This window comes from Aeromonas sp. S12(2024) (assembly GCF_041402305.1).
Taxonomy (GTDB): domain Bacteria; phylum Pseudomonadota; class Gammaproteobacteria; order Enterobacterales; family Aeromonadaceae; genus Aeromonas; species Aeromonas veronii.
The window spans coordinates 57,672-115,342 of sequence record NZ_JBGLRB010000002.1 but is presented as its reverse complement, the minus strand read 5'-3'; the positions used below and the strand labels follow the sequence as shown (position 1 = coordinate 115,342).

Sequence of the window (57,671 nt, the reverse complement as noted above, 5' to 3'; positions counted from 1 at the left end):
TCGGGGCGATTGAGGGTTACCTCGAACCACTTGAGGGTGAGCCCGGGGGGCGGAAACTGGTAACTCTTGCTCTCGCTGGTGAAGGCGTAGAGGAAGATAAACAGAATGGGAAAGTGCAGGAACAAGAGCCCGCCAATGGCGGCGTACTTGAGCAGGCCCGAAGGGCGCTCTCCCTGACTGATCACTGAGCTAGCTGACATGACGGCCTCCTTGCTGCCGGTTCAGAGCGAGATGGTCAAAGCGCATCAAAAGCCCCCAGTCGTTTCGCAATCGCCAGATAGATGGCGATGATAAGGATCGGCACCAGCGAGAAGGCGGCGGCGAAGGGCAGGTTGCCCGCCGTTCCCTGCTGCATGTAGACCACCTGACCGATATACATGGTCGAGTTGCCGATAATGCCGGGGATGATGTAATCACCGAGGGTCAGCGAGAAGGTGAAGATGGAGCCCGCCACCACACCGGGCAACGCCAGCGGCAGGATCAGGTTGCGAAAGGTCTGGGCGGGTGTCGCCCCCAGATCGCTGCTCGCCTCCAGCAGGGATCGCGGTATACGCTCCACCGCCGCCTGAATGGGCAGGATCATGAAGGGCAGCCAGACATAGACGAACACGATAAAGGTGCCGAGCCGCGAGAAAGAGAGCGACGGGCCACCTATCACCGGCAGGGAGAGGATGGCATCGAGCAGCCACTCCAACCCCATGCTGTCGGCCAGCCAGCTCACCACCCCCTCTTTGGCCAAGATCAGCTTCCAGGCATAGACCCGTACCAGATAGCTGGACCAGAGCGGCAGCATGATCCCCACATAAAACAGCGCCCGGGTCTTGCCACTGGTGTAGCGCGCCATGTAGTAGGCAACCGGAAAACCGAGCAGGGCGCAGGCCAGGGTCACCAGCAGCGACATGCCGACGGTGCGGCCGATCACATCCAGATTCTCCGGTCGCAGCAGGGCGACGAAGTTTTGCAGCCCCAGCTCGTGGCGCACCTGACCGCTGAACTCGTCCAGCCCGAACAAGGAGTTGGAGAGCAACATCAGCAAGGAGCCGACATAGATGATGCCGAGCCACAGCAGCGGCGGCCCCAGCAGGATCGCCAGCAGCAGGCCGGGCCGCCCATAGAGCAGGGTCGAGAGGCGCCGCAGCGGCCTGAAACGGGCAGGTTCGGGCTGATGGTTCATGGCAAGACTCGCACTGTGAGGGGCACTCATGGCTGCGCCCCTTGATGAGCGCCGCTCAGGCGATGGATGGCCTGCTCCGACCAGCTGAGGCTGACCCTGCTGCCACGGGCCAGACGGGCCTGCCCCTCATTGGGGTGGTTGACAATGATCTCGAGCTGCTCCCCGAGATCAACCCGATAACGGACGAAGGGGCCCAGATACTCCACCTCGCGGATCTCCCCCGACCAGCCCGGCGCGCCCGCCTCAGCGAGCCGGATCCGCTCCGGGCGCACCATCATCTGGCTGCCGTCGCCGCACAGCCGTCTGGCCTGCTCCCCTTCGAACAGATTGACGGTGCCAACGAAGCGGGCCACAAACGGCGTTGCCGGAGCGTCGTAGATGGTATCGGGCGCAGCGATCTGCTCGATCTTGCCCTGACTGAAGATGCAGATCCGGTCGCTCATGGAGAGCGCCTCCTGCTGATCGTGGGTGACGAAGATAAAGGTGATGCCCAGCTGGCGTTGCAGCGCCTTGAGCTCAAGCTGCATCTGCTCTCGCAGTTTGAGATCGAGGGCCCCCAGCGGCTCATCCAGCAGCAGGATGCGTGGCTGGTTGATAAGCGCCCGGGCGATGGCGATGCGCTGGCGCTGGCCGCCGGAGAGCTGGCTCGGGCGGCGCTTGCCGACCCCGGGCAGTCGCACCAGCTCCAGCATCTCGTCCACCTTGCGGTAACGCTCCGCCTTGGCGACCCCCTTGAGCATCAGGCCATAGCCGATGTTGTCGCGCACATCCATGTTGGGAAACAGGGCGTAGTCCTGAAACACGGTATTGAGGTTGCGATCATAGGGCGGCACAGTGGAGCAGGGTTCGCCAAACAGGCGGATCTCCCCGTCGCTCGGGAACTCGAAGCCCGCGATCATCCGCAGGCAGGTGGTCTTGCCGGAACCGCTCGGCCCCAGCAGGGTAAAGAATTCCCCAGAGGGGATCTGGAAAGAGATGTCATCGACCGCCTTCACCTCGCCATAGTGGCGGCTGACCCGGTCAAATTGTACGGCGTTCATGGGGCATCCTTGTCTGTACTGGGATGGGCCGGACTCCTGTCCGGCCCGCTTGATTATCCGGTCTAGGCAGTCGTGCAGAGGAGGCGCAGCTCCCCTGCCGTTGGCAAGGTGGCAGCGGTTCCGACCACCTTGCTCACCCCGCCTTAGCGGCCGCCCAGAATGGCGATATAGTCGGAAACCCAGCGGTAATAGGGCACGCAAGTTCCCTGGCTCTTGCACTGGGAGACCGGAGTGCGCCAGAAGCGAACCCGATCGAAGTTGTCGATACCGTTGGTTTTGCACCCGGTCGGGCCCAGCAGGGCATTGCCTTCGCAGGCGGCAGGTACCACAGGCACCGAGCCAAACCAGGCGGCGAGATCCCCCTGCAGCTTGTTGCTCAGGGAGTGCTCCAGCCACTTGTAAGCGCAGGTGAGGTTCTTGGCATCGCTGTGCACCATGCTGGTATCGGCCCAACCGGTCACTCCCTCTTTCGGCACAGTGGTGGCGATGGGCTGCTTGTCGGCAATCAGGGCATTGGCCTGGAACGGCCAGGAGCCTGACGCAACCACCCCTTCGTTCTTGAAGTCATCGATCTGGACGAAGGCATCATGCCAGTAGCGTCCCACCAGCTGGCGCTGCTTGCGCAGCAGATCGAGGGAGGCCTTGTACTGATCCTCGTTCAGCTCGTAAGGATCCTTGATGCCCAGGGCGGGCTGATGGGTCATCAGATAGAGGGCGGCATCGGCGATGTGGATCGGGCCGTCAAAGGCCTGCACCCGCCCCTTGTTGGACTTGCCATCCGCCAGGGTCTGCTCCTCGAACACCACGTTCCAGGAGTCCGGTGCCTTGGGGAACACCTTGGTGTTGTACATCAGGATATTGCCGCCCCACTGGTAGGGCACGCCGTAGTGCTTGCCATCCACAGTGTGCCAAGGGGCATTTTGCAGCCGGGGATCAATCTTGCTGTAGCTCGGGATGAGCGCCAGATTGAGCGCCTGCACCTTGCCACCGGCAATCAGACGCAGACTGGCATCGCCGGAGGCGGTCACCAGATCGAAGCCCCCCTCGTTCATCAACGCCACCATCTCGTCCGAGGTGGCCGCCGTCTTGACGCTCACCTTGCAGCCGGTCTCTTTCTCGAATCCGGTCACCCAGTCGTAGTTCTTGTCGGTCTCGCCACGCTCAACGTAGCCAGCCCAGGCCACGATATTGAGCTGGCCTTCACCCTTGCCGAGCTCGGTCGGGGTAGCCTGGGTCTGGCCTGCCAGCAGCGCCGGAACAAGAGCCAGCATCAGAGGGGTCAATTTCATCATGCACTCCTTGCATTGTGTTGACTTGCATCAGGTGAAGGAACGCCACCATGGGCGTTAACATCCTGTTAACCAGCAATGAGCTTAGGGGAGTGGCAATACGATGAATATTTCAATTTTTGGTGGCTCAGGTATCAGCTAAATCGATATCGAGTGCAGATGAATCTGATTTTTGGTGGCTACCCCGCAAGAGATGGCTAGCGAGGGAGCGCCTGACGGGCCCGCAACCGGCTCTGATCCCGTGCGATATCGATAAATTCCCGCGCCGTCCAATCCAGCCGAGAACCACGGCGCCACACCAGTCCGATATCGATGGCGGGAATGGGCTCCTTGATGGGGCGTGCCTCGACCCGCTCCTGCTCCAGCGACCAGGGGCGATAGGCAAAATCGGGCAACAGGGCGACCCCGAGCTGGCTCGCCACCAGACTGCGCACAGCCTCCACCGATGCGGTGCGCAGCACGATACGGGGGGAGATGCCGTAGCGGCGCAGGCCGCCACCGATGATCTGATCGAGCTGATCGGCGGTCAGCGAGATCATCGACTCCTCCCCCAGCGCGGTGAGCGAGAGGGTCGACTCGGCGCAGAGCGGGTGGTTGGCGGCCAGCCAGAGCCGCAGCGGCGAACGGGTCAGCAATTCGGTATCAAACGCCTCTTGCCGGATGGTGCGGTTGGTCATCAGGATCCCCACATCCACCTCGCCATTGACGATCTGGTGCTCAAGGAAGGGCTGTTCATCCTCCTTCACCTCGATCTGCACCGCCGGGAAGGCGCGGCGAAAGCGGCCAAGCGCCTCTGAGAGGTAGTAACCCGCCACCAATGTGGTCACGCCGATGGTGAGTCGCCCCTGATCCTGCTGGGCCACCGCTTTGAGGGAGTGGCTCGCCTCGGTCATGGCGCCGAGAATGCGGCGGGCGTGGAGCAAAAACTGGTGGCCCTGAGTGGTGAGGGTGACGCCGCGCGGATTACGCTCGAATAGCGGGGCGCCGAGCTCGGTCTCCAGTTCGCGAATGGCGCTGGTGACCGCCGACTGGGAGATATGCAGCTCGGCGGCGGCACGACTCACTGAAAAGCTGTCGGCCACGGCCACAAAATAACGGATCTGGCGAAAGGTAAAGTTCATCGGGCATCCTTGCCGATTGGTACTATTGGTGTGATTGGTAAGATTGACTGCCAGCTTAACCGTAAACGGGCGCCTCGCCAAAACCGGGCACTGCTGCCAACTCAATGATCTGCCGATTAAAACCATGCCCCTGCGGCTTGGCGAGCACAACAGGGGCATGGGTCATCGCAGCAAGGTGCAGACAGGGCTATCAGGATTTGTTGAGATACCCCGCCAGCTGGCCGATCAGCCGCTTGCGCAGCTCTCCCAGTTTGGGTTTCTCGTCCGCACACCAGGGCAGCGGACGGCACGCTTCGATGGTGCGCAGGCCAAGGCGAGCGGTGAGCAGCCCGGCCCCCACCCCTTGCGCCGCGCGGGCAGAGAGCTTGGCGGCAAACTCGGCGCCCAGCAAATCCATCCCCACCTCGGTCACCAGCTCGGTGGCACCGGCGTAGAGCATGTTGCGAAACACCTGACGGATGAGGCGTATGCGGCTCCAGTAGCCAAGTTCGATGGCATAGACATCGGCGATATCTTCGATCATCCGCAGGTTGCGCCACAACATCAGCATCATGTCGACGGTGGCGAGCGGGCTGAGCGCCACCAGCACGGCGGCCTCCCCCGACCATTTGGCCACCCGCGCCTGCGCCAGCTTGTCGCGTTCGCTCAATACCAGCTGACTGTAAAGGGTCAGCACCTCCCGATCGCTGTGGCTCTCATCGAGCTGGGCCAGCCAGGTTTGATACCCCTCGCGCCCCTTGTCGCCACTTTTGACCGCCAACCCTTCGCAAAAGGCCTGCCCCTGCCCGACTCCCTGATGAGCAAGCAGATCTTCTGCTTGCGAGCGCACATCCTGACGCCGCTTGAGGGTGCGTAGCCGCAGCCACTCGCGCCCCACCACGCTGGCGGTCCCCGCAGCGACCAGCGCCGAGGCCGCCAGCCAGGCGCTGCCCCAGAGCGGGGTGGTGAGGAATTGATCGTAAAGAAAGGCGCCATACTGGCCCAACGAGAGCAGACCGACTGCCCCCAACCCCCACGCCAGCAGCCGATGACGGCGGCGCGGTTTGCTGACGAGGGCGCTCTCCACCTCGGTGAACTCGTCCAGCTCGTCGAGGCGCTCGAAACTCGCCTCCTCCAGCAGCTGGGCTGGTGCGGGCGGTCGCTCGTCACTGGCCACCGTCAAGGCAGGCTCAAGGATCACCTTGCCCTGCAGCGGTGGCCGCTCTTTTATCTGATCGTTCATCGCCTTGTTCTCCTGAAAACAGTCTCCTGCGGGCGGCGCAGGAAACAACCCCTGCCGCACACCGTTATTCGAGGTGATCCCCGAGCAGAAACTCCAGCGCCGCATCGAGCCGGATATGGGGCAGCGCCTGATGGGGGCTCATGGGCATGGGGCGAAACGCCTGAAAATCAAAACCCTGACTGTTCCACCACTGTGCGGGGGGAATATGAGGCGGCACCTCCCCGGGGAACAGCAGCAGCGGCTCACCGCTCAGGCTGGTGCCGCGGATGGCGGGGAACTCGCGGCCATTGGCCACCCCCTTGCCAACTTCCGTCGCCTTGATGGCGGCGAGCGCCAGACACTCGGTGGTGATCCCCTCAAAACGGGCCTGACCGCGACCGCTGCGTACCAAATGCTGCAGCAGGGAGACCATGGGCGCATGTTGTTCGGGGGTGACGTGATCGGCCTTGCTCGCCACAAAGAGCAGCTTGTCGATACGGGGCGAAAAGAGCCGCCGCCACCAGTTGCTCTTGCCGTAGGCAAAGCTCTCCATGATGCGGGCGATGGCCTGCTGCATGTCGCCAAAGCTGGCCGCCCCGGCGTTAAGCGGCTGCAGGCAATCCACCAGCACGATCTGGCGATCAAAACCGGCAAAGTGCTGCTCGTAGAAGCCCTGCACCAGATGCTGTTTGTACTGCTCGAAGCGCTGCTTGAGGGTGGCGTAAAGAGTGCCATCGGCGGGCTCGCCGACAGGCATCTCCCACACCCAGGGGACAAATTGCAGCATGGGGGCACCGGCATACTCCCCCGGCAACACGAAACGGCCGGGTTGAATAAGGTGCAATCCCAGCTCCTGTTTGCAGGCATGCAGGTAGGCGGTGTAGCGCTCGGCCAGCTCAGCCACCGGCCGCTCTTCGAAGCGCTGATCGGCCTGCCACCCGGGTGTCAGCCAGCTGGCGGCAAGAGCCTGCAGCTCTGGGCGGCGCAGTTGCTCGCGCACCTGTTCGCTCCACTGCTCGTAGCTCATCTCAAGGAGCGGCAAGTCGAGCAGCCACTCCCCGGGGTAGTCCACCAGATCCACGTAGAGGGTGGAGATCTCCCCCAGATGCTTGCGCAGGGGGTGACGGGTGCGATAGCGGATTTCGAGGCGCACTTCGGCCACGCCGCGGGTCGGCTCGGGCCAGGCAGGTGGATCGCCAAACAGGGAGTCGAGGCCACGCTCGTAGGCAAAGGTGGGGATGTGGGCATTGAGCTGCGGCACCCGGCGGGCACCGAGGATGCGCCCCTGACGCAGGGCATCCCACAATGGCAAACGGCCGTCGATGGCCGCGTGTTCCAGCTGGTTGACCAGCGCCGTGATAAAGGCGGTTTTGCCGCTGCGAGAGAGGCCGGTCACCGCCAGCCGAATATGGCGATCCCGCACCCGGTTCACCACGTCGTTCGCCTTGTGTTGCAGGCGAGTCAACTTCTGTTCCAGTTTATTGAGTATCAAGGCTTGACCCGTTCTCCCTTGGTGGTTGCATCTGGATAGCTGGTGTCGATGGTGGCGCATCACGGGAGGCGCCGCCATCGACATGGGGGCTTCAGCAAGCACTACAGCTTGCGAAACTCCCGCTGCAGGGTGAACTCCCTGGAGGTCACCAGCTTCTCGATCCGCTGAACTCTAGGCTCCAGCGCGTCAAGTTCCTGCGCGATGCGGCCCAGCGCCTGATGCGGGGTGATCCCCGCCTGCCAGCTGCGGGCCTTCATCCGCACCTCGGCAAAGTCGGCATCCTCTTGCGAATAGAGGGTGACCGGCTTTTTGTCGAGCAAGAACCAGGCGGCGATATAGGCGGTGAAGGTGATGAAACCGGCGAAGATGAGGCCACTGATGGCGAGCAACCGCACGATCCAGGTCTCCACCCCGAAATACTCAGCCAAACCGGCACAGATCCCGGCTATCTTGCCACGCTGGGGATCGCGATAGAGGTTACGCCCTTCACGACTGACACTGCTCATACCTTGTTCCTCCAACCGGGTACTTCCGCATCCAGAATCGATTCCAGCGCGCCCACTCGCTCCTGCATCTTCTCGGTGCGAGCCAGCAGCCCTTGCAGCTGTTCCCGCTCGCTATCGGCAAGACCGGCGCCAATCCGCCCCTTGGCACGATAGTGCAGCACCAGCCAGATGGGGGCTACCACCACCATGAAGACCACCATGGGAACCATCAATACGCCCAGCAGATCGTCCATCTGTTACTCCCCCTGTTTGCCTTCGCTTTTGCTGTCGCCCTGGCCCAGCTTCTGGCGCATGGCTTCCAGCTCACGACTTATCTGATCGTCCACTTCCAGCTCGGCAAACTGCTGCGCCAGCGCCTTGTCGGACTGACCCAGATCGGCGCGCGCTTCCATTTCGTCGATGCGACGCTCCATCCGCTCAAACTTGCTCACCACCGCCTGGCTCTCGCCACGGGCTACCTGGCTCTGCACATTGAGACGGCTGCTGGCCGCTTCGGTGCGAATAGCCATCGCCTTTTGACGGGCGCGGGCATCTTCCAGCTTGGCTTCGAGCTGGCGGATCTCCTCACCCAGCTTCTCGATACCGCTGTCTACCGCCTGCTGCTCGCGGTAGAGGGTCTCTGACAACTCGGTCTGTTTCTTCTTCTCGATAAGGGCGGCGCGGGCCAGATCTTCACGCCCTTTGGTCAGGGCCAGCTCGGCCTTGGCTTGCCACTCGTCGACCCGCTCCTGATGACGGGCGACCTGACGGCCAATCTCTTTCTGGCTGGCGAGGAAGCGAGCCAGATTGGAGCGCTCCTTGACCAGCTCGTCCTCCATCTCCTGGATGATCAGGCGCACCATCTTCTGGGGATCTTCTGCCTTGTCGAGCAGGGCCGTCAGGTTGGAATTGATGATGTCGGCCAGACGGGAAAAAATACTCATGATTGCACTCCTGTTATTGGCATGGCGTTGTTTCTCCATTGACAATGGCAACTTGTGTGCCAATCTGGAACAAAATTTAACTTGTTGATTTATATGGGGCAGAATAGCCGAATTGCAAGATGTCTCGCGCAAGAGATGATTAAAATCACCAACTTTTGGTAAGATTGACCAGCTTTTACAACTGACAGGGATCACTATGACCACGGCCACGGAAAGCCTGCTGGGGGAATCCAACGCATTTCTCGAGATCATTGAGCAGGCCTCACGGCTCGCCCCGCTGCGCAAACCCGTGTTGATCATCGGTGAGCGGGGGACGGGCAAGGAGCTGATCGCCCACCGCCTACATTATCTCTCGGCGCGCTGGGATCAAAGCTTTGTCACCATCAACTGTGCCACTCTGAGCGAGAGCCTACTGGAAACCGAGCTGTTCGGTCACGAGGCGGGATCGTTTACCGGCGCGGCCAAGCGCCACCAAGGCCGCTTCGAGCGGGCCGATGGCGGCACTCTGTTCCTCGACGAGCTGGCCACCACCAGCGCCCGAGTGCAGGAGAAGCTGCTGCGGGTCATCGAGTATGGCGAGTTCGAGCGGGTGGGTGGGGCCAAGCCCCTCAAGGTGGATGTGCGACTGGTCTGCGCCACCAACGAGGATCTCCCTGCGCTGGCCGACAAGGGGCAGTTTCGCCACGATCTGCTCGACCGGCTCGCGTTTGATGTGATCACCCTCCCCCCCTTGCGGGAGCGGCGGGAAGATATCCTGATGCTGGCGGAGCACTTCGCCCACAGCATGACCCGGGAGCTGGGCTATCCGCTGTTTGCCGGTTTCTCGCGCAAGGCAACCCAGCTACTGCTGGATTACCACTGGCCGGGCAACGTGAGAGAGCTGAAGAACGTGGTGGAGCGCAGCATCTATCGTCAGGGTAATCCCCAGCTGCCGCTCTCGACCCTAGTGCTCAACCCGTTTGATTCCCCCTGGCGACCACAGGTCACGCAACCTGCGCAAGAGGCACGAAGCGAGGTACAATCTGCATCCCCCCTCGCCTTGCCGCTCGATCTCAAGCAGGCGGTGGCGGAGTACGAGATTAATTTACTCAAGCAAGCGATGCAGCAATCCCAGTATAATCAGCGCAAAGCCGCTCAACTGCTGGCCTTAAGCTATCACCAGTTCCGTGGCATGCTACGCAAATATCAGCTGCTGGATGGCGATAACGATGCAGAACAAGAGTGAAGGAGCGCGGTTGATGCCGACTCCAGCAACACGCCAGCCTTCGCGCTGGCACATTTGTATCAAAACGTGCGTACAAAACCCCTATAAGAACATGGTTCAACAATGAGAATGCTCACACCCTTGCTGCTGGGTCTGCTGGTGCTGGTCACCGGCTGCCAGAAGCAACCCGAGGCCTCCAAAACCGGACTCATCTATTGTGCTGAGGGATCCCCCCTCTCCTTCAATCCCCATGTTTCCAACTCCGGGGTGACACTGGATGCCAGTGCCCGTCCGCTCTACGACCGCCTGCTGGAGGTGAACCCCAACACCCTGGCGCTGGAGCCGGCGCTCGCCACCAACTGGCATGTCAGCGAGGATGGCCTCACCTATACCCTGACCCTGCGCAAGGGGGTGACGTTTCACCATACCCCCTGGTTCAAGCCCACCCGCACTTTCAATGCCGATGACGTGGTCTTCACCTATGCCCGCCAGCTTGACGAGCAGCACCCCTATCACAATGTGTCCGGCGGCGATTACCCCTACTTCTACAGCCTGGGGCAAGATCTGCTGATCAAGCGGGTGAGCAAGAAGGGGCCGCAGACGGTGGTATTCGAGCTGAATCAGCCGAACGCCTCCTTCCTCGCCACTCTGGCCAGCGACTATGCGGTGATCCTCTCCGCCGAATACGCCGAGCAGATGTTGCAGGCGGGCACGCCAGCCCTGCTGGATAGCCGCCCCATCGGCACCGGGCCGTTCAGCTTCAAGGAGTATCGCCACAACGAGTTCATCCGCTATCTGCGCCACCCTGGCTACTGGGGCGGCGATGCCAAGATTGAACAGCTGGTCTACGACATCACCCCCAAATCCGCCAAACGGCTGGCCAAGCTGCTGACCGGCGAGTGCGACGTGATGAGCACCCCTTCCGCCAGCCAGCTCTCAGTGATCAAGCAAAATCCGGCGCTGAGCCTCTCGGTCCAGTCGGGGATGAACGTCGCCTTTTTGGCCCTCAATACCCGCAAGCCGCCGTTCAACAACGTCAAGGTGCGGCAGGCCATTGCCAGCGCCATCAATATCGACAACCTGCTGCAGGCGGTCTATTTCGATACCGGTCTGCCCGCCAACAGCCTGCTGCCGACCCTCTCATGGGGGTACAACCCCAGCCTGCCCGAGCGCAAACCCGACCTGAAACGGGCGCGCCAGCTGCTCAAGGAGGCGGGACTGGAGAAAGGGTTCGAGATGCAGGTACTGGTACAGCCGGACGCCCGCCCCTACAACCCGGATGCGGTCAAGACCGCCCAGCTGATCCGCAGCGATCTGGCCAAGGTCGGGATCAAGCTCAAGATCGTGCAACGGGAGTGGCCGGTGATCGAAGGGCGCCTCACCAAGGGGCAGTACGACAGTCTGCTCTCCGGCTGGATTGCCGACAACGCCGATCCGGACAACTTCTTCCGCCAGTTGCTGAGCTGCTCGGCAGTGGAGCGGGGCAACAACTACAGCCGCTGGTGTAGCCCGGCCTTCGATCAACTGCTGGATGATGCGGTCACCACGCCCCAGCTCTCGTTCCGGCTGCGTAACTACTACTATGCCCAGACCCTGCTCAACGAACAGCTGCCGCTGATCCCGCTGGCACACGCCTTGCGTACCCAGGTCAGCCGCAGCGACATCGAGGGACTGACGCTGATGCCCTTTGGCGGCACCTCCTTCAACCAGGCTCACAGGGAGTAAGCATGCTTCTATACACCTTGCGCCGCATCAACCTGCTGCTTATCACTCTGCTGGCGCTGACCTTTGTCGCCTATCTGCTGGACTATCGGCTGATCGGCCATCAGCTCAGCTTCTGGAGCGGCTATCCCGACTTCCTGCGCCGCATTTTCGCAGGCGACCTGGGGCTCTCCAGCGTCTCCGGGCTGCCGGTGCTGGACGAGATCCGCCACTACTTCCCGGCGACCCTGATCCTCTGTCTGGCGGCGTTCGCCATCTCGCTGCTGGTGGGCATTCCCCTCGGCACCCTGGCGGCCCTGTCCCAGGGCAAGACGCTGGATCTCTCCATCATGACTGCCGGTCTTATCGGCTATGCGGTGCCGGTGTTCTGGCTGGCGCTGCTGGTGGTGATGCTCTTTTCGCTGGATCTCGGCTGGTTGCCGGCGTCGGGCCAGATCAGCCTGCTCTACGATGTGCCCCCCATTACCGGCATCGCGGTGATCGATGTGCTGCTCAGCAACGAACCCTGGCGGCAAGCGGCGCTGCACGATGCCCTGCGCCACCTCATTCTCCCGTCACTGGTGCTGGCGGTGGTGCCCACCACCGAGGTGATCCGCCATGTGCGCAGCTCCCTCATCGACGTGATGAAGCAGAACTACATCAAGGCGGCGGCGAGCAGGGGCCTTTCCAAGGCGCAGATCGTCTGGCGCCATGGTCTGAAGAACGCCCTGCCGCCGGTACTGCCGCTGCTGGGTCTGCAGCTAGGCAGCGTACTCACCTCCGCCATGATCACCGAGGTGGTGTTCGAGTGGCACGGGATCGGCCGCTGGCTCATCAGCAGCATCGCCCTGCAGGATTATGCCGCCATTCGCGGCGCGACCCTGGTGGTGGCCAGTTTCGTTATCCTGACCAGCGTCAGCACCGAGTTGCTGACCACCCTTATCTATCCGGCACGGCGCAAAGAGTTGTATGCCAAACAAGATTGAACGCGCTCATGGCGTGACCAGGAGCCAGGTATCCTATGCAAGATAAATCGAACATCTATCCCGAGCTCAAGATCCTCTCGCCCCTTGAGCAGACGTGGGCCTCCTACAGCCGCAACCCGCTGGCGATGGCGGGGCTATGGTGCTTTTTGCTGTTGCTGCTCATCACGCTGGTGGGGCCGCTGGTCGTCCCTTACGGCATCGATGAACAGCACACCGACAAGCTGCTGCTGGCCCCCTCGTGGGCGGCGACCGGCAACATCGACTACTTCCTCGGCACCGACGATCTGGGGCGCGACATGCTCTCCCGGCTGGTGGTGGGGGCGCGTCTCACTTTCGGCTATGCGCTGGTCGTAGTGGTGATCGCCATGGTGGTGGGCTCCGCCATCGGTATCCTCGGCGGCATGAGCAAGGGGCTTAAATCGAGCGTGCTGCACCACCTGCTCGATACCCTGCTCTCCATCCCCTCCCTGCTGATGGCCATCATCATGGTTGCCATCATGGGGCCGGGTTTTGGCAATACCCTGATAGCCATTACGCTCGCCTTGATCCCGCCCTTTATCCGGGCCACCTACAACGCAGTACATGCCGAGATGCAGAAGGAGTACATCACCGCCAGCCGCCTCGATGGCTCGCCCCCCTTCCGGATCATGCGTCTGGCTATTTTGCCCAACATTGTCGAGACCCTGGTGGCCCAGACCACCCGCACCTTGTCGGCGGCCATTCTCGATATCTCGGCGGTCGGTTTTCTTGGCCTCGGCGCCCAATCTCCCCAACCGGAGTGGGGCACCATGCTGGCCGATTCGAGCGACCTTATCTATCTCGCCCCATGGACCGTCACCCTGCCCGGCATCGCCATCCTGTTCAGCGTGCTGGTGACCAATTTAGTTGGTGAAGGCATTCGCGAAGCACTCAAAGAGGGGAACGACTGATGCCGCTGCTCGATATTCGCAATCTCACCATCGAGATCGACACCCCGCAAGGCAAGGTCAAGGCGGTGGACAAGGTGAGCCTGACCCTGACCGAGGGGGAGATCCGCGGTCTGGTGGGTGAATCCGGCTCCGGAAAAAGTCTGATCGCCAAGGTGATCGTCGGCATCGAGAAGGACAACTGGACGGTTCGTGCCGACCGGATGCGCTTCAACGACATGGATCTGCTGACCATGGCCCCCAAGGAGCGCCGGCGCATCATGGGCCGCGAGATCGCCATGATCTTCCAGGACCCCATCAGCTGTCTCGACCCCTCCGAGGAGATCGGCACCCAGCTGGAAGAGGCGATCCCGACCGATTCGTTCGAGGGACAATTCTGGCAGCGCTTCCAGTGGCGCAAGAAGAAGGCCATCGCCCTGCTACACCGGGTAGGCGTCAAGGATCACCGCAAGGTGATGCGCGCCTATCCCCACGAGCTGTCGGATGGCATGTGCCAGAAGGTGATGATCGCTATGGCCATTGCCAACCAGCCGCGTCTGCTGGTAGCCGACGAGCCCACCAGCGCCATGGAGTCCACTACCCACTCCCAGATCCTGCGACTGCTGGACAAGATGAACAAGCTGGGTAATACCACCATCCTGATCATCAGCAACGACATCGCCGCCATCGCCAACCTGACCGACACCATCAACGTGATGTACTGCGGCCAGATGGTGGAAGTGGGCACCCGGGAGCAGATCCTCGAGACCCCGCATCACCCCTATACCGATGCCCTGCTCAAATCGATCCCCGACTTTGACAAGCTGGTGCGCCACAAGTCGCGCCTCGAGACCCTGCCCGGCGTCATCCCGCCGCTGCAACACCTGCCCATCGGTTGCCGTCTGGGGCCGCGCTGCCCCTACGCCCAGAAGCAGTGCGTGCAGACTCCGTTGATGAACAAGATCAAGGGCCATCAGTTCAGCTGCCACTTCCCGCTGAACATGGAGGAGCCGAAAAAATGATGACCGTTAATGCCCCCATGAAGGAGCCCCGCTTGTGATCGAGCCGTCCCTGTTGCAGGTCAGAGGCCTTAGCAAAACCTACCAGAACCGCACCGGTCTGTTCCGTCGTCAGGCGGTGGAGGCGATCAAGCCCCTCTCGTTCGACCTCGAAGTGGGCCAGACCCTCGCCATCGTCGGCGAGGCAGGCTCCGGCAAGAGCACCCTCGCCCGCATTCTGGCTGGCATGATCGAACCCACCAGCGGCGACATCGCCATCGACGGCCAGCTGATGGTGCATGGCGATTACCAGACTCGCTGCAAACTGCTGCGGATGATTTTTCAGGATCCCAACACCTCGCTGAACCGCAAGATCCGGGTCGGCCAGATCCTGGAGACGCCGCTGCGTCTCAACACCGAGATGACCGAGGAGGAGCGCCGCGAGAAGGTGGTGCAGACCCTGCGTATGGTGGGGATGCTGCCGGATCACGCCCTGTTCTATCCGCAGATGCTCTCCTCCGGTCAGCAGCAGCGGGTGGCGCTGGCGCGCGCGCTGATCCTCAACCCCAAGATAGTGGTGGCCGATGAGGCGCTCTCCACCCTGGATATCTCGGTACGCTCCCAGATCATCAATCTGCTGCTGGAGATGCAGGAGACCATGGGACTGAGTTATGTGCTGGTAGCCAACGATCTGGGCATCGTCAGCCATATCAGCGACGAGGTGCTGGTAATGCACGAAGGTCGGGTGGTGGAGCGCGGCAAGACTCTCAAGGTGTTTGCCGATCCCCAGCATGAGGTGACTCGCCGTCTTATCCAGAACTACAACAACGAATACCGCAAATAGAGAGGCGCTGGCCACCTCCCTCACCGCTGTGTTTCGCCGAGCTCACACGGCGAGATCAAAAAAGCCCACTGCATGCAGTGGGCTTTCTGTTACCGGCGTTGCTGCTTAGGCTTGCAGCAACAGACGGTTGATGCGGGAGACGAAGCTCGCCGGATCGTTCAGCCCGCCCTGCTCGGCCAGCTGGGCCTGTTCGTGCAGCAGGGTGACCCACTCACCGAACAGTGCCTCGTCTTCAATGGTGTCGAGTTTCTTCACCAGCGCATGGTCAGGGTTGAGCTCCAGAATGTACTTCTGCTCCGGTACCGGCTGGCCGGCCGCACGCATCAGCTTGATCATCTGGGTGCTCATACCGTAGGCGTCGGTGACGATGCAGGAGGGGGAGTCGGTCAGACGGTGGGTGACACGCACCTCTTTCACTGCATCGCCCAGGCTCTTCTTGACCCGCTCCACCAGACCGGCGTTGGCCTTCTCGGCCTCTTCCTGGGCCTGCTTGGAGGCTTCGTCTTCCAGATCGCCGAGATCCAGTTCGCCACGGGTGACGGAGATAAGCTGCTTGCCGTCGAACTCGGTCAGGTGGCTCATCAGCCACTCGTCCACGCGCTCCCACATCAGCAGCACTTCGACACCCTTCTTGCGGAAGATCTCGAGGTGCGGGCTGTTCTTGGCAGCGGCATAGGAGTCAGCAGTGATGTAGTAGATCTTCTGCTGGCCTTCCTTCATGCGACCAACGTAATCCTCAAGAGAGACAGTCTGGGCTTCGCCCTCGCCAGCGGTGCTGGCAAAGCGCAGGAGCTTGGCGATCTCTTCGCGGTTGGCGTAATCCTCGGCCGGGCCCTCTTTGAGCACGTTACCGAACTCTTTCCAGAACTTGGCGTACTTCTCGGCATCGTCTTTCGCCAGCTTGGAGAGCATGGTCAACACGCGCTTTGAGCAAGCCTTGCGCAGGGAGGCGGTCACCTTGTTGTCCTGCAGGATTTCACGGCTAACGTTGAGCGGCAGATCGTTGGAGTCCAGCACCCCTTTGACGAAGCGCAGGTAGGTCGGCATAAACTGCTCGGCGTCATCCATGATGAAGACGCGCTGCACGTAGAGCTTCAGGCCGTGCTTCTGCTCGCGGTTATAGAGGTCAAACGGTGCGCGGGCCGGCACGTAGAGCAGGCTGGTGTACTCCTGCGCGCCTTCCACCCGGTTGTGACCCCACAGCAACGGATCTTCAAAGTCGTGGGCGACGTGCTTGTAGAACTCCTGATACTCCTCGTCCTTGATATCTTTCGGGTTGCGGGTCCACAGTGCCGTGGCGCGGTTGACCTGCTCCCACTCGCCCGGGGTGCCGACGATGGTCTCACCATCCTCTTCGCGATCCGGGGTGCCTTCTTTGTACATCTCTACAGGCACGCTGATGTGATCGGAATATTTGCCCACCACGGAGCGCAGACGCCAGTCGTCGAGGAACTCGTCCTCTTCGGCACGCAGGTGCAGGATGACATCGGTACCGCGACCCTCTTTGGTCACATCAGCGACGGTGAAGGAGCCTTCCCCTTCCGATTCCCACTGTACGCCCTGCTCCGGAGCAGTACCGGCGGCACGGGAGACCACGGTCACCTTGTCGGCCACGATAAAGGCGGAGTAGAAACCGACCCCGAACTGACCGATCAGTTGGGAATCCTTACCCTGATCGCCGGAGAGGTTTTTGAAGAATTCTGCGGTGCCGGACTTGGCGATGGTACCCAGATGCTCAATCACCTGATCACGGGTCATACCGATCCCGTTATCGGAGATGGTCAGGGTACGCTTCTCTTTGTCCACCACCAGACGCACACGCAACTGGCCGTCGTTTTCGAACAAAGAGGCATCGGAAAGCGCCTTGAAGCGCAGCTTGTCCGCCGCATCGGAGGCGTTGGAGATCAGCTCGCGCAGGAATACTTCTTTGTTGGAGTAGAGGCTGTGAGCCATCAGGCTCAGCAGTTGTTTGACTTCAGTCTGAAAGCCGTGGGTTTCGGCATGAACACTTTGGGTCATGGACCAATCCTCAGAAACATCGGGTTGAACATATGCCCAACCTAGATGGGGACAGGGATCCAAATATCAAGGGGGCGAATGTGCAATCCTGCTCATTCGCCCCCTGTTGACGTGTAACCGCCGATTTTATGTTCAGTTTTTCGCGACTTGCCGCCACCCGCCCCTTACTTGAGGCGCTGGCGACCCATCAGGGAGTGGGAGAGCGTGGTGCCATCCACCAGCTCCAGCTCGCCCCCTACCGGCACCCCGTGGGCGATGCGGCTCACCTCTACCCCGGCGGTGCGGGCCATATCGGCGATATACCAGGCGGTGGCATCCCCTTCAATGGTGGGATTGGTGGCGAGGATCAGCTCGCTGATGTGCTCTTCCTTCAGACGGCGCTCGAGAATATCGAGCCCCAGCTCCTCCGGGCCTATGCCGTCCAGCGGCGACAGATGGCCCATCAGCACAAAGTAACGACCGGAAAACTGACCGGTCTGCTCGATGGCCGCCACGTCCGCCGGGCTCTCCACCACGCAGAGCAGGCCATTCTCTTCCCGCTTGGGATTGGCGCAGATATCGCAGCGGTCGTTCTCGGTAAAGGTGCGGCAGTGGTTGCAATGACCGATCTCGGTCAGGGCGCGAGAGAGCAGCTGGGCCAACCGCAAACCGCCGCTGCGCTCACGCTCGAGCAGGGTAAAGGCCATCCGCTGGGCAGACTTGGGCCCCACCCCCGGTAATACCTGCAGGGCTTTCATCATCTCATCGAGCAGGGGACTGAACTTCATAACACTCCTTACACGGGCCTGCCCCTCGCCACCACCAGGGCCACGACGGGTCAGCAAAACAGGATAACGCCATTGGCGCAGGACTATACCCGAGCCCGCCGCCCATCGCCATCGGCTTGCCCACAGCGCTCGCAAAAACGCGGATAGCAAAAAGCCCTGATGTTTCCATCAGGGCTTTGCAATGTGGCGGTGAGGGAGGGATTCGAACCCTCGATACGTTGCCGTATACACACTTTCCAGGCGTGCTCCTTCAGCCACTCGGACACCTCACCAAATTTTTGCTCACTGCTTTATGTGCTTGAGCAGCACATTCGCTGGCGGACCATGCCGCGGCGACGGGGCGTAATGTAAGGGATACGATGGCTTTTGGTCAATGCAATTTTTTACTTTTTGCGTTCGCTTGCTCAATATCCGAACTAAGTGACCAAAAATATGCCGTTTCGTATCCCTTTCAATCAATTTACTGCCGCTTCGTGCAAATGTTCACCTTTGAGCGCCTCTTCCAGCGAGCCGTAAAACTCCAGCTTGCCGGGCTGCGGCCGCACCTTGGCCCGTGCCAGGGTCTTGAGCGGTTGGAACTGCAACTCGGCCACCCGCAACTCGACACCGGCTTTAGCCATCTGCTTGCCAAAGTGGAGGAAGGCAGACAGGCCGCCCGCATCGAGGATGGAAACCGCCTCCATCTGCAATACCAGCACCTGGTGCCCTTTCACTTGTGCTTCCAGCTCGGCAAAGACCCGTTCGGCCGCAGCGAAGAAGAGCGGGCCGTTGATCTTGTAGAGCAGGCCATTGTCCGGCACCTCATGGGCATAGCGCTTGTGCTCGGCCAAATCGTGCAGTTTGGTCATCTTGGCGATTTCGCGCATAAAGAGCAGGGAGGCCAGGATCACCCCGAAGGTGATGGCGATGACCATGTCGAAAATGACGGTGAGTGACAGGCAGACCAGCAGCACCAGCACATCGGATTTGGGGGCGCGACGGATCAGCTCCACCACCTTATGCGCTTCACTCATGTTCCAGGCCACGATGAGCAGCAAGGCAGACATGGCCGAGAGCGGCAACCAGGAGAGCCAGGGGGCCAGCACCAGAATGGCGGCCAGCACCACCAGCGCATGGACGATCCCCGAGATGGGGGACGTAGCGCCGGCACGCACGTTGGCGGCAGAGCGGGCGATGGCGGCGGTAGCGGTAATGCCGCCAAAGAAGGGAGCGAAGATGTTGCCAAGCCCCTGCCCTACCAGCTCGGCGTTGGAGCTGTGTTTGCGACCGGTCATGCCATCGAGCACGACAGCGCAGAGCAGCGACTCGATCGCCCCCAGCATTGCCATGGAGAAGGCGGCAGGCAGCAGCCGCTCAACTGCCGCCAGGTTCCATTCAACTGGCAAGCCATCCGGTCCGGGCAAGGCCCAGGGCATCACCAGGGTCGGCGCGATGGGTGGGATCCCCATCCCCTGGGTGCCATCAGCCAGGGTATAGCTGAACTTGCTGCCGATGGTGGCCACATCCACCCCAAAGTAATGGAGACCAAAACCCAGACCTACCCCGACCAGCACTGCGGGCAGGTGGCCAGGCACCGGCAGACGCAGGCGCGGCCAGAGCAGCAGCACGGCCAGCGTTGCGACTCCCACCAGGGTATCGCCCCACTGCCAGCTTGGCAGGGCGGCGGCCAGCGCTTCGACCTTGCCCAGATAGGTTTCCGGCATCTCGGGCACGCTCAGTCCAAAGAAGTCCTTGATCTGCAAGGTGGCGATCACGATGGCGATACCACCGGTAAAGCCCAGCGTCACTGACGGGGGAATGTACTCGATAAGGCGACCAAGACGGGCCATCCCCATCGCCACCAGAAAGAGGCCTGAGATGAGCGTTGCCATCAACAGACCACCTACCCCGAACTGCTGGGCAACCGGATAGAGGATCACCACAAAGGCAGCAGTCGGGCCGGAGATGGAGTAACGGGAGCCACCGGTCACGGCGATCACGATACCGGCAATGATGGCGGTATAGAGACCGTGTTGCGGCGGCACACCGCTGGCGATGGCCAGCGCCATGGCGAGCGGGATGGCGATGATGCCCACCGTCACACCGGCGATAAGATCACGGCCGAAGCGGGCCATGCTATAGGGTTCATCAATACAGGACTGGCGTAAGGCTATGGCGAGCTTCACGCTATTTAAAGAGGCTTGCTTGTGCATGTATATCGTAATACCAGAAGAGGGAGATAAAGGCCGGAGAGATCCGGCGCCCGATCATCATCAAGGGCCGGCAGGGCTGTCGACGCGGCGATGGTATCCTGCGTAACCTTACTCCAGACGGGCCATTTTTTCGATGGGCAGGATCAATGAAACGCGCGCTCACCCATTATTTGGCCTATTTGCCGCCAAATCGCCGATCTTGGCTCCTGCTCTCCCCCTTTTTGCCACAAAGATTACCATTTGAGCCTCACTGTGTTACCAGCACGTTCGCGGCATCATACTGGCATCATCAGGTTGATGCGAACCGAGCCAATAACCCCTTGGGCCGGTTGGGGGCAGTGATGGCAAGAGACTGATTGTGCTGAAAATAAACCGCAAAGCACAACTTTTGGGCAAACAATCCGAAAATCCGGTTTTCGGGAAATTCGCGGGTTGACACCCGCCGCCCTGGTCATTAATATTCGCCCCGTCTTAACGAGACAGGCAATTCCTCCTTAGTTCAGTCGGTAGAACGGCGGACTGTTAATCCGTATGTCACTGGTTCAAGTCCAGTAGGAGGAGCCACTTTTCCCTCGTAGTTCAGTCGGTAGAACGGCGGACTGTTAATCCGTATGTCACAGGTTCAAGTCCTGTCGAGGGAGCCAAATTCTAAAGCCCAGCCTTTTGGCTGGGCTTTTTCGTATCTGCCTCAGAAGAGTCTAGAGAAGCCTAGATTACTCATCCCCACACTGGGGGCTGTCACGTCAACAAACAGGTCAATACCACGCCACAACCTGGCATGCTCAAGGAGTGCTTGCTGATAGGCCCAAGTGGCGATGGCAGTAGAACGCTCGGCATCGACGCTCACCAGAGGGGCCAGCTCGTCCGTGAGGTACGCCCCGTGAGTCAGGATATTCTGCTCGTACCAAGCATCCCTGTGCTCGGGAGCGGCAAGAAAATCCCGTTTGCTCCGGTTACAGTTGGCGTGTGCCAGTACGAAGTTGTGGCCCAAATCGATTGGATAACGACGCCAGGGGATGAAATGGTCTACCTCACCACTCCCGTGTATCGCCTTGTTACAGTAAAAACAGGTTCCTCCCTGCAAGTCCCTCAATACCTCTCCTACTCGCCCCAGTGCCTGACGGCTTGAACCAAATAGAAAATTCTCCAACCCCACACTTGGGCCAATCAGTGGCTGATTACCCTTGATGTCGCAGATAAGCTGTAACCAATGCTGTCGGGAGAGGGAGACCACCAGATCGTAAAAGCGGTGGAGACAGTAGAGAATGCCGGGGTTAAGGCAGATATGATCCGCGCCCCTTTGATGAGGATAGAGGTGGCACTCCTCTCGCCCACCCAGGATCTGCAGACGCCACAAGGGTCCCTCAACAAGGATGCGCCGAACTCGGGCAAGAAGAGGCCGCCAGGCGTCGTGACGACGCAGTGCAGTTACCGAGCGGACCCCCTCTTCACGCAGCCGGGACAACTCCGTCAGCATGATGGCCTGACGACCGCTGCTCTGTTTGAGCAAGGTGGCCGTTTCTCCCGTCGCCGAGTAGGGCAGACTGTGCTGCCAATAGAGCTCCACAAACTTGGTGGCCAGTTCGTCCAGCGTAATAGTGCGCGCCGCCATCAGCTCATGGGTCTCGGTACTGCGCTCAATTGCGATATCTGCAATCCCGTGAAGCAAGGCGCACTTGTAAGTGGCAACAAAATCGCCTTCGGTAAAGATGCGTTGCAGATAGGCAATAAAAGAGAGTTGCTGCTCAGGGGAAGCGTGCATGTTCGCCTCCAAGGATCAGACTCTGCCAACTCAAGCCGCTACGCGCCAAGGCATCCCCCTGTGGTTCTGACACATGGAGAAGTGTCATCCCCCCCTCCAATGCAAGCAGCTCCACTTCATCGACAGCTACCGGATACATGGCTCGCTCCCGCATCTCCTGCTCCGAGATAACCAGGCGAAGACTCAGTACCAGATAACCATCTGGTGAGAGCAGCTCATGAAGACGTGCCAGCGCCAAGGGACGGGATTCCGGGGGTAGATGCATCCAGACAGCACTGAGCAAAATCAGATCAAAAGTGCCCGTCACGCAAGAGAGAGCCGGCATAGCATCATTGACCCACGCCACCGCAGCCTCACAGGTATGACATTGCCCCTGCACAGCAAGTGCCTGACATGGCTCGACAGCGACCACCATGTTGCCCTGATGGAGCTCGGCTAAAAACGCGGCATCACGACCACTGCCGGCCCCTACATCGAGTAACCTGCGCGGTGCCGCAAGGAGCCAAGGCTCCAGCAGTGTGAGCCAGTCGCCGTGAACGGCGCGCGCAGATACCTGTTGGTAACGAGTCGCCAATTCGGTGGCATGGCACTGGTAGTAGTCGAGGGACACAATGCGTTCCGAACGGAGAAGGAAGTAAAATAATCTCACAAGATCAGTTAGTTGGCCATGGCCAGAACGACACTTTCCCAACATGAACGATTAATCGGGCAGCGGCATTTACAAAACCGGGTGTCCGCCAAAAGAACCGCGGCCAGAGGGCTCTGAATGATGCCATCATTCAACATTTCGGGTAATATTCGGCCAACTCACTGATCTCTTGGCACTTATTATCGCCATGAGAGGTCAACGCCAGATGGAGATGGCTATTAATGAACTCGACTGATGTCGTGACCCTGTTTGGGGATGACAAGATTCTTTCCTTTGACCTTGAACTGACCCGGGACGGAAAACTCCGTCATCTGGGGGCGCTCCTGGCTGGTCGTGAACTCAATCTCAAGGGCCCGCAGGATCTCGCACTCAAGGAGTTAAATGCGCTGGCACAAAGGGCGGATGTGATCCTTGGTCACAATATTCTCGATTTTGATCTCCCCTGGTTGGCCAAACAGGCTGTACGCCCTCAGTTACTTCTCGAAAAGCCGGTAATAGATACCCTCTATCTATCTCCCCTTGCCTTTCCCAAAAACCCCTATCACCGCTTGGTCAAGGATTACAAACTGGTTCGAGATACCCTCAATGACCCGGTCGCGGATGCAAGGCTCGCATTGCAGATTTTCTCGGAACAGCTGATAGCACTACAAGCCTTACCCCTGTCCCAATTGCAGCTTTATCAATATCTGTTTGACCAGGGAGTCATAGCGCAATTTAACACTCAGGGTCTGTCACTGGTGTTTGCCAGACTGACAGACCGCCCGCCAGTGCGGGTCTCGGAGCTACCCACTCTCATCAAGAGCATTGCCCATGAGAAAGCGTGCCCCAATCAGCTCAACCGAGTAATTGGTGATGCCCTGCGTCAACCCATGCTGTTGTTACCATTGGCTTATGCCTGCGCCTGGTTGCCCGTGTCCGGGGGGAACTCCGTGTTGCCCCCCTGGATTTGGCGCCGCTTCCCCCAGACCGCAGAAATCATTCACACAGTTCGTGAACGTCACTGCGGTCATGCTGACTGCAGCTATTGTAAGGAGAACCACGACGCACGCCGCCATCTGCAGCGAATTTTCGAGCTCGACAACTTTCGCAACCTGCCTGATGGGACACCATTGCAGAAGACCTTGATCGAGGAAGCCATGGCTGGCGTCGCATTGCTCGGCATACTCCCAACCAGCGGCGGTAAGTCGCTCTGCTACCAGCTCCCGGCACTGGTGCGTAACCAGCGAAGCGGTGCTCTCACGGTCGTGATATCCCCCCTGCAGGCACTGATGAAAGATCAAGTGGACAACCTTAAACACAAGGCCGGTATTGAAGGGGTTGCCGCTATCTCGGGGCTGCTGACGCTACCAGAGCGAGGCGCGATTCTTGAACAGATCCGCATGGGGGATATCGCCTTGCTCTATATCTCCCCCGAGCAGTTGCGCAACCGCACAGTCAAACAAGCAATACGACAACGTCAAATCGGTGGCTGGGTATTTGACGAAGCGCACTGCCTGTCGAAATGGGGACATGATTTTCGCCCTGACTATCTCTACTGCGCCAAGGCCATCGCCACAATTGCCAAGGAACAGCAGGTCCCCATGCCTCCTGTCTTCTGCTATACCGCGACCGCCAAACCGGATGTGATTGAAGATATTTGCGCCCAGTTTCTCGATAAACAGCCCCGACCTCTTCTCAGACTGGAAGGAGGGGTTGAACGTACCAACCTCGAATATGCCGTCGTTGAGTGCCCCGGTCTCAATAAACAGGGCCATATCCTTAACCTGCTCGAGCAGTTCTTCGGTGAGGAAAAGCCCGGTTCCTGCGTTATCTACTGCGCAACCAAGCGCAGCGTGGACGAGCTGGCCGATTTCCTCGGTCAGCAACAATCCCTCCCTGTCTCACGCTTTTACGCCCGCATGGACAGTGCCCAGAAGAAAACCACCCTCGAACAATTTATCAATGGTGAGATCCGGGTCATCTGCGCGACCAATGCCTTCGGGATGGGGATCGACAAGGATGATGTGCGTTTGGTGATCCATGCCGATATCCCCGGCTCCCTCGAAAACTATCTACAGGAAGCGGGACGAGCTGGCCGCGATACAGCACAAGCCCACTGCGTATTGCTGTTTGATGAACAAGATATCGAGAAACAGTTCCAGCTCGAGGCCATGAGTGAAGTCAGCCTGCGCGATATCAAACAGATTCTGCGCGGAATAAGGCTCAGAGCCAGCAAAGGAGGCAAGCAGGATAACAACTCGCCACTGGTCGCCACCTGTGCAGAGCTCATCAACCAGCCAGAGGTAGAAACCAGCTTCGCTGCCGATGACAGCAATGCGGATACCAAAGTCAAAACAGCTATTACCTGGCTCGAACGAGCGGGCTATCTGGAACGTAGTGACAACATCACTCAGGTATTTCAGGGTCGTCCCCTGTTTGCCTCCACCGAGGAGGCGATGAAAAGGGTAGAGAGTCTGAAACTGGCCCCCAAGGCCAAAGCCATATGGCAAGCGGTTATCCAGGCGCTGATGAGTGCTGCCGACGATGATGGCCTCAGTGCCGATACCATCGCCGAAGAGGCAGGCCAATACATGGCAGACAAGGGAAGTGGTGTTCAGGCCAGCGAAGTGATGCGGGTACTCACCCGGATGGCGGATGTCGGTCTTCTCTCTCAGGGGATGTTACTGACTACCTGGCTTCGCCCCAAAGGAAGAGACAATGCCCGGGTGCTCTGCGGGCAAGTACACAGCATTGAAAAGGCGATGCTGGACACCTTGCGTGAAAAAGAACCCGAACCTGATACAGGGCAAGGGCTGATCTTTAACATTCGACTGGTCAATCAGGCCATCAAAGATCTGGGGCATGAGCGGTGTAACCCTGGCTTGCTGCGCAATTTGCTGACCAGCTGGGCCCAGGATGGTCGCTCGGGGGGCAAGAAAGGCTCCATTGATGTCAAATATCTCTCTCGGGATCTTTACCAACTCACCTTCAACCGAACCTGGTCCCAGATTGAACAGACAATTGATCAACGCCATCGAGTCACAGGCGCCACCCTCGATTTTCTCTACACCCTGTTGGCAAGCAGCGAAGAGAGTGTCCAGCGCCAGGTGATGCTGTCGTTTGCTCTGGAGCAACTGGTCAAATACCTGCGAGAAGACATGGATGTGGCTCAGCTCATGAACAAGCGGGAGGCAAGCAGCCAGCAGGAGTGGTTGCTCAAAGGGGCAGAGCGGGCACTTCTCTACCTGCATGAGCAACACGCCATCGTGCTGCAAAATGGCCTTGCCGTGTTCCGAAGCGCTATGACCCTCACGCTGACCGCTGAGCGGCAGCAACAATACAACAAGGCAGACTATCAGCCGCTTGAGCATCACTATCGCCAGAAGGTGATTCAGATCCATGTGATGAATGAATACGCCCGCATCAGCCTGGAGCACTTCAAGAAAGCCAAAAAGCTGGTGACAGACTACTTCTCCATGGAAGCTGACAAGTTCCTCGGTCACTACTTCAAAGGGCGCAACAAAATCCTGGAGCTGGCGACCAGCGAACACTCCTGGAAGCGCATTGTCGAAGATCTTCACAACCGTGCCCAGGAGCAGATCGTTCAGGCACCGCCCGAGCAAAACTTGCTGGTACTGGCAGGCCCGGGTTCAGGCAAGAGCAAGGTGATTATCCACCGCTGTGCCTACCTGATGCGGGTCAAGCAAATCTCCCCATCGCGGATCATGTTGCTCTGTTACAACCATAATGCGGCGATGTCCCTGCGCCGACGCCTGACCGAGTTGCTGGGGCGTGACGGAGCACGGGTCTCGGTATTCACCTTTCACGGTCTCGCTATGAGTCTGACAGGCAATGCGGTGCAAAATCGGACATCAGACGATATCGACTTTACCACCATCATTGATGACGCAATCAAGCTGCTCCGGGGAGAGCAGAACCAGCTCGGTCTCGAATTGGAAGAGCAGCGGGAAAAGCTGCTCGGTGGATTGCAATTTCTGCTCGTCGACGAGTATCAGGACATTGATGAACAACAGTACCAGCTTATCGCGGCACTGGTGGGCAAAAGCGAAGAGGATGAGGAGGCCCGACTGCATCTGATGGCTGTGGGTGATGATGACCAATCGATCTACGCCTTTCGCGACGCGAACGTCAGCTTTATTCGCCGCTTTGAGCAAGACTACAACGCCCAGACTCACTTCCTGACCTGGAACTATCGTTCCACCGCCCACATCATCGAGACCTCCAACCGCCTGATTGAGCACAATCAGGATCGCATGAAGCGTACACATCCCATCGAGATCGACGACAGGCGCAAGATGGAAGTGGCTGGGGGGCACTGGGAGGGGATGGAGACAGCACAGGGTCGCGTCATCATCCAGCAGTGCCAGGATGCAGCCCAACAGGCAGCCGAGGTCGTGAGACATATCGCGCTTATCCGTGAGAAGACTCCCACTTGCCCGCTGGAATCTATCGCCGTGCTGGCCCGTAATGGGCTAGAGAAGGAGGAACTGGCCTGGGTACGCTCGGCACTGGCAGATGCTGATATTCCCTGTCGTTTTACTCTGGATAAAGAGAACGGTTTTCCTGTGCATCGCTGCCGTGAAATCTTGCGCTATCAGAATTGGCTACAACAGCAAGGTCATGCCCTGCTGACAGCGGAGCAACTTGCAGCCCCTCTCCCTCCGCTCTCACTGGCCAACCGTTGGGAGGAGCTACTGCACGATCTGATTGCTCAGTGGCAAGCCAGCCAGGGAGAGCATGCTCTTTCTGCCCACCACTTCCTGATGTTCCTCTACGAGTATTTGAGCGAGCAAAAGCGCCAGATCCGCTTCGGTAAAGGGGTATTGTTAAGTACGGTACATGGGGTTAAGGGGGAGGAGTATCGCCATGTGATACTGCTCGACGGCGGCTGGCAACGCGCGGCGGAGCTATCGGCCAGTAACCTGGAAGAAGAGCGGCGCCTCTTCTATGTGGGGATGACACGTGCTATCGAAAGGCTGGTTCTCATGGCTCACCACGATCAACGTAATCCCCATATTCCACTGATCGCCTCCCACTGCTACGTGCAGAGACCTAACGCAACCCGATCGGATAGACAACGTCGTTTCGCCATGATGGGTATGTCGCAACTGGTGTTGGGATATGCAGGTCACAGTGATGAAGGCCAGACTATTCACAACGAACTGAGAGCGTTGAAAGTAGGCGATGCCGTACGCATTGCCCCCGACAAACAGGACAGGCTCCATGTCTATCACCGCAGTCACAAGATCGCTCGCCTCTCCCTACAGGGAGAAGAAACCTGGAAATTCGATGTGAATACAATCCGCGAAGCCAGAGTGATCGCCTTGGTAGAGCGGCGTAAAGAGCAGGAAAAGGATGAGTATCAACCCAAGATGCGCAGCGAACGTTGGGAGATCCCCATAATCGAGCTGGAGTTATGAACCAAACTGGTAGCCCCCATGCTACCGGGATAGACCTTCACGACTTGCAGCACCAGCTGTGCCGGTACTGCAATAGGTGATAGTGAAAGCTTGGTGACTTGACGACACGTCGCTGCCAATAGCCTCAATTCAGGTCATAATCACCCTGCTTCCCTTACCTTGGAGTTTTTATGCGTCGATTCAATTTCATGCTCAATGGCAGCAGATTGATGATGTTCCCCTTCTACATTGGCATTCTCATCTGCGTGGTATTGCTGATGGTGAAGTTTGCCATGCAGCTCTATCAGCTTTCTGTAAACATTTTCGAGATCCCCTATCTGGACCTCATTACCGGCGTGCTGACCCTGGTGGACTTTATACTGGTGGCCCAGATGCTGATCCTGGTTGCTATCTGTGGCTATGTGCAATTTATCCAGACGGAAGAGCAGCGCGCCTCCCTTAGCAGCAACTGGCTTAGCAAGATCAACTTTGCCTCCCTCAAGCTCATCGTCATCAACTCGCTGGTGACTATTGCCGGAGTGGAGGTGCTCAAGGCGTTTCTCGAAGATGGCATCATCAACGAAGTCGATATGAAGTGGTCCGTGGTGGTGTTTCTCGCCTTCTCGCTGGCCGCGCTCATCTATGCGGTGACCGAGCGGATGGCGGAGCATAAATAATCGAGCTTGATCACTGTGCTTGTTCAGCCTTGATTCACCAGCAATACAATTGATAACACTTTTCATTACTCTTACTGCGTTATAAACTTGCTCCCCCCGGGCTGCCCCGCCCGGGTGCTGGAGCCTTTATGACAAGCCTTTCTCTCTCACCCCGACAATTCTGGCAGTGGCTGGCCTACCACCATCAGGCCGCCGAGGGCACCCTCTACCTGATGTTCTTCTCCGGCCTGCTGCTGTGGGAGCCGCTGACCCCGCTCTGGTCGCTGGCACGCTGGAATCTGTTTTTCCATGTGATGCTCTCGCTCACCCTGTTCCCGCTGCTGTTTGGCGCCTTCTGGCTCTCCCATCGCAGCTTGTTGAACCGCAGCAACAAACCCTTTTTACGCACCACGGGGCGGATTATTGAAGCCCTGCTGCTGATCTGTCTGGCCAGCGGCCTGCTGCTGGTGCTGCACGGCACTCCGGGCGATGCCATGGGCAACCTCGCCAGCTGGGCCCACTGGCTGAGCGCGTTGGCGTTAACTCCTCTGGTGCTGCGCCACGCCTGGCGCTGGACCATCTTGAAATGGCGCTCCTGATCCCATGTTGAAGTCATCGTTTTCTGCATATTTGTCACCCCTGCTGGCCCTCCTCCTGCTGCTGGCCAGCCCCTTTGCGTTGGCCCAGCAGATGAGTTCAGGGCTGCTCGCCTATGAGGAGGGAAGCGCCCCGCGCCTCGTCACCGCCAACCTGAGCGCAGGTTCCGTCACCCTGCTGGAGCGCGATAGCGGCAAGCGCCTAAAAGAGGTGCCGCTGGGGGGCGATCTGCGCCAGCTGGCCCGCGCCGATGACGGCACCCTGCTGGTCACCGACTACAGCGGTGATCGCCTGCTGCTGCTGGATGATGATCTCGATCTGGAAAAGGCGATCCCCACCGGCCACCGCCCCTATGGGGTCATCTTCGATGCCAAGCGGCAGTGGTTCTGGGTCACGCTGTTCGAATCCGCTCGCCTGCAGGCCTACGACAGCGCGGGCAACCTCCAGCTGGATGCAGAAACCGCCGAGACCCCGCGCGGGCTGGCCCTGACCGACGACGATCGCCTGCTGCTGACCCACGCCATGACAGGCCAGCTCGCCATCTATGATCTCGCCAAGCTTGGCCACGGCGCCAAGGGAGCTTCGCTTCCCAAGCCCAAGCTCATTACCCTGGCCGAGACCCACAGCGACACACCGAGCGACTCGCAGGGCCTGCCGCGCCTGCTCGATGGCATCGCCCTCTCCCCCGATGGCAGCGAGGCTTGGCTGCCCCATGTGTTGTGGAGCTTCAGCCACCCCTTCCAGTTTCAGAGCACCGTCTTTCCGGCAGTCTCCATCATCGATCTCGATGAGGAGAAAGAGCGGGTCGATGAAAGAAAGCAGCTCTTTTTGCAGATCAACCTGCCAAGCGTCGGCAACCGCAGCCAGATCGTCTCCAACCCGTTCGCTGCGCGCTTCGCCGCCGACGGAAAACGGGTCTATCTGACCCTGGCGGGCTCGGAAGATCTGCTGGTGTTTGACCTGTCGCGCAGCGGCAAGTCCAACAACAACCGCCACCGCCGCAAGAAGTTTCAGGGGGGCGCCAAGGCGACCCAGCTCTTGCGTCACCTGCCGGGCCAGAATCCGCGGGATCTGCTGATCGATGGCGACCATATTCTGGTGCACAACGCCATGGGGCAGGATCTTACCCGCCTCAATAGTGGCGGCAGCGGCCCGTTTGCCCGAGTCACGGTCGATGTGCCCCACTTCGCCAAGCTGGTAGAGACAGATCCGCGCCCCAAACCGCTTCAGCGCGGCGAGCGGCTGTTCAACCTTGGTAACACAGCGTCCAACTCACGCTTCCCCATGGCGGGAGACAACTGGATGAGCTGCAACTCCTGCCATCTGGACGGGTTCAACTTCACCAACCGCTATCTGATGGCGGCCCATCGCCAGAAGAGCGGCGACAACGCCATCAACGGCCACGCCAACCTCACCAACATGGTGGCGGGGGATTTTGTCGGCGAATACCTGCGCATGACCCAGCAGACCCAGGGCGGCATGGGCCATGACACCCGCGATGGGGCCGAGGTGGTTGACCCCGCGAGGCCCCAACCGGAAGTGAAAGCGATGATGGAGGACTTACACGCCTTCGTCACCGCAGATGGCAACCTCCCATACCTCGCCAACTGGCTGCGGCTCGATGCCCCGCGCACGGACCCCGCCAAGGCGCCGACTACCCACCCGAAGGAGTGGCTCAACTCTGCCTCCTGCCAGAACTGTCACAGCCAAGCGTTCAAGGATTGGAGCGAGAGCAACCACCGACTGATGGGCAACTCCCACCCCTACTACAAGGTGGTACAGGCGCTGGCCCGCGAAACCGAAGGGGAAGCGTTCGGTCAGTGGTGTCAGGGCTGCCACATGCCCCAGCAGGTGATGACCGGCCAGCTGGATCTGCCCAAGGGCTCCCACATGTTCGAGCAGGGTGGCGCCTCGCTGATTGCCGCCCACAAGGCGGGTGAACCTGTGGTTGAGGAAGGGACCGGCTGTGTGCTCTGCCATCGCATCACCAAGGTAGAAGATGCGGGCGGCAACAGCGCCTTTACCGTGAATTTGAAAGACCGCGAGAGCTATGTGTTCGAGGATGCCCCGGGCGGCAGCCTCCAGCACTGGCTGGCCGAGCGGCAGATCAACGCCCGCCCAGCGGCCCACAAAGCCTCCTATCAGAAGGATTTCTACAGCGATGCAGCCCTGTGCAAGTCGTGCCACAACGAGTTTGCCCCCGGTACCGGCGCCAATATCGTCAACACCTGGGACGAGTGGGAAAAATCCAGCTTCGCCAAGGCCGAGGATCCTGCCAAACGGCGCAACTGCATCGACTGCCATATGAACCCGGAGCCGGGCAATGGCGGCGCGCCAGTGGCGGGCCAGTCCACCGAAAACGGCACCATGAAGGCGCGGCTCTATCGCCACAACTTTACCGGCGCCCAGCACCAGCTGGTGGGGCTGCGCAATACCGACCTTGAACAGGAGAGCCTGGCGCTGCTGCGCTCCAGCGCTACCCTCTCCGCCCGTATCGAACAGGCTGCCGATAGTCAGCAGCTGGTGGTGCGGGTCGCCAATACCGGCGCGGGCCATGCCCTGCCCACCGGGGTAGCCGATTTCCGTGAACTCTGGCTGGAGCTGACCGTCACCGACGCAAGTGGCAAGGTGGTGCTTGCCAGCGGCCAGCCGATGGATGGCGCTGTCCCAGAAGATGCGCGGCTGTTCAGAAAAGTATTCGGCGATGCCGAGGGCAAGCCGGTGGGGCTCAAGTTCTGGCGCTACGCCAAGCTCTTGGAAGATACCCGCATTCCGGCCGATGGTTGGCGCGATGAAGCCTGGCCGCTACCCGCAGATGCCCAAGGGCCCTTCAAGGCCGATATCAAACTCAATTTCCGCACCTACTCCAAGTGGGTCAATGATGCGGTGCGCGCCGCCGAGCCGAGCTTGCCGGAGCCACCCATTGTGCTACTCAATCGGCTGCGACTTACCTTGCAGCCTCTCCCCGTCACGCCCGCTACGGAGCCTCAATCCTGATGTTTGCAAGTTTTCTCATTACCCTGCGCGAGGGGCTGGAAGCCTTCCTGCTGGTCGGCATCTGCCTCTCCTACCTCGCCAAGCTGGGGGCGAGCCGCTACAACAAGTTCATCTATCTGGGGGTGGGGCTCGGCCTTATCGCCTCCCTTGTCGTCGCCTTCCTGTTCCAGGTGGTGGTGAGCCAGTTCGAGAGCGAGCGCTACAACCACCTGTTGATGGCGGGGATCCTGATGTTTGCCACTCTGGTGCTCACCTATATGGCGATCTGGATGCAAAAGCAGGCCAAATCCCAGGTAGGGGCCATGACGGCGCGCATCGATGCGGCCATCGATGGCGGCAACCTGTTTGGGCTGGTGCTGCTCGCCTTCCTCGCGGTGATGCGCGAAGGGTTTGAAACCGTGCTCTTCTTCTCCGCCCTGCTCTACTCCGGGCAAGGGGTCGATCTGCAATCCGGCCTGATGGGCGCGCTGGCGGGTCTGCTGGTCTCCATCGCGCTGGTGTGGGGGCTGCTGCGCTCCACCCGCAAGGTGGCGCTGGCCCCTTTCTTCCGCTGGACCGGCCTGCTCATCATCATCATCGCCGCAGGTCTGCTCTCGTCCGCCGTCAACATGTTGCAGGCGGCAGACATCATCACCTTCTGGACCACGCCGGTGTTCGATATCAGCCACATTCTCGACGATCAGGGGGTATTTGGTACCTTCTTGCGCGCCCTGTTTGGCTACAATGCCTCACCCGCTGGCTTGCAGCTGCTGACCTGGGCCCTCTATCTGGCGATCTTCGTTACCCTCTGGCAGCGCAGCTATCGCCCGCAGGTGAGCGCCTCATCCAGCAAGGGCTGAGCCAACACGCCCTGTGGCAACAAGGGCACGGGGTAACAACACCATTCGGGAGCCGCGCCTTGGCGCGGTTCCCTTATCTATCAAGCAGTTTCGGAATAGGTCATGAGCGATAACAACAAGAAAAGCATTGCAGTGCTGGGCGCTGGCCCCGCCGGTTTGATGGCCGCCTGGCGCCTGCGTCGCGCCGGTTTTGCAGTCACCCTTTTCGAACAGGAGCCGGTGGTCGGCGGCATGTGCGCCACCCAGACCTTCAAGGGACGCGATGGGGAGTATCGCTTTGACTACGGCGGCCACCGCTTTATCACCAAAAACCCCGAGCTGCTCGCCTTTATCGACGAGCTGATGGGGGACGACCTGCTCCACGCCGAGCGCAAGAGCGTGATCCGCTTTGGTGGGCGCACCTATGACTACCCATTGAACCTGCCCAACTTGCTCAAGACGGCGCCGCTGGCCCTGATGGCCGGTGCGGTGAAAGACTTGCTGCTGTTGCCCTTTAGCAAGAAGCCGGACGATTTTGCCAAGGCGAGCTTTGCCGAGTGGATCCAGAGCCGCTTTGGCCGCACCCTCTATCGCCAGTTTTTCGAGGGATACACGGCTAAGCTGTGGGGCATCAACCCGGACAAGCTCTCCGCCGACTGGGCCGGTCAGCGCATCAGCCTCATCGATCTCAAAGACGTGGCGCGCCGCCTGCTGCCAAGACGCAACGGTAGTATCTCGGTGCGCACCTATGCCCGCAAATACCGCTACCCCAAATATGGCTTCGGCCAGATCTTCACCACTCTGGGGGAGCGACTGATGGCAGAGGGCGTTGAACTGAAAACTGGCGCTACCATCACCCGCCTTGAGCAGGCTGATGGCCGCATCGAACGGGTTTATTGGAAACAAGATAATGTTGAGCAGAGCGAGCGCTTTGATCAGGTGATCTCCACCCTGCCGCTGCCGCTCACCTGCCAGCATCTTGGCTTGCCGTGCGACCTGCACTACCGGTCGCTTCGCTTCGTCAATATGCCGCTCAAGCAAGAGAACCTGTCGGACAACACCTGGCAGTACCTCTCCGACCCCCATATTCTGGCCACCCGTCTGCAGGAGCCGCGCCGCCGCAGCCCCTTTATGGCGCCCCAGGGCCAGACCTCGGTGATGCTGGAGATCCCCTGCAATCCGGGGGATGCCACCTGGCAGGCGCCGCTGGCCGATCTGCGCGGTCGGGTCACCGCCGATCTGGCGAGCCTCGGCGTCGATACCGCCAAGCTTGGCGATGAGACCTTCGAAGCCCGCAGCGAGTACGCCTATCCGCTGATGGATTTGGGCTATCAGGCGCGCCGCAACGAAGCCATCAAGGCGCTGATGCCCATCACCAACCTCATCATGACCGGCCGTCAGGGGACATTCCGCTACATCTTCACCGACACTGCCATGGAGATGGGGATGATGGCTGCCGACATGGTGATCGACGGGGTGGACAGACGTCATGCCATCTTTAACCATCGCAACGAAAATACCGTGATCGAAACCCAGAGCGTGGCCTGAGTGCCCCGCCATTGGCATAAGTAAGGAGAACAGGATGACCATCCGCCCGGGTTTACTCGCCCTCACCCTGCTGCTGACCCTGAGCGGGCAGGCGCAGGCTTACTCTTACGCCGCCGCCGGCAAGGAGCCGCTGATCGACGCCCGCGAAGCGCTGCTGGGCGCCGCCACTGACGGCAAGGATGCCAGCGCCACCTTGAGCGAAATTGCCGAGGAGCTGGCCTATCTGGAACAGCACCACAAGGTGGAATTGCAAGCGCCACTGGCCGCAGCCATCAAGGCCAAAGACGCCGCAGCAACCGCCGCCCTGCTCAATCGCGCCTACAAGGCGGAGATCGAGCGCCGCCTCGAAGGGGCCAGCCAGAATCTTGGCGACTACCAGACCGCCAAGGTGTTGGTGGTCAAGAGCAAGCGCTTCCTCGACTTGATCCTCCCATCACTCAGCGAAGGGGATCGCAAGGCGGCCGAACAGGCGCTGGCCAGGGTGCTGGATGCCATCGGCAACCCGGGGGTATTCGGGGTGGGCGCCAAGCCCGCCGATGCCGCAGCCTTTGCCGCAGCGGAAAAAGCGCTGATGGCCGTGCTGGCACCGCTTTGATGGCAACCTGCCAATCATTGCGCCACCTCGCTGTGACAAACGGTGGGTTTCGCTGCGCTCTACCCACCCTACGCACGGCCTGCCGATAAATGCACCCGGACGCCGGTTTGCCCCCTTCTCCCCTGGCGGGAGAAGGGCTGGGGATGAGGGGTAAGGTAACGGCCCGGCGTTGGCCTTCCCCCTGCTCCACCACCATTTGGCTGCTCATTCTGCTGCAACTGGCCTGGCTAAGCTGGCTGCTGACCTTCCCGGTGGCGCTCGATTCCGACGATGCCCTCAATTTTGCCCACGGGGTGACGCGCTTTAGCGTGCTGGAGTTCTCCCCCCACTTTCCGGGCTACCCCGCCTTTATCTGGCTGGCGCGGCTGATCAATCTGGCGGTGGACGATCCGGCCCGCGCGGTGCAGTGGGCAAGCCTGTTGGGCACAGCCCTGCTGGCACCGCTCGCCGCCTGGCTGGCGGTCAGATTGTGGCAACGGCCAAGCCTGCTCGCCCCCGTCTGGCTGCTGGTATTGGCACTGCCGCTTACCCCGACGCTGGCGCTCTCCGGCCTTTCTGACGGGGCCGCGCTCGCCGCCTGGCTCGGGTCGCTGCTGGCCTTGCAGCAGCGCAAAATCGCGCTGGCGGGTCTGCTGCTGGGCCTGATGCTGGCACTGCGCCCCTCCTATTTTGTGCTGGCGCTGCTGCCCCTGTGGCTCGGGCTGGCGCAGCAGGGCACCCGCATCAGGTTTGTGCTCCCCATCGCACTGGTGGGGCTTATCAGCTTGCTCTTTGTCTGGCAGGCCGATGGCTGGGCCTACTTCAGCGAGGGGCGCCGCTTTACCGACGGCCACTTTACCCTGTGGGGCAACACGGCAGCGGCTCACGGCGATCGACTGCGGAGCTGGGCGAGCACCTTCAACGATCAGCTCACCCCGCTCTGGCCGCTGTTGATCGGGACATTGCTGGTGCTGCCGCTTTGGCAAAGATCAAAAAACCACCCTGCCACCCTCCCCCCGCTCTGGACGCTCTACTGGCTCGCCCTGCTACTCTGGACCCTGTTTGGTCAGAACCCTGACAATCCCCGCCATCTTGCCCCCATCACCCTGCTCGGTATCGTGCTGCTGGCAGGTTGGCTGCCGCGCCGTGGCGAGTGGGTGGTCGCGGTCGCTGGATTGCTGCTGCTCGGCGTGACCTTCACCCTGCCCCGTCCACCCGCCATGGTGCAGGCAGCAAGGCTCGCAGAGAAAAGCTGCCCGGCGCTGGTGACCCAGTGGGGCGTGCGGCTGCTGCGGGAGACCACAGCCTTGGCCGTCACCGATGGCTGGTACAAGGGGGATGCGGCGCTGGCACTCTCTAAGGGAGCCTGCCGCGTCAGTCGCCGCCCCATCGCCGCTAGCGAAATGCCCACCGCGGTGCGCCAGCACTGGTTTGCCCCGCGCTTTGCCGCCGAGCCCGGACTCTGGCTCGCCATTCCCTCGCTGCAGACAACCCAGAAGAAAGTGACAAAAAACACAGAAAGAGCACAAAAATCCGCCAACACAACTAAAAAAGAGGGGAACAACTCGGGTACACTCACTGCGCATCCATAACAGACGAGTCTCCTTATGCGTGTAACCAGAGAGTGGCTGTGGGTTTTGTCGGTGCTGACCGGGGCCTGTTCCCTCCTCTTGCTGCCATTCTGGCTGCGCGGCGGCAGTCAGGGCCATGATCTGTTTCACCACCTGCTCTCCGGTCACTTCTTTGCCGTGCAACTGTGGCAAGGTGAGCTCTATCCGCGCTGGTTGATGGAGATGAACGGCGCCTTCGGCAGCCCGGTCTTTTTCTTCTATCCCCCCCTGCCCTACTATGTGAGCGCCCTGTTCGCCGGCCCTACCCCACTGGCCCACGAGGCGATGACGCCGCTGCTCTGGAGCAGCAGCGTGGCACTCTGGCTCTCCGGCCTGTTTGCCTATCTCTGGTTGCGCCCCTTTGCCGGCCACGGGCGGGCGCTGGCGGCCAGTCTGCTCTATATGGCGCTGCCCTATCATCTGGCCATCGATATCTACGCCCGCTTTGCCCTGGCGGAGAGCTGGGCCTTCGTCTGGGCACCGCTGGCACTGCTGGCGCAGGATCGCCTCTGCCGCGGCGCCCCCTTTGCACTACTGCTGCTCGCACTGGCCATCTCCATGCTGACGCTTTCCCATCTACCAAGCACCCTGCTCATTCTGGGCTTGCTCACCCTGCGCAGCCTGCTACTGGTCTGGCGCTACAAGGGGAGCACAGCGCTTGTCAGTGTCCCTGTCACCGCCTCCCCGCTCATTGGCACCCTGCTGGGCCAGCTCTGGGGGTTGGCGATGGCCAGCCTGTTGCTGCTGCCCGCCCTGCTGGATCAGGGGGGGATCTCCATGGAGCAGATGCGCACCGGCATGTTCGAGTTTCAGCGTAACTTTCTCGATCGTTTGCCCCAAAGCCGTGATGACTGGCGCTTTCGCGGCCATCTCGCCTGGCTGACGCTGCTCACCCTGGCTCTGCTACTGGTAGCTTGGGCGGCTGCCCGCGAGCCGCGCCATCCCGAGTTGTTGCTCTGGGGGGTCATTGGCACCCTGAGCTTTCTGATGATGCTGCCACCAAGCGAGCCCCTGTGGCGCCTGCTCACTCCGTTGCAACTGGTGCAATTTCCCTGGCGCCTCAATCTGCTGCTGGTCATCGCTACCGTCGCCGTGGTGGCGCTGGGTACCCCCACCTATCGCCCGTGGCAGTGGGTCTGGTGGCTACTGCTTGCCCTCACCCTGCTCTCGCAGGGACTCTATGTACGCGAGGCGCCGCTCACCCAGGCTCCCGTAAAGAGTCAGCTCGACGGGGAGTTCGACAGCAAGCGCAGCGCCCGCGAATACCGGCCAAAGCAGGTGCCACGAGGCATGTTTGCCCCCACCCTGCTGGCCTGGAAAGAGGAATTCCAGCCCGCCATCACCAGCGACCATCAGGGGGTGAACTGGCAGATCCAGCGCTGGCAGCCTCGTCATATCGAATTGACGGTGGATGCCCCGGCGCCCGCCAAACTGATCCTGCACCAGTTTGATTACCCGGGCTGGCAGGCAAGGCTCGACCAGCATCTGCCCCTTAGCGTCAGCAGCACCCGCAACGGGCTGGTACAGGTCTGGGTGCCCGCCGGACAACACAGCCTCACCTTTACCCTCACCGCCCGCTGGCCGGAGCGGCTCGGTTACGCCATCTCGTTGCTGGCCTGGCTGCTCTGGCTGGGGGGAGTGATCCGCGCAGTGCGCCCACATGACCGCAAGCGAGCTCCCCAAGGTGGCTGAGCCGCCGGGCACCTCCCCCTTTTGAGGGGGCAGGAACGTCATGCCGAGCGGGGGCAAACCTGATAGACTCGCCCTTCTCCCTTTTTCAACCAAGGTTCACCAGCGGATACCCTATGCCCCAATCGCCAACAGCTCAGGCTGCCGCCCTCTCCCCCCGTTTCCTGTTTATCCTGCTGGGCGCTCTGGCGGGTCTGACTCCGCTGGCGGTGGATATGTATCTGCCGGCCATTCCGGCCATCGCCCGGGATCTGGCCACCAGCATCGACGGCGCCCAGCTCACCATCAGCGCCTTTTTGGGCGGCTTTGCCATCGGCCAACTCTTCTACGGCCCGCTCGCCGACAGCTATGGCCGCAAGCCGGTGATCCTGGCGGGGCTCATCATGTTTGCCATCGCCTCGGTGGGCTGCGCCATGGCGGACTCCCTGCCCGAATTGCTGGCCTATCGGATGTTGCAAGCGGCGGGCGGTGCGGCCGGGTCGGTCGTGGTCAATGCCCTGCTGCGCGATCTGTTCGAGAAGGATGCGTTTTCTCGCGCCATGTCGTTCGTCATTCTGGTGATGACCCTGGCGCCGCTGGTGGCGCCTGTGGTGGGCGGCTATATCAGTGCCCACGCCGACTGGCGGGTGATCTTCTGGCTGCTGGTGGGGATCAGCCTGCTGATCTGTCTGGTGATGCAGTGGAAAATTCAGGAAACCCTGAAACCCGAGCACCGTCAGCCCCTTAATCTGGGCCAGATCCTCAAGAACTACTGGGGGGTGCTCTCCCATCGCGGCGCCATGGGTTATGTGCTGTGCGGCTCCCTCTCCAGCTCCGGCATGTTCGCTTTCCTGAGCGGCTCCCCTTACGTCTATATCGAGTACTTCAAGGTGCCGACCGAGCACTACGGCTGGCTGTTTGGCCTCAATATCCTGCTGATGATGGTGGTCACCTTCGTCAACAGCAGACTGGTGAAAGGGGTGGGCGCCGAGCGGATGCTGCAATACGGCCTACTGGTGCTGCCCTGCGCGGGCGCCCTGCTGGTCTACAACGCCTGGAGCCAGACCGGCGGCCTGTGGGGCATCGTCATTCCGGTGGTACTGTTTGTCGGCCATATCAGTCTGGTGGGCGCCAACGCCATGACCGGCCTGATGGGCCACTTCCCCCAATCTGCGGGCACCGCCTCGGCACTGGCGGGCACCCTGCGCTTTGGCATCGGCGCCCTGGTCGGCATTCTGGTCAACCTCAATCCGCCCCACTCGCCACTGCCCATGGCCATCGCCATCGCCTGCTGCGGCGTGGGTTCCACCCTGAGTTACTGGCTGCTAACCGGCAAGCGAGGCGATTGATCCCCCTCCCCCCTGTCAGGAAAACGAAAGAGGCTTCCGTCAACGGAAGCCTCTTTTCGTACTGGCGGCCAGACGTTCAGAATTGGGCACTGTTGAGCCAGAGGTGCGCCCCTATGCTCACCAGATAACCGAGCAAGATGGCAGGCAGCCACTTCAGGTGGCCAAAGAAGGTATACATGCCGTGGGCCTGTCCCATCAGGGCTACCCCGGCCGCAGAGCCGATGGAGAGCAGGCTGCCGCCCACTCCGGCGGTCAGGGTCACCAGCAGCCACTGCCCCAGCGCCATATCCGGGTTCATCGACAGCACGGCAAACATCACGGGAATGTTGTCGATGACGGAGGACAAGACCCCGATGAAGATGTTGGCCATGGTGGGATCCCCAGCGTCATACAGCCAGTGTGACACCAGCTCCAGATAGCCCATAAAGCCCAGCCCACCGACACACATCACCACCCCGTAAAAGAACAGCAGGGTATCCCACTCCGCCTTGGCCACCTTGTTGAACACGTCAAATGGCACCACAGAACCCAGACTGCGCAACCGCACCTCATCACCATTGCGTTCATAGAGCGCACGCTTGCGGGCAAGGGATCGCGGCAGCGATTTGCGCAAATAGAAGCCGAAAAACTGCAGATAGCCGAGCCCCAGCATCATGCCCAGTACAGGCGGCAGATGGAGGAAACTGTGGCATAGCACCGCCGTGATGATAGTCAGCAAGAACAGCGCGACGATGCGGCGGGCCCCCCGCTTGAGATCGACCACCTCGTTATCAGCCTCCGGCACATGGCGCGGCACCATCAGGCTCATCAGGATGGCTGGCACCAGAAAATTGAGCAGAGAGGGAATAAGCAGGGTGAAGAACTGGCCAAATTGCACCTTGCCCGCCTGCCACACCATCAGGGTGGTGATATCGCCAAAGGGACTGAACGCCCCTCCGGCGTTGGCGGCGATCACTATGTTGATGCAGGCAAGATTGACAAAACGCCGATCACCGTTGGCCACCTTCAACACCACGGCGCACATCAAGAGCGCAGTGGTCAGGTTGTCTGCCACTGGCGAGATACAAAAAGCAAGCCCGCCGGTCAACCAGAACAGGGTGCGCAAGTGAAAGCCGGATCGCACCAGCCAGGCGCGCAGAGCATCGAACAGCCGCCGATCCTCCATGGCGTTGATATAGGTCATCGCCACCAGCAGGAACAACATCAACTCGGCATATTCCAGCAGGGTATGGCGGAAGGCCTGCTCGGCGACAGGGCTCATCCCCTGCTGTGCATAGGCGATACCGATCAGGATCCAGATCACCCCGGCGGCCACCAGCACGGGTTTGGACTTGCGCAGTTGCAGATACTCTTCAGCCATCACCAGGGCGTAGGCCAACACAAACAATCCGACACAAAAAAGTCCGATTGAGGAGGATGTCAACAGAACAGGGCCACTACTGGCATGGGCGGGAGGGATAAACAGGGACAGCAGCAAAATAACAGGGGTGAGCGCAGACATGGTCTCTTCCTTTTAGAACCATCTGGCAATGATGCTAGCACCTGGATGAAAAGAAAAATTCATCCAGGTCAATTAACGCTTAATTGGTTTGCTGTCGAAACGCGGGATTATTTCTTGCCGAAACCCGACTGTTTGAGGGTATAGCCTGCGCTGTTTTGCCAGGCATCCAGACCGCTGCGGTTATTGCCCGCCACCAGACTGGCGGCCAGACTCGGACTGTTGAACAGCTGATCGGCGGTAAAGACAAAGCCGCCCTGACTGCGGGGCACTATGACCCCCTTCTCCAGCAGTTCGTGACGCAGTTCGATCACCGCTTCGCGCAAAGAGGCGGCATCCTCGCCATTGGCGGTGGAACCGGCCAGCACCATAAAGCCCGGATTTTGCCGCTTGCCCACCGGATAACCGTGGGCCTCGGCCCCTTTGCCGTTGAAGTGGTAGAGCTCGCGCTCACCCGGCCGGTTGTCAGAGAGCGCCTTTTGCAGGGTCATCAGCTCGTTGTAGATCTCGATGGGGACGACGGCAGCCTGCTTGTTGCCCTTGCTATCGATGATAAAACTGACTTGCTTGTGTAACATCCTTGCTCATCCTGTGACCCATGGAAGCCCCTATTCTAACCACCTCGGGCAAGCGGGATCCAGCGAGGATCCACTGCTCTTTTGCCGCCTTGATCACTAACTGGCACTCTTGATCAACCGTAAGGGGTGTTGATCAATGCCGGCCGTGCTAGCGTACCAAGCATGATGAAAGCCATTGACCATCAAACGGTTACCCCATGCTGACCCTGCGCAACCTCTGCAAGAGCTTCGATAACGGCAGTGAACGACTGCCGCTGTTCCACCATCTCGATCTCGCCCTCCCCGCTGGCGAGATCACCCTGCTGCTGGGCCAAAGCGGCTGTGGCAAGTCGACCCTGCTCAATCTGATCGCCGGGCTGATTGCACCGGATGAAGGGGAGATCTGGCTGGGGGAGACCCGGATCGACACCCGCTCCCCCGACGAGCGGGCACGCCTGCGGGGTCGCCATTTCGGTATCGTCTATCAGGATTTCAACCTGCTGCCGACCCTGAACGTGGCCGAGAATCTGGCCCTGCCGCTCGCCATCAACGCTCTGCCACCAGATGAGACAAAGATTGACCAGTTGCTGCATCGGCTCGATATGAGCCACAAGCGCCATGCCTGGCCGGAGCAGCTCTCCGGCGGTCAGCGACAGCGGGTGGCGCTGGCCCGCGCCCTTATCCATCAGCCCAGTTGGCTGCTCGCCGACGAGCCCACCGGCAGCCTCGATGAGCACAATGCCGAACAGGTGATGGAATTAATGATCGCGGCGGTGCGCGACACTGGCGCAGGCTTGCTGCTGGTGAGCCACAACCCGGCCTATGCAGCGCTGGCAGACAGGGTGCTGCGCCTCGAAGGGGGGCAACTTATCGAGCTCAAGGGGCCCCGCCATGACTAAACAGCGACTGCGCCAGCCGGAGTCACGCTGATGCTGCCACTCAAAGCGCTGCTGCGCCTCTATCGCAGCCACCCCTGGTTGCTGCTGATGAGTCTGGCCGGGCTGGTATTGGGGGTGTCGCTGGTGGTGGCCATCGAGCTGCTCAATCACAGTGCCCGCACCAATTTTGTCGCCGCCCGCAGCCAGCTGGCGGGGGAAGCCAACTACCGGCTGGCCCCTGCTGGCGGGATGGATGAGCAGCTTTACGTGCAGCTGGTGACCAGCCAGCCCGCCCTCGATGCCATGCCCCAGCTCCATGGCTGGCTCAAGGATGAAGAGGGGCGCAGCTTTCAACTGCTGGGAATGGATCTCTTCAACCCCGGCCCCCTGCGCCAGCTGTTTGGCGCCCAACCCGCGAGCGAGCCCGACTTTTCGCTAAACGATGCCGACAGCATCTGGCTGGCGGCCCCTGAGGCAGCTCGCCTTGGCTGGCAAGCGGGCCAGAGCCGCCGCTTTGTATTGGGCGGCAGCGATGGCGCCAGCGCCCGCCCCCTGACCCTGACGCTGGCGGGCACCTTTGAACCGGGCGCCGTGCCCATGGAGCGACTGCTGATAACCGATATCGGCCTCGCCCAGCCGCTGCTGGATAAAGCGGGTCGGCTCGATCGCATCGTCTTCAAGCTAAGCGACGCCGAGGCTCGCACCCTGCAAGCCACCCTGCAAACCCGTTACCCGAACCAGCCCTTGTGGCTTGAGCCCATCAGCCCGGCGCTCGATGCCAGCCAGCTTGGCGATGCGCTGGCCCTTAACCTGATGGCGCTCTCATTGCTCGCCATGGCGGTGGGATTGTTTCTGGTGTTCAACGCCCAGCGATTTGTGCAGAGCGTACGCCGCCCCCAGCTGGCCCAGTTGATCATACTGGGGATGGGGCCGAGTCGGGTGCTGCGCTGGCTCATTCTGGAGCTACTTATTCTCGCCACCCTCGGCACCCTGCTCGGGGTGCTGCTCGGCAGCCTGTTGGCACTGGCGCTGATGGGACAACTGACCCAGGCGCTGGCCGATCTCTATGGGCCCAACCCCATCGACCTGTTGCGCCTCTCCCCTGTGAGCCTGCTCAAGGCACTGTTGATCGGGCTGCTCGGCACACTGGCCGCCAACCTGCCCGGCTGGTGGCAACTGCTGCGCCAATCCCCCCTCGAACTGCGAGCCGGAAGCAGCCGCCCCCCCGCTCACCCGTGGCGACGGCGCGTGCTGGCCATCGCCATCTTGTTGCTGTGCGCTGTTTGCCTGTGGCTGCCGCAAACCGGTCTCACCGGTGCGCTGTTTATCGCCGGAGGCTGGCTGCTGGCCATGGCGCTCTGGCTGCCCGATGCCCTGCGCGGCCTGCTTGGCTGGTTACGACGGCGCACGGGCGGCCCCCTCACCGCCCGGCTCGGGGTGGCCGAGACCCTCTATCACCTCGATCGCACCGCTATCGCGGTGATGGCGTTGCAGCTCGCCATCGCGGCGGCCATCGGCATCGGCGTCATGGTGTCGAGCTTTCGCTCAAGCGTGGAGATCTGGCTCGGCCAGCGTCTGGCCGCCGATCTCTATGTCACCGCCCCCAAGGGGGTGGCGGGCAACAAGGGCACCTTGAACGAAGCGACCCTTAAGACCCTGCTCGCCAATCCGCTGGTGAGCGCCGCCTCGCGCCGCTCGGTGCATCCTGCCCGCTGGCAGGGGCAGCCCATCGAGTGGGCACAGATGGATTTTATCCCCCAGCTTAAAGCGGCCTATCCGCTGCTGGCCGGACGCTGGCCGACCCGCCCCGACGAGGTGCTGGCGAGCGAGCCGCTGACGGTGCGCCTCGGGGTCAAGGTAGGCCAGACATTGGCGATCAGCGGCGAGCAGGGGCCAAGGCAGTTCACCGTCACCGGCGTCTATCAGGACTACGGCAGCGACAAGGGGCAGATCCTGCACGCCTTCGAGGCGGGGGCGGTGCAATCCCTCGCCCTCTTTAGCAACGACCCCGAGCAACTGGCCGACCGTCTGCGCGAGCGCTTTGGCGAGCAGCTCAATCTGCTCTCTGCCCCCGCCATCCACAGCGCGGCCCTCAAGGTGTTTGACCAGACCTTTGTGGTGACCGAGCTATTGAAACTGCTGATCCTCGGCATCGCCTTTGTCGGCATTGGCTCGGCCTTTATGGTGCTGGGGTTGGCGCGCCGTGGCGAGCTGCAGACCTTGCAGAGTCTGGGCTTGAGCCCCCGCCACTGCCGTCAGCTGCTGGTGTGGCAAGGGGCGGGATTGGGGCTGCTCACCGCCCTGCTGGCCCTGCCGGTGGGATATGGCCTCGCCTGGGTGCTGATCGAGGTGGTCAACCCCCGCGCCTTCGGCTGGCGCCTCGCCTTCGAGGCCGCCCCCCTTCATGCAGTCACCGCCCTGTTGCTGGCGCCGGTGTGTGGCGCATTGGCCTCCTGGTATGCCGCAAGGAGAGTGGTATGAAATATCGGTTAGCGCACTGGCTCAGCCATGGCTTGACGACCCCATTGACCACTTCCCTCTCTCCGCCCCTTCTTCAGCGCAGAGAAGAGCAGAGTGCAGCATTGAACCATCCCCTCTCCCTTCGGGAGAGGGCCAGGGTGAGGGGGAGCTTGTCCTCCTTACAGCTTCTGTGGCTCGCCACCCTCTTGCTCCCGCTGATTGCCATGATTGGCAGCGCGCAGGCCAGTGATCTGGGCGCCCTGCTAGGCGGTGGCAACGACAGTTTTAAAAAGGTGCAGCCGGGACAAACCATCCAGCTGCCGGAGGATCACGCGGCCCACCCCGATTACCGCTCCGAGTGGTGGTATCTCACCGGCAACCTCAAGGATGAACAGGGGCGCGAATATGGCATGCAGTGGACCCTGTTTAGGCAGGGTATCGAGCAAGAACTCCGCACCAGCAACCCCTGGCTCACCCCCCAGCTCTGGCTGGCCCAGTTTGCCATCACGGATCTCGATCGTGGCAGCCACCAGCAAGATGAACGGGCCAGTCGGCAGGGGCCGGGACTGGCGGGGGCCAGCGGCGGCCAATATTGGCTCAGGGAGTGGCGACTTGCCTCGCAAGGGGCGGCGCTCTTCCCCGCCACCCTCAAGGTGCAGAGCAAGATTGGCGAGCTGAACCTCACCGTCACCGCCGCCAAGCCGTTGGTGCTGCAAGGCAAGGCCGGTTACAGCGAGAAGAGCCCGGGCAACGCCTCCTTTTACTACTCCTACCCACGCCTGCATTTAAGCGGCACCCTGATCAGCGATGGCGAGACCCGCACCGTCAGCGGACAAGGGTGGTTTGATCACGAGTGGAGCAGCTCGGTATTGGCCGAGTGGCAATCGGGTTGGGACTGGTTTTCGCTCCAGTTGAACGATGGCCGCGAGCTGATGCTGTTTCGCCTGCGCACCAAGGCGGGCCGCGCAGAACCAGAAAACCGTTACGGTATTTTGATTGAGCGGGACGGCAGCAGCCGGGTGCTCGCCCCCGACGCGATTCGCCTTACGCCGGGCAACACCTGGCGCGGCCCCAAGGGGCAAGCGTACCCCGTTGAGTGGCAGCTAAACGCCGCCGGAATGAGCCTCACCATCAAAGCCCGTCAGCCCAATCAGGCCATGACAGGTCGCTTTGACTACTGGGAGGGTGCGGTAACGGTGGAGGGAGATGCCAAAGGGCTGGGCTATCTGGAGATGACCGGCTACTGAACACCCTCGACAAACGTGGCCGGTCTGCTCGATGACCCGAAATAAATCGCCCTTATAACAGGGCATCACAGTGATATCGCCCAGCCATTTATGTCACTTGGCGCCAGTAGCCAAGGATGCCTTATCTGTTCATTTATTGAACTCCCCTTACCCACTCAACCCGCAGCCAATTTGGCTCTAGTCTGATCCTCGTCAAAAAACCTTTCAAAATCCGAGCGATAACTAACTTTTTACTCACTTAAATTGGTCGTCGTTTGATATCTTTCTCATCCGGCACTCAAGGTTCCAAAGGCAGCTAGGAAAAGCGTATGGATTGGCCCGCCTTAATTGGGTTTAAAACAGCATGCCAAAGGCTGAAATTTCATGCAGCAGTAATCTTTTGGCTGATAGGAAAATATCATCACAATGTTTAACGCCATCATCTGAAATTTAAATAAACATATTCATTCATAGAATGATAATAAAAAGAGGAATCCATGGAGCAATATAAACTTCAACTATCTTCTGTCAGGCATACAGCTCCTGATGGTATTGAAATGGGAGTTATGAATGATGGAACCCCTTACCTTGGCGCAAGAGGTTTGGCTACACTTTGTGGTGTAGCGCCGAGTGTCATTATTACTCTAGTAAAAGACTGGCAAATTGACTTACGCACTAAGCCTCGTGGCCAAGCTATAGAGAGACTAATTCTAGAGCAAGGAGGTGATCCAAATAATCTTTATGTGCCAATTACTGTTGATGGCAAAACTTACCATGCTATTAATGATACAAATTGCATGGCAATCCTTGAGTATTATGCTTTCGACTCACAAATACCTCAAGAACAAGCAAAACGTAACTACCGTAGCCTTGCAAAATTAACACTTCGCACATTTATATATGAACACACCGGTTATAACCCTGAAGATGCAATACCACATTACTGGAAAGTATTTCATGAGAGGATAACTCTCAATGAGTTGCCATCTGGCTATTTTAGTGTGTTCTCTGAAATTGCTAACCTAATAATTTCCAGCATTAGAAACGGTATGCCGTTTGACAGCAAAACAATGCCTGACATTAGCGTTGGTATCGCATGGGGAAAGCACTGGAGTGATCATGCGCTAAACCATAAATATGGTGAGCGAATAAAACACCGTCATAACTTTCCTATTGATTTCCCTCAAAAAGATCCGATGGCATGGATTTACCCCGTAGATGCTCTTGGAGAATTCCGTCGCTGGATGGACAACATTTATGTAACGCAAAAATTCGGGCCATATTTACATAAAAAGCTAAAGGATGGAAAGCTAAATAATATTGATGTTCCAGCTCTAATTGCGGCAGTACAACCAGTCCGCCTAAATTAGCTACAGCTTGTTATTAAACATATGAAAATCATTAAGTTGATAACAAGCCAGCCTAGAGTCGATAATAATCAAAGGATAAAAACATGACTGAATGGATACATGTAAATTCAACTGCAATTCGTCGCGTTGGCTACAATGCGGAGTCTATGCAAATGTTTATTGATTTCGAAGAGAGCATTCCTGTGTATACTTTTTATAATGTTCCAGAACCCATTTTCAGGTCTTTTGTAACTGCACGTTCAGTTGGTCAATACTACCATCAGTATATAAAAGGTAGATATACGAATTAATCTATTGAAATACCGTATTTTGTGAGTGCATCTGTTTAGGTTGATTATGAGCAGCACATTTATAACGCGCTCCTTGATACAAAAACAATCTAACTTAATCTTTAGAAAACCCATACTTTGTTGAACTCAGGAGTTATTATGCCTTTCACATATAAAGTTGATACATTTATCCCTACCGTATCAGGTTGTGGTGCGAAAGATAATGGATGGGACTCTAAACGCTGTGAACAATTTCAAGCTTTCCTTAATCAATATGCCGAAAGTGGATGGCGTTTACATTCTAGTGATTTTAGAGAAGTTACCGTCGCTGGCTGTGGGGGTGGAAAAGGAGCTTGGTTAGTCTGTGTTTTTGAGAAAGAGTTATGAAGATAATTGCAGTATTGGCTGTTCGATTTTATCAGAAGCATTTACGCCATCTTCATAATAGACGGTGCATTTACACGCCTTCATGCTCTAACTATACCATTGCAGCCATTGAGAAATATGGCGTAATAAAAGGTTGCCGATACGGTTATTTACGAATAAAGCGTTGTAATGGTGCCTTATATAAAGGCGGTGAGGACTTACCTTAACAGTTAGTTACCTAAACGTCAAAGAAGTGCATATTCAATTGACATTAACATTATAAAACCCCGGCAAAAAACTTTATTCCGGGGTTTCTTTCAATTATCAGGTTAAGATTATTTATTCGGCGAGTAGGCACACCACATCCTAACCGATAGAAAATACACAACAGAAAAAATCTTTACTCGAATATCTCCAGCTCTGAGTAACAATTTTAGATAACTAGTTATTTCCTCCCGCTGCCTAGCGATTGAATAAATGCCAGCGTACGGCGATTAAACTGCTCCGGCTGCTCCACATTGCAGACATGGCCGCACTGTTCAATAACCGCCAGCGAGGAGCTGGCATCACGGGCCACCTGTTCGCGCACTGGCGCCAGAAACATATGATCCTCCTCCCCCATCACATAGAGGGTGGGTATGGGCAGGGAGCGTTCGCGGAAGTAGCGCATCAGCGGGTTGACCTCGGTGGCGAGGCGGAACCAGCGTTTGAACTCCTTCTGGCAGAGCTTGCGGGCCTCGCGTACAAAGAGGTTGCGCGACTCCTGATGGTGCTGGCGCGGCATGATGATGAAGGCAAACAGCCGGTAGAGCCACATATAGGGCAGGAAGTGCTGGCCGAGTCGGCCCAGTTGCACCAGCACCCGCGAGCGGATATCGAGCCGCAGAATGGCGCCCCCCAGAACCATGCTTTTCACCCGCTCCGGGCAGAGCTCGGCCAGATGGCGAATAAGGATGGTGCCAAGGGAGATGCCGACAAAGTGGGCGCGGCGGATATCGAGATGATCGAGCAGCCGAACGATATCTTCGGTCACTTCCCGAAAGCTGTAGTGGCCCTTGACCACCTGTTGCAGCTGGTGGGACTGGCCGTGGCCGCGCAAGTCCAGCAGCAGCACGTTGAAGTGTTCGCGATAGGCTCGCAGCTGCTTGAACCAGATGGAGGAGCTGCCACCGGCGCCGTGGACAAACACCACCCAATCCCGCTCGGGACCCAGTTCGAAAGTCTTGTGATACAACATCCAATAGGCTCCCTTGGTGATGGGGGGTATACTCGGCTGCGCGCATATTAACAGAACAGGCCCGCCGATAGATATGCGCCTGACATGACCCGGATCACCCCTTGCGCGAGAACCCACCATGGATTTGACCCGTTTGCGCCACTTTCTGCTGACCCTGCCGGGCGCCACCGAAGATACCCCGTTTGGCCCGGAGATCCTGGTCTACCGCATCGCGGGCAAGATGTTTGCGCTGGTGGATTGGCAGGCCGAGCCGCTCACCATCAACCTCAAGTGCGAGCCCGAGCTGGCGTTGCTGCTGCGCGAGATCCACCCCGAGGTCAAACCGGGCTGGCATATGAACAAGCAACACTGGAACACAGTGACCCTGAACAGCACCTTGCCAGATGATCTGTGGCAAGGCTGGGTGCACCACTCCTATGAGCGGGTTGTCGCGGGTCTGCCCAAAGCCAAACGGCCACAGGCGCCGCGCCCCCTCCCCCCTACTGACGGCCCAACCTTATGACCCCAGCACTGCGTATTGTCCCCCTTGGCGAGGCACATATCCCCGCCCTCGTGACCCTGTTTGAGCAGGCGGTGCGACGCAGCAGCCCCGAGCACTACAGCGCCGAGCAGGTGGAGCAGTGGGCCCTCGGTTCACAACATCCGGGCTTTGTCAGCCAGCTGCGCGAGCACCACGGCTGGGTGGCGGAGCAGGCAAGTGTGCCCCTCGGGTTTGTCACCCTGAGCCCCGATGGCCACCTCAGTCTGCTCTATGTCAGCGCCGACTATCAGCGCCAGGGACTGGGCAATCTGCTGCTCACCACGGCGCTCGCGGGGGCCCGAGGGCTCGGTATGACCCTCATCACCACCGAGGCCAGCGCCTTCAGTTATGAGCTATTTTTACGACATGGCTTTACGTTGACCGGGCTGGAGTGCGTGGAGCGGGGCGGAGTCAGTTTTACGCGCCATCGCCTGCACTGCTGCTTGCCAAGCTAGGGCAAGCCACTAAAATACGCTTAATTTTCGTATTGTTACTGTATTGAGGCAGCAACCATGGTGGTAGAAAGTGAAGGCTATATCTCGCTGATCGAGTATCTGGTGGAGAGTTTGGGACTGTTTGAATCCCAACAGCAGAACGATGGTGAAGAGACCATCGAAGATCTGGTCAGTGGCCGAGTTGCCAGCAACCTGATGGCCATTTGCGAGCAAAACCCCCAGCTCGATCCCAAGGTGCGTTTTGCCATCATGCAGGAGGCCGACGCCGTGGTCGCCGATCTGGAAGAGGTGCTCTCCGCCGTCTGGCTGCGCGCCCCGACCCCGGAACAGAAAACCTTCCTCATCGAGTTTATCGACCTTATCAAAAACCTGTTCGATAGCGCCATCGGCTGATCTGCCGTCCGGCTCTCCCGCCCAACGCAAGTTTCAGAACAGCAGATAAGGAAAAGGGCCGCCTTGGTGGGCAGCCCTGCTTGCTATCATTTTCAACCCGCCAGTGCGTTCATTCATCAGGCGGTTATCAAGGCAAGAAATGTGTCTGGACTTTGCATCCGATCCCTGGACGCTACCTAGTTAGTCCCGACTGGTCGCAATAAGTTCCCTCCTCCGACCATTTATTTTCACTTTTATTAAGAAATCGACTACAAACCTGTTCAGCGGTTCAGGCTGGGCGGCAAACAGACTCCAATGCCACCCAATCCGCAGTAACCATCCGGGTTTTTCTCCAGATATTGCTGATGATAATCCTCGGCGTAGTAGAAGGGCGCCAGCGGCAGAATGCGGGTGGTAATGGCACGGCTGTCGCCGCTGGCCGCCATCGCCTGCTGGTAGGCCGCCATGCTCTGCTGGGCAATGATCTGCTGGCTCTCATCGCCATAGAAGATCACCGAGCGATACTGGGTGCCGATGTCCCCGCCCTGACGCATCCCCTGCGCCGGATCGTGCTGCTCCCAGAACAGTCTGAGCAGATCGCCATAGCTGATCACCGCCGGATCAAACACCACCTGCACCGTCTCGGCATGGCCGGTCAAGCCGCTGCACACCTCTTTGTAGGTGGGATTCTGGGTCACGCCGCCCTGATAACCGGCCGCGGTAGAGTAGACGCCCGGCTGCTGCCAGAACAGGCGCTCCACGCCCCAGAAACAGCCCATGCCAAACCAGGCCACCGCCATCCCTTCCGGCCAGGGGCCCTGGGTCGGGTTGCCGTTCACCGCATGCTGCTGACCAATCACCATCGCTTCGCGTCGTCCCGGCAGGGCATCTGCCGGTGAAATAATCTGTTCCATGAATTCTGTCCTTGTATAAAACCCTGTGAAATCACACAGCTGACGAAAAGGAGCATCGAAGATAGCAGTTTATCGCGCCGGATCAACCGGCGGGCCCCTTCCCGCTCGCCCCAACGGCCATCTGCGCTTCGAACCATCCTTTCCCGATCCGCACGGCCAAGCCGCCCCTCGTAGACCAGAAACGGCCAAAATCAATATTTAGTCTTGATTTGTGAATTAATTTTCATATATTGAGCCAATCGCTGTTTTTTTATGGAAGAAATATCAAGTGCGTGAACGCGAACCCAGTCTGGTCAATGCCTTCCGGCAATCCACCCCCTATGTCAATGTGCATCGGGGTGCCACCTTTGTGCTGATGATGGGGGGAGAAGCCATCTGCCACCCCAACTTCGCCAATATCGTCAGCGATATCGCCCTGCTGCAGACACTGGGCATACGCCTGGTGCTGGTGTTTGGTTCACGTCCGCAAAACGATGAAGCGCTGGCCCGCGCCGGTATCGAGGCCCAGTATCACAAGCGGATCCGGGTCACCGATGACGAGAGTTTCACCATCATCAAACAGGTGTGTGGCGGCCTGCAATACGACATCACCGCCCAGCTCTCCATGGGGCTCGCCAATACCCCCATGCAGGGGGCGCGGATCAGCGTGGTGAGCGGCAACTTCGTCACTGCCCAGCCGCTGGGGGTGGATGATGGCATCGACTTTTGCCATAGCGGCCGGGTGCGCCGCATCGACGTGGAGGGGATCACCCGCCAGCTCGATCAGAAGAGTCTGGTACTGATCTCCCCCATCGGCTGTTCGGTCACCGGCGAGAGCTTTAACCTGAGCTCCGAAGAGGTGGCCCGCCGGGTGGCGGTCGACCTCAAGGCGGACAAGCTCATCTGCTTTAGCAGCACCCAGGGGGTAATGGACAGACGCGGCGAAGCTATCTCCGAGCTCTTCCCCGAACAGGCCGAAGAGCTGCTGGTGGAGCTGGAGCAGGCGGGCGAAGAGATGTCCGGCACCGCCCGCTACCTGCGCGCGGCCATAGCCTCCTGCCGTGGCGGTGTGCCCCGCTCCCATCTGGTGAGCTATCAGGATGATGGCGCCATGCTGCAGGAGCTGTTCAGTCGCGACGGCCTCGGCACCCAGATCGTGCGGGAAAGTGCCGAGCAGGCCCGCGCCGCTACCATCGAGGATATCGGCGGCATTCTGGATCTGATCCGCCCGCTGGAGGAGGAAGGCATTCTGGTGCGCCGCTCCCGCGAGCAGCTGGAGATGGAGATCGACAAGTTCACCATCATAGAGCGCGATGGTCTCATCATCGGCTGCGCGGCCCTCTACTGCTTTATGGAAGAGGCGATGGCGGAGATGGCCTGCGTCGCCATTCACCCCGACTATCGCAACTCCAACCGGGGGGATCAGCTGGTGGCCAAGGTGGCCGAGCGGGCCAAGCGGCTTGGCATTCGCCGCCTGTTCGTGCTCACCACCCGCTCCATCCACTGGTTCCGGGAGCGGGGCTTCGATCCGCTGGAAGTGGAAGATCTGCCGGTGGCGCGCCAGCGTCTCTACAACTGGCAGCGCCGTTCCAAGGTTTTGTCAAAGACCATTGCCTAAGCCATTGATTCTGTGTTGAGTTAGCCGACAATTTGAACTTTTTCACAAACTCGATTGACAGTGCAATCCAACGCAGGTTATTTCTAAATGCACTCCACCGCCCTGGTGGAGCCAGAAGAGGAGCGCTGCCCAGGCAGCCCAAGGGAGGACGCCAGCGTCCGGTGAACTTGGGTCAGGGGGAGCAGCGCCGAGACGAGTGAGGAGACTGGTAACCTCAACGTCGGCTGCGGGGGCTGAATCCCCCGGGTTGTCATCGGTAGTGATCATCCCCCACCGCGCCCTGTCAGGGGCGGTACGGGATGGGCTCTGCAGGTGGAGTGCTTCTGGCCGGGATAGCTTCGTTCATTCCTGCCATTTTCAGCCTCCTCCTCTCTTTTTTGCCCGATGGAACCGGAATCTTAAAATAAGACAGGAGTAAGCAATGAGCCCGATCAATGTCGCCAAGTTTGGCGGAACCAGTGTCGCCAACTTCCCGGCCATGAATCACTGCGCCGACATCGTGCTGGCCAATCCCGCCACCCGGGTGGTGGTGCTGAGCGCCAGCGCCGGTGTCACCAACCTGCTGGTCGCTCTGGCACAAGGGGAGCTGGACGAAGCGGGCCGCGACGAGCAGCTGGCCAAACTGGCCGGGATCCAGCAGGCCATTCTGACCGATCTCGGCAACCCCGTTGATGTGAGCGCCCTCATTCATGGCCAGCTGGACGAAATTCGCCTCATGGCCCAGCAAGCTCACCAGCATACCGATGCGGAGCTGGCCGACCGCCTCATCGCCTGCGGCGAGCTGATGTCTACCCGCCTCTTTACCGAGCTGCTGCGCCAGCGCGGCGTCAAGGCCCACTGGCAGGATGTGCGCCAGCTGATGCGCACCGACAGCCGCTTTGGCAAGGCCACCGTCGATCTGGCCACCACCCGAACCCTCTGCCAGCAGACGCTGGGCCCGCAGCTTGGCGACAGCCTTATCATCACCCAGGGCTTTATCGGTGCCGATGGCGATGGGCGCACCACCACGCTGGGTCGCGGCGGCTCTGACTACAGCGCAGCCCTGCTCGCCGAAGCGCTCGATGCCGCCAGTATCGAGATCTGGACCGATGTGCCCGGCATCTACACCACAGATCCGCGCCTCGTCACCCGCGCCCGCCCCATTCCTGAAATCAGCTTTGTCGAAGCGGCCGAGATGGCCACCTTCGGCGCCAAGGTGCTGCACCCCGCCACATTGCAACCGGCGGTGCGCCAGAATATTCCGGTGTTTGTCGGCTCCGCCAAGGATCCTGCCGCCGGTGGTACCTGGATCCGCGCCAGCACAGATTCAAGCCCGCTGTTTCGTGCCGTCGCCCTGCGCCGCCAGCAGGTGCTGGTGACCCTGCACAGCCTCAACATGTTCCACGCCTACGGCTTTTTGGCCGAAGTGTTCGGCATTCTGGCCCGTCACCGCATCTCGGTTGATCTCATCACCACGTCAGAAGTGAGCGTGTCATTGACCCTGGATCACACCGGCAGCCAGAGCAACGGCGAACCGATCCTGAGCGACAAGGTACTGACCGAGCTGGGGCAGCTCTGCAAGGTGGAGGTGGAAACCGGTCTGGCACTGGTGGCGCTCATCGGCAACCGGATGAGCGAAGTGAACGGGGTGGGCAGTCAGGTCTTCGACGCCCTGCGCGAGCACAACATCCGGATGATCTGCTACGGCGCCAGCGCCCACAACCTCTGCTTCCTGGTCAAGGAGAGCGAGGCGGGCAATATCGTCAACCGCCTCCATCAGGAGTTGCTGGACTGACCCTCAACCGAGGCAATTCCGGCCATGCAACAGGGCGCCTGCAAGGCGCCCTGTTCATTTGCGTATCCCTTACGTTGCGGCTCAGGCAAGGCTGGTGGCAGGCAACTGACAGGCCACTGCTTCCCGGCGCAGCTGCTGCAAGCGAGCCAGCAGCCCGGTCTGGCCGAGCTCCGTCTCCTGAGGCGAGAGATTGTCCACCAGCAGCGGATAGTGATCCGTCACCGCCTGCATCAACCAGTCGAGGCGACGCAGGGTGAGCGGGCCGCAGCTCTGGCCGCTCAGATCATCGGCCACATCGAGCCGGTGGCTACGATACATGTCCCGCCACCAGTTGGCGACCAGCGCCTCGTCGCTCGCCAGCGCGGCGCTCCACTCCCCTTGCAGGGCGTGCAGGCGGGCCAGCACGGGCGCGCTGGCCCCTTCGCGGATCAGGTGATGGATCTCCCGTTTCACCCACTTGAGGCAGAGCTCGCGCCAGTAGCGAAATTGCGGCAGAGGATCGGCCTCATCGAGCCAAAGCCCCGATAGGGTGCGGGTCTCCAGTCGCTCCGGCACATGGAACTGCGGGTCGACCAGACCATTGGAGTTGTATTCAAAGCGGGGATCGAAGGTCCACATATAGCCAAAGTCGAACACGCAGATCTGCTCGCCGTCATCGAGCAGGTTGCCCGGGCTCGGGTCCCAGTCAAACCAGCCCCAGCGGGCCAGCTCACCCTGCACCTCCAGCATCTGGGCCAGATTGCGCTCGTTGAGCTGATGGACCGGTACGCCCCGCAACCAGGGGGAGACCAGCACCCCGGCCCGCGCCGAGCCAAAGCTGGTGCAGACCACGTGGGAGAGGACAGTAGGATGCAACTCGCGCAGCGCCTCGATTTCGCGCCGCCGCTCCAGCTCGGTCAGAAAGGCTGTCTTGCCATCGAGGTTGGCCACCAGCGAATCCTGACGGCGCCGCTTGAGGCACCAGTGATGCCCCTCCACCTTGAGGTGAAACACCTCGGCGGTGAGACCGTGGCGATAGACCTTGACCACAGCCGGATGGCTATCCTTCAGCTTGACCAGTTGGGCCAGCGGCAGCGGGCAGTCGCGCTCGCGTCCGATCCGGATCTCTTCCTTGCTCTCCAGCATGCGCAGCAATCTGGCCTGACGTGCCATCACTTTGGGATTCATACATGTACCTCCAGTCGCTATCGAGAGACTAAACAGCAGATCCCTCCCAAGCCAGTGGCAAAACCCCATGATGACGCTTTCATCACATATTCCGAACAACCCCTCGATCGGGATCACAATTTGCAAGGTTGAGCTGTAACCAAATATTCATTAAGTGGTCATTAAATTGACAAGCTGAAACAAGGCCCGCACCATCGGGTCAAACTCTATGCGGATGAACGATCTCTCCCTCACTCGCTCAAAGGATGAGCTTATATGAATCGCCCCTCCTCAGGCCGCCCCCGCGTCCTGAGTCTGCCCTCTCTGCTGCTTGCCCTGCTGAGCGGATTGCTGCTGCTGACTCTGTTGTTGCCGCTGCTCAATCCCGGCAGCTGGCTGGGCCGCGCCCAACCGCTGGTGCTGGGCCCCGCCGACAATCCGCTGGCCACCCTCACCCGCCACGCCCTGCTCTATAAAAGCGACAGCCGCGGCCTCTATCTGGTGGTGCGCAGCCAATGGCAGTTGCGGGGGCCGCTGCAAGCGGGGGACAAGGTGCGGGTGGAGCTGCTCAACGACAAGGGGGAGCGGATCGACCAGCTGAGTCAAGCGGTGGATAAGCGTCAGGTGTGCCGCAATAACCGCTGCTCGCTGGATCTCAACAGTACCCTGCGCGCCCCGGATGACGCGCTGGCTAGCCGTTACCAGCTGCGCATCGGGCTGCTGCTCAAAGATCGCCCCGAGAGCGGCGATTTCAGCCAGATCCTGCAAACCCTGCCGGAGCAGGGCTTCAACCTCACCTATCTGGTGGTGAGCCTGACCCTGGTACTGGCCTTGAGCGCCGCCGTGCTCAAGACGGTGCTGCCAAAGCTGCGCCGCAGCCTACGCTGGCGGATCATCGGCAGCCTGCTGCTCGGCAACCTCACCTTCGTGCTGCTGCACGGCTTCGTGGTGTTCAAGCTGGGGGAGTTTCTGCTCTGGTCAGGCTTTCGGCCGGAGCACTACTATCTGGCCTGGGGCAGCATGGTGCTGGGCTGGAGCCTCTG

Annotated in this window: 48 protein-coding genes, 3 tRNA genes, 1 pseudogene and 1 riboswitch (2 of these 53 cut by a window edge); of the genes and pseudogenes, 31 read left to right on the top strand and 21 right to left on the bottom strand. The window is 59.9% G+C overall.

Annotated elements, in window-relative coordinates:
• The 10 genes from ACB035_RS02455 to pspA all read right to left on the bottom strand — a co-directional run.
• On the bottom strand, positions 1 to 200 hold the start of the coding sequence (locus tag ACB035_RS02455; RefSeq protein WP_042022426.1) for an ABC transporter permease. 628 nt of this gene lie to the left of the window's left edge; 200 of the gene's 828 nt are visible here — the first part of the coding sequence; its start codon is at positions 198 to 200; its stop codon lies off the left edge, out of view.
• 35 nt (positions 201 to 235) lie between these two features.
• Complete coding sequence (locus ACB035_RS02450) at positions 236 to 1,204, bottom strand: ABC transporter permease (RefSeq protein WP_005346227.1); 969 nt, start codon at positions 1,202 to 1,204, stop codon at positions 236 to 238.
• Entirely contained in the window at positions 1,201 to 2,214 is a 1,014-nt protein-coding gene (locus ACB035_RS02445; protein ID WP_371166589.1) for an ABC transporter ATP-binding protein, read from the bottom strand. The genes ACB035_RS02450 and ACB035_RS02445 overlap by 4 nt, the downstream gene beginning before the upstream one ends.
• Before the next feature lie 143 nt (positions 2,215 to 2,357).
• On the bottom strand, positions 2,358 to 3,503 hold the full coding sequence (locus ACB035_RS02440) for an ABC transporter substrate-binding protein (protein WP_103251399.1): 1,146 nt from the start codon (positions 3,501 to 3,503) through the stop codon (positions 2,358 to 2,360).
• 197 nt (positions 3,504 to 3,700) lie between these two features.
• The gene (locus ACB035_RS02435) at positions 3,701 to 4,624 is read right to left on the bottom strand and encodes a LysR family transcriptional regulator (RefSeq protein WP_019444923.1); all 924 of its coding nucleotides are present in this window, start codon (positions 4,622 to 4,624) and stop codon (positions 3,701 to 3,703) included.
• A gap of 190 nt (positions 4,625 to 4,814) precedes the next feature.
• Positions 4,815 to 5,846 carry a YcjF family protein gene (locus ACB035_RS02430; RefSeq protein ID WP_371166588.1) on the bottom strand — a complete coding sequence of 344 codons (1,032 nt, stop codon included), beginning with the start codon at positions 5,844 to 5,846 and terminating at the stop codon, positions 4,815 to 4,817.
• Between the two features lie 64 nt (positions 5,847 to 5,910).
• On the bottom strand, positions 5,911 to 7,317 hold the full coding sequence (locus ACB035_RS02425) for a YcjX family protein (RefSeq protein WP_259587533.1): 1,407 nt from the start codon (positions 7,315 to 7,317) through the stop codon (positions 5,911 to 5,913).
• A gap of 101 nt (positions 7,318 to 7,418) precedes the next feature.
• On the bottom strand, positions 7,419 to 7,823 hold the full coding sequence (gene pspC, locus ACB035_RS02420; RefSeq protein ID WP_005333670.1) for an envelope stress response membrane protein PspC: 405 nt from the start codon (positions 7,821 to 7,823) through the stop codon (positions 7,419 to 7,421).
• Complete coding sequence (pspB, locus tag ACB035_RS02415) at positions 7,820 to 8,056, bottom strand: envelope stress response membrane protein PspB (RefSeq protein ID WP_371166587.1); 237 nt, start codon at positions 8,054 to 8,056, stop codon at positions 7,820 to 7,822. The genes pspC and pspB overlap by 4 nt, the downstream gene beginning before the upstream one ends.
• Before the next feature lie 3 nt (positions 8,057 to 8,059).
• Positions 8,060 to 8,746, bottom strand: a complete 687-nt coding sequence (pspA, locus tag ACB035_RS02410) for a phage shock protein PspA (protein WP_005361184.1) — start codon at positions 8,744 to 8,746, stop codon at positions 8,060 to 8,062.
• A 196-nt stretch (positions 8,747 to 8,942) separates the two neighbouring features.
• On the opposite strand from pspA, the gene pspF reads away from it, so the two are divergent.
• From pspF to ACB035_RS02380, 6 genes are all read left to right on the top strand, one after another.
• Positions 8,943 to 9,971: a phage shock protein operon transcriptional activator gene (pspF, locus tag ACB035_RS02405; RefSeq protein ID WP_005333674.1), complete on the top strand. Its 1,029-nt coding sequence runs from the start codon at positions 8,943 to 8,945 to the stop codon at positions 9,969 to 9,971.
• A gap of 108 nt (positions 9,972 to 10,079) precedes the next feature.
• Positions 10,080 to 11,675 (top strand): ABC transporter substrate-binding protein SapA, encoded by a 1,596-nt coding sequence (gene sapA, locus ACB035_RS02400; RefSeq protein WP_041202111.1) that lies wholly within the window; start codon positions 10,080 to 10,082, stop codon positions 11,673 to 11,675.
• Between the two features lie 2 nt (positions 11,676 to 11,677).
• Positions 11,678 to 12,637 carry an ABC transporter permease subunit gene (locus ACB035_RS02395; protein WP_005333676.1) on the top strand — a complete coding sequence of 320 codons (960 nt, stop codon included), beginning with the start codon at positions 11,678 to 11,680 and terminating at the stop codon, positions 12,635 to 12,637.
• A gap of 35 nt (positions 12,638 to 12,672) precedes the next feature.
• Positions 12,673 to 13,566, top strand: a complete 894-nt coding sequence (locus tag ACB035_RS02390) for an ABC transporter permease subunit (protein WP_005333677.1) — start codon at positions 12,673 to 12,675, stop codon at positions 13,564 to 13,566.
• Positions 13,566 to 14,564, top strand: coding sequence for an oligopeptide/dipeptide ABC transporter ATP-binding protein (locus ACB035_RS02385; RefSeq protein WP_005333679.1), 999 nt, complete (start codon positions 13,566 to 13,568; stop codon positions 14,562 to 14,564). Before ACB035_RS02390 ends, ACB035_RS02385 begins: the two co-directional genes overlap by 1 nt.
• Positions 14,565 to 14,598: 34 nt before the next feature.
• Complete coding sequence (locus ACB035_RS02380; protein ID WP_005333681.1) at positions 14,599 to 15,384, top strand: ATP-binding cassette domain-containing protein; 786 nt, start codon at positions 14,599 to 14,601, stop codon at positions 15,382 to 15,384.
• A 105-nt stretch (positions 15,385 to 15,489) separates the two neighbouring features.
• On the opposite strand, the gene htpG is transcribed toward ACB035_RS02380, so the two are convergent.
• From htpG to dauA, 4 genes are all read right to left on the bottom strand, one after another.
• The gene (gene htpG, locus ACB035_RS02375; RefSeq protein WP_005352676.1) at positions 15,490 to 17,403 is read right to left on the bottom strand and encodes a molecular chaperone HtpG; all 1,914 of its coding nucleotides are present in this window, start codon (positions 17,401 to 17,403) and stop codon (positions 15,490 to 15,492) included.
• A gap of 164 nt (positions 17,404 to 17,567) precedes the next feature.
• Entirely contained in the window at positions 17,568 to 18,170 is a 603-nt protein-coding gene (gene recR / locus ACB035_RS02370) for a recombination mediator RecR (protein ID WP_371166586.1), read from the bottom strand.
• Between the two features lie 184 nt (positions 18,171 to 18,354).
• Positions 18,355 to 18,442, bottom strand: a tRNA-Ser gene (locus tag ACB035_RS02365).
• A gap of 183 nt (positions 18,443 to 18,625) precedes the next feature.
• Positions 18,626 to 20,362 carry a C4-dicarboxylic acid transporter DauA gene (gene dauA, locus ACB035_RS02360; protein ID WP_371166585.1) on the bottom strand — a complete coding sequence of 579 codons (1,737 nt, stop codon included), beginning with the start codon at positions 20,360 to 20,362 and terminating at the stop codon, positions 18,626 to 18,628.
• A gap of 488 nt (positions 20,363 to 20,850) precedes the next feature.
• Between dauA and ACB035_RS02355 the strand changes: the two genes are divergently transcribed.
• A tRNA-Asn gene (locus ACB035_RS02355) sits at positions 20,851 to 20,926 on the top strand.
• 4 nt (positions 20,927 to 20,930) lie between these two features.
• A tRNA-Asn gene (locus tag ACB035_RS02350) sits at positions 20,931 to 21,006 on the top strand.
• Positions 21,007 to 21,050: 44 nt separating this feature from the next.
• On the opposite strand, the gene ACB035_RS02345 is transcribed toward ACB035_RS02350, so the two are convergent.
• The gene (locus ACB035_RS02345; protein ID WP_255909972.1) at positions 21,051 to 22,124 is read right to left on the bottom strand and encodes an HNH endonuclease; all 1,074 of its coding nucleotides are present in this window, start codon (positions 22,122 to 22,124) and stop codon (positions 21,051 to 21,053) included.
• A complete protein-coding gene (locus ACB035_RS02340; protein ID WP_371166584.1) occupies positions 22,108 to 22,734 on the bottom strand; it encodes a class I SAM-dependent methyltransferase in 627 nt (208 codons plus the stop codon). Before ACB035_RS02340 ends, ACB035_RS02345 begins: the two co-directional genes overlap by 17 nt.
• A 260-nt stretch (positions 22,735 to 22,994) precedes the next feature.
• On the opposite strand from ACB035_RS02340, the gene ACB035_RS02335 reads away from it, so the two are divergent.
• The 10 genes and pseudogenes from ACB035_RS02335 to ACB035_RS02290 all read left to right on the top strand — a co-directional run bounded on the left by ACB035_RS02335 (position 22,995) and on the right by ACB035_RS02290 (position 39,989).
• Complete coding sequence (locus ACB035_RS02335) at positions 22,995 to 28,193, top strand: RecQ family ATP-dependent DNA helicase (RefSeq protein ID WP_371166583.1); 5,199 nt, start codon at positions 22,995 to 22,997, stop codon at positions 28,191 to 28,193.
• Positions 28,194 to 28,363: 170 nt separating this feature from the next.
• On the top strand, positions 28,364 to 28,849 hold the full coding sequence (locus tag ACB035_RS02330; RefSeq protein WP_005333692.1) for a YqhA family protein: 486 nt from the start codon (positions 28,364 to 28,366) through the stop codon (positions 28,847 to 28,849).
• Between the two features lie 128 nt (positions 28,850 to 28,977).
• Positions 28,978 to 29,427, top strand: coding sequence for a hypothetical protein (locus ACB035_RS02325; protein ID WP_005352687.1), 450 nt, complete (start codon positions 28,978 to 28,980; stop codon positions 29,425 to 29,427).
• 4 nt (positions 29,428 to 29,431) lie between these two features.
• The gene (locus ACB035_RS02320) at positions 29,432 to 32,422 is read left to right on the top strand and encodes a YncE family protein (RefSeq protein WP_371166582.1); all 2,991 of its coding nucleotides are present in this window, start codon (positions 29,432 to 29,434) and stop codon (positions 32,420 to 32,422) included.
• Positions 32,422 to 33,261, top strand: coding sequence for an FTR1 family protein (locus ACB035_RS02315; protein ID WP_160880343.1), 840 nt, complete (start codon positions 32,422 to 32,424; stop codon positions 33,259 to 33,261). Before ACB035_RS02320 ends, ACB035_RS02315 begins: the two co-directional genes overlap by 1 nt.
• Positions 33,262 to 33,363: 102 nt before the next feature.
• Positions 33,364 to 34,788 carry an NAD(P)/FAD-dependent oxidoreductase gene (locus tag ACB035_RS02310; RefSeq protein WP_371166581.1) on the top strand — a complete coding sequence of 475 codons (1,425 nt, stop codon included), beginning with the start codon at positions 33,364 to 33,366 and terminating at the stop codon, positions 34,786 to 34,788.
• Between the two features lie 34 nt (positions 34,789 to 34,822).
• Complete coding sequence (locus ACB035_RS02305; RefSeq protein ID WP_371166580.1) at positions 34,823 to 35,383, top strand: hypothetical protein; 561 nt, start codon at positions 34,823 to 34,825, stop codon at positions 35,381 to 35,383.
• 200 nt (positions 35,384 to 35,583) lie between these two features.
• Positions 35,584 to 36,837: pseudogene (locus tag ACB035_RS02300) on the top strand (hypothetical protein); the annotation flags it as partial.
• Positions 36,838 to 36,969: 132 nt separating this feature from the next.
• Complete coding sequence (locus ACB035_RS02295) at positions 36,970 to 38,664, top strand: hypothetical protein (RefSeq protein ID WP_371166579.1); 1,695 nt, start codon at positions 36,970 to 36,972, stop codon at positions 38,662 to 38,664.
• Between the two features lie 113 nt (positions 38,665 to 38,777).
• Positions 38,778 to 39,989 carry a Bcr/CflA family multidrug efflux MFS transporter gene (locus ACB035_RS02290; protein WP_005352704.1) on the top strand — a complete coding sequence of 404 codons (1,212 nt, stop codon included), beginning with the start codon at positions 38,778 to 38,780 and terminating at the stop codon, positions 39,987 to 39,989.
• Positions 39,990 to 40,065: 76 nt separating this feature from the next.
• Here the strand turns inward: ACB035_RS02290 and nhaD are convergent, their stop codons facing one another.
• Both nhaD and ACB035_RS02280 read right to left on the bottom strand, forming a co-directional pair.
• On the bottom strand, positions 40,066 to 41,490 hold the full coding sequence (nhaD, locus tag ACB035_RS02285) for a sodium:proton antiporter NhaD (protein WP_058060016.1): 1,425 nt from the start codon (positions 41,488 to 41,490) through the stop codon (positions 40,066 to 40,068).
• Positions 41,491 to 41,597: 107 nt separating this feature from the next.
• Entirely contained in the window at positions 41,598 to 42,065 is a 468-nt protein-coding gene (locus ACB035_RS02280; protein ID WP_005333716.1) for a DUF4357 domain-containing protein, read from the bottom strand.
• Between the two features lie 197 nt (positions 42,066 to 42,262).
• Here ACB035_RS02280 and ACB035_RS02275 point away from each other — a divergent pair, with 197 nt between their 5' ends.
• The 7 genes from ACB035_RS02275 to yidD all read left to right on the top strand — a co-directional run bounded on the left by ACB035_RS02275 (position 42,263) and on the right by yidD (position 48,840).
• Positions 42,263 to 42,943: an ABC transporter ATP-binding protein gene (locus ACB035_RS02275; RefSeq protein ID WP_371166578.1), complete on the top strand. Its 681-nt coding sequence runs from the start codon at positions 42,263 to 42,265 to the stop codon at positions 42,941 to 42,943.
• Between the two features lie 30 nt (positions 42,944 to 42,973).
• Positions 42,974 to 45,403 (top strand): FtsX-like permease family protein, encoded by a 2,430-nt coding sequence (locus tag ACB035_RS02270; RefSeq protein WP_371166577.1) that lies wholly within the window; start codon positions 42,974 to 42,976, stop codon positions 45,401 to 45,403.
• 185 nt (positions 45,404 to 45,588) lie between these two features.
• On the top strand, positions 45,589 to 46,629 hold the full coding sequence (locus ACB035_RS02265; RefSeq protein ID WP_371166704.1) for a lipocalin-like domain-containing protein: 1,041 nt from the start codon (positions 45,589 to 45,591) through the stop codon (positions 46,627 to 46,629).
• 476 nt (positions 46,630 to 47,105) lie between these two features.
• A complete protein-coding gene (locus ACB035_RS02260; protein ID WP_139464018.1) occupies positions 47,106 to 47,978 on the top strand; it encodes a hypothetical protein in 873 nt (290 codons plus the stop codon).
• A gap of 83 nt (positions 47,979 to 48,061) precedes the next feature.
• Entirely contained in the window at positions 48,062 to 48,268 is a 207-nt protein-coding gene (locus ACB035_RS02255) for a KTSC domain-containing protein (RefSeq protein ID WP_201950553.1), read from the top strand.
• Between the two features lie 138 nt (positions 48,269 to 48,406).
• Positions 48,407 to 48,634 (top strand): DUF4177 domain-containing protein, encoded by a 228-nt coding sequence (locus ACB035_RS02250; protein WP_129503841.1) that lies wholly within the window; start codon positions 48,407 to 48,409, stop codon positions 48,632 to 48,634.
• On the top strand, positions 48,631 to 48,840 hold the full coding sequence (gene yidD, locus ACB035_RS02245; RefSeq protein WP_201950551.1) for a membrane protein insertion efficiency factor YidD: 210 nt from the start codon (positions 48,631 to 48,633) through the stop codon (positions 48,838 to 48,840). Before ACB035_RS02250 ends, yidD begins: the two co-directional genes overlap by 4 nt.
• 218 nt (positions 48,841 to 49,058) lie before the next feature.
• Here yidD and ACB035_RS02240 read toward each other — a convergent pair whose 3' ends face one another.
• Positions 49,059 to 49,850: an alpha/beta fold hydrolase gene (locus ACB035_RS02240; protein WP_040066426.1), complete on the bottom strand. Its 792-nt coding sequence runs from the start codon at positions 49,848 to 49,850 to the stop codon at positions 49,059 to 49,061.
• Between the two features lie 118 nt (positions 49,851 to 49,968).
• Here ACB035_RS02240 and ACB035_RS02235 point away from each other — a divergent pair, with 118 nt between their 5' ends.
• The 3 genes from ACB035_RS02235 to ACB035_RS02225 are packed head-to-tail and all read left to right on the top strand — an operon-like array spanning position 49,969 to position 51,218.
• Entirely contained in the window at positions 49,969 to 50,352 is a 384-nt protein-coding gene (locus ACB035_RS02235) for an MmcQ/YjbR family DNA-binding protein (protein WP_019446158.1), read from the top strand.
• Positions 50,349 to 50,825 carry a GNAT family N-acetyltransferase gene (locus tag ACB035_RS02230; RefSeq protein WP_371166576.1) on the top strand — a complete coding sequence of 159 codons (477 nt, stop codon included), beginning with the start codon at positions 50,349 to 50,351 and terminating at the stop codon, positions 50,823 to 50,825. The genes ACB035_RS02235 and ACB035_RS02230 overlap by 4 nt, the downstream gene beginning before the upstream one ends.
• Before the next feature lie 57 nt (positions 50,826 to 50,882).
• A complete protein-coding gene (locus ACB035_RS02225) occupies positions 50,883 to 51,218 on the top strand; it encodes a DUF3802 family protein (RefSeq protein WP_005333735.1) in 336 nt (111 codons plus the stop codon).
• Positions 51,219 to 51,478: 260 nt separating this feature from the next.
• On the opposite strand, the gene msrA is transcribed toward ACB035_RS02225, so the two are convergent.
• Positions 51,479 to 52,111: a peptide-methionine (S)-S-oxide reductase MsrA gene (msrA, locus tag ACB035_RS02220; RefSeq protein WP_019446160.1), complete on the bottom strand. Its 633-nt coding sequence runs from the start codon at positions 52,109 to 52,111 to the stop codon at positions 51,479 to 51,481.
• A 268-nt stretch (positions 52,112 to 52,379) separates the two neighbouring features.
• Between msrA and argA the strand changes: the two genes are divergently transcribed.
• Together argA and lysC are read left to right on the top strand one after the other, a co-directional pair.
• Positions 52,380 to 53,708, top strand: coding sequence for an amino-acid N-acetyltransferase (argA, locus tag ACB035_RS02215; RefSeq protein WP_005345063.1), 1,329 nt, complete (start codon positions 52,380 to 52,382; stop codon positions 53,706 to 53,708).
• Between the two features lie 107 nt (positions 53,709 to 53,815).
• Positions 53,816 to 54,039: riboswitch (Lysine riboswitch) on the top strand.
• A gap of 90 nt (positions 54,040 to 54,129) precedes the next feature.
• Complete coding sequence (gene lysC, locus ACB035_RS02210) at positions 54,130 to 55,482, top strand: lysine-sensitive aspartokinase 3 (protein ID WP_005352746.1); 1,353 nt, start codon at positions 54,130 to 54,132, stop codon at positions 55,480 to 55,482.
• A gap of 81 nt (positions 55,483 to 55,563) precedes the next feature.
• On the opposite strand, the gene ACB035_RS02205 is transcribed toward lysC, so the two are convergent.
• Positions 55,564 to 56,649, bottom strand: a complete 1,086-nt coding sequence (locus ACB035_RS02205) for a hypothetical protein (RefSeq protein WP_005333743.1) — start codon at positions 56,647 to 56,649, stop codon at positions 55,564 to 55,566.
• A gap of 255 nt (positions 56,650 to 56,904) precedes the next feature.
• Between ACB035_RS02205 and ACB035_RS02200 the strand changes: the two genes are divergently transcribed.
• A protein-coding gene (locus tag ACB035_RS02200; RefSeq protein ID WP_371166575.1) for an LTA synthase family protein crosses the window boundary here: on the top strand, positions 56,905 to 57,671 show its 5' portion. Its footprint extends 1,489 nt past the window's final position; the window shows 767 of its 2,256 coding nt (coding positions 1–767); its start codon is at positions 56,905 to 56,907; the stop codon falls past the right edge of the window.

Bases quoted from the DNA above. Each gene is read 5' to 3' on its own strand.
- ACB035_RS02450 (WP_005346227.1), bottom strand. From the start codon at position 1,204: ATGAGTGCCCCTCACAGTGCGAGTCTTGCCATGAACCATCAGCCCGAA.
- ACB035_RS02445 (WP_371166589.1), bottom strand. From the start codon at position 2,214: ATGAACGCCGTACAATTTGACCGGGTCAGCCGCCACTATGGCGAGGTG.
- ACB035_RS02440 (WP_103251399.1), bottom strand. From the start codon at position 3,503: ATGAAATTGACCCCTCTGATGCTGGCTCTTGTTCCGGCGCTGCTGGCA.
- ACB035_RS02435 (WP_019444923.1), bottom strand. From the start codon at position 4,624: ATGAACTTTACCTTTCGCCAGATCCGTTATTTTGTGGCCGTGGCCGAC.
- ACB035_RS02430 (WP_371166588.1), bottom strand. From the start codon at position 5,846: ATGAACGATCAGATAAAAGAGCGGCCACCGCTGCAGGGCAAGGTGATC.
- pspC (WP_005333670.1), bottom strand. From the start codon at position 7,823: ATGAGCAGTGTCAGTCGTGAAGGGCGTAACCTCTATCGCGATCCCCAG.
- pspB (WP_371166587.1), bottom strand. From the start codon at position 8,056: ATGGACGATCTGCTGGGCGTATTGATGGTTCCCATGGTGGTCTTCATG.
- pspA (WP_005361184.1), bottom strand. From the start codon at position 8,746: ATGAGTATTTTTTCCCGTCTGGCCGACATCATCAATTCCAACCTGACG.
- pspF (WP_005333674.1), top strand. From the start codon at position 8,943: ATGACCACGGCCACGGAAAGCCTGCTGGGGGAATCCAACGCATTTCTC.
- sapA (WP_041202111.1), top strand. From the start codon at position 10,080: ATGCTCACACCCTTGCTGCTGGGTCTGCTGGTGCTGGTCACCGGCTGC.
- ACB035_RS02395 (WP_005333676.1), top strand. From the start codon at position 11,678: ATGCTTCTATACACCTTGCGCCGCATCAACCTGCTGCTTATCACTCTG.
- ACB035_RS02390 (WP_005333677.1), top strand. From the start codon at position 12,673: ATGCAAGATAAATCGAACATCTATCCCGAGCTCAAGATCCTCTCGCCC.
- ACB035_RS02385 (WP_005333679.1), top strand. From the start codon at position 13,566: ATGCCGCTGCTCGATATTCGCAATCTCACCATCGAGATCGACACCCCG.
- htpG (WP_005352676.1), bottom strand. From the start codon at position 17,403: ATGACCCAAAGTGTTCATGCCGAAACCCACGGCTTTCAGACTGAAGTC.
- recR (WP_371166586.1), bottom strand. From the start codon at position 18,170: ATGAAGTTCAGTCCCCTGCTCGATGAGATGATGAAAGCCCTGCAGGTA.
- dauA (WP_371166585.1), bottom strand. From the start codon at position 20,362: ATGCACAAGCAAGCCTCTTTAAATAGCGTGAAGCTCGCCATAGCCTTA.
- ACB035_RS02345 (WP_255909972.1), bottom strand. From the start codon at position 22,124: ATGCACGCTTCCCCTGAGCAGCAACTCTCTTTTATTGCCTATCTGCAA.
- ACB035_RS02335 (WP_371166583.1), top strand. From the start codon at position 22,995: ATGAACTCGACTGATGTCGTGACCCTGTTTGGGGATGACAAGATTCTT.
- ACB035_RS02330 (WP_005333692.1), top strand. From the start codon at position 28,364: ATGCGTCGATTCAATTTCATGCTCAATGGCAGCAGATTGATGATGTTC.
- ACB035_RS02325 (WP_005352687.1), top strand. From the start codon at position 28,978: ATGACAAGCCTTTCTCTCTCACCCCGACAATTCTGGCAGTGGCTGGCC.
- ACB035_RS02320 (WP_371166582.1), top strand. From the start codon at position 29,432: ATGTTGAAGTCATCGTTTTCTGCATATTTGTCACCCCTGCTGGCCCTC.
- ACB035_RS02315 (WP_160880343.1), top strand. From the start codon at position 32,422: ATGTTTGCAAGTTTTCTCATTACCCTGCGCGAGGGGCTGGAAGCCTTC.
- ACB035_RS02310 (WP_371166581.1), top strand. From the start codon at position 33,364: ATGAGCGATAACAACAAGAAAAGCATTGCAGTGCTGGGCGCTGGCCCC.
- ACB035_RS02305 (WP_371166580.1), top strand. From the start codon at position 34,823: ATGACCATCCGCCCGGGTTTACTCGCCCTCACCCTGCTGCTGACCCTG.
- ACB035_RS02295 (WP_371166579.1), top strand. From the start codon at position 36,970: ATGCGTGTAACCAGAGAGTGGCTGTGGGTTTTGTCGGTGCTGACCGGG.
- ACB035_RS02290 (WP_005352704.1), top strand. From the start codon at position 38,778: ATGCCCCAATCGCCAACAGCTCAGGCTGCCGCCCTCTCCCCCCGTTTC.
- nhaD (WP_058060016.1), bottom strand. From the start codon at position 41,490: ATGTCTGCGCTCACCCCTGTTATTTTGCTGCTGTCCCTGTTTATCCCT.
- ACB035_RS02280 (WP_005333716.1), bottom strand. From the start codon at position 42,065: ATGTTACACAAGCAAGTCAGTTTTATCATCGATAGCAAGGGCAACAAG.
- ACB035_RS02275 (WP_371166578.1), top strand. From the start codon at position 42,263: ATGCTGACCCTGCGCAACCTCTGCAAGAGCTTCGATAACGGCAGTGAA.
- ACB035_RS02270 (WP_371166577.1), top strand. From the start codon at position 42,974: ATGCTGCCACTCAAAGCGCTGCTGCGCCTCTATCGCAGCCACCCCTGG.
- ACB035_RS02260 (WP_139464018.1), top strand. From the start codon at position 47,106: ATGGAGCAATATAAACTTCAACTATCTTCTGTCAGGCATACAGCTCCT.
- ACB035_RS02255 (WP_201950553.1), top strand. From the start codon at position 48,062: ATGACTGAATGGATACATGTAAATTCAACTGCAATTCGTCGCGTTGGC.
- ACB035_RS02250 (WP_129503841.1), top strand. From the start codon at position 48,407: ATGCCTTTCACATATAAAGTTGATACATTTATCCCTACCGTATCAGGT.
- yidD (WP_201950551.1), top strand. From the start codon at position 48,631: ATGAAGATAATTGCAGTATTGGCTGTTCGATTTTATCAGAAGCATTTA.
- ACB035_RS02240 (WP_040066426.1), bottom strand. From the start codon at position 49,850: ATGTTGTATCACAAGACTTTCGAACTGGGTCCCGAGCGGGATTGGGTG.
- ACB035_RS02235 (WP_019446158.1), top strand. From the start codon at position 49,969: ATGGATTTGACCCGTTTGCGCCACTTTCTGCTGACCCTGCCGGGCGCC.
- ACB035_RS02230 (WP_371166576.1), top strand. From the start codon at position 50,349: ATGACCCCAGCACTGCGTATTGTCCCCCTTGGCGAGGCACATATCCCC.
- ACB035_RS02225 (WP_005333735.1), top strand. From the start codon at position 50,883: ATGGTGGTAGAAAGTGAAGGCTATATCTCGCTGATCGAGTATCTGGTG.
- msrA (WP_019446160.1), bottom strand. From the start codon at position 52,111: ATGGAACAGATTATTTCACCGGCAGATGCCCTGCCGGGACGACGCGAA.
- lysC (WP_005352746.1), top strand. From the start codon at position 54,130: ATGAGCCCGATCAATGTCGCCAAGTTTGGCGGAACCAGTGTCGCCAAC.
- ACB035_RS02205 (WP_005333743.1), bottom strand. From the start codon at position 56,649: ATGAATCCCAAAGTGATGGCACGTCAGGCCAGATTGCTGCGCATGCTG.